The organism is Ancylomarina salipaludis (assembly GCF_004122035.1).
Classification (GTDB): domain Bacteria; phylum Bacteroidota; class Bacteroidia; order Bacteroidales; family Marinifilaceae; genus Ancylomarina; species Ancylomarina salipaludis.
Genome location: NZ_SAXA01000006.1, coordinates 173,015 through 230,685 on the forward strand (window position 1 = coordinate 173,015; position 57,671 = coordinate 230,685).

Sequence of the window (57,671 nt, forward strand, 5' to 3'; positions counted from 1 at the left end):
CGATAAGTATCTTTACCATATCCAGATAAAACATGACGCCTAAAAAGATCAACAAACCAAAAATCACAAAATATTTCAAAATATCGGCATAAAGTTGCTTACTACTCTCATCTTTGCTTTGCGAAAAGAAGAACGGTTCAAAAGCAAAGCGAAAAGCTTGAATAAAAAGCGTCATGATGACAGCCAACTTAAAATTTGCGCCATATATTCCTGTCTGTGCCAAAGCCTCACTAGCGTCAGAAATTAATTTTGGCATCAGCATTTTATCCACATTCAAATTGATTTGTGCTGCAATACTAACAACCAAAATAGGAGAAGCATATTTAAGAACTTTACGAAGCAAAGTCATATCAAACTGCCATTTCACCTTAACCAAATCCGGTAGTAGCAAAATCAAATTAAAAAGACTTGCAGCGAACATCGCGATAAAAATATAGCCAATTCCAATCTCCGGATTCCAAATACGGGTCACACCCCATTCGGGAAACCAACTATTTAGTTTAGGGCAAAGCACCAGAAAGAACAAATTCAAGCCTAAATTAATCCCAATATTACTCAGTTTTATGAATGCATAGCGCAAAGGTCTGTTCTCTTGACGAAGCTTAGCAAAAGGTAATGACGTGATGGCATCAAAAGCTAATGTGAGCGACAACAAAATGATATAAATTGAATGATCGCCTACATTCAAAAACGAAGAAATGGGATCGAGAAATAAGAATATCCCTAACAAAAACAAAAGACTTGTTGAAGTTACGGACAAGAATGTCGTAGAAAAAACGGTTGACTTGCAATCGCCATCATTGGCATAACGAAAAAAACCGGTCTCTAATCCGTAGGTCAAAATAACCAAAGCCATAGCAACATAAGCCATCAGATTGGTGACAATTCCATATTCCGATTCAACAAATATATTGGTATAAAGTGGCACTAAAAGCCAATTTAGCAATCGGCCAAGAATAGAGCTCACACCATAAATGGCTGTTTCACCAGCAAGTTTTTTTAATGGATTCAAAATTTCGTTTATTGGAGTTAAAATCTTCTTTTAGGCTAAGCGTAAATCGTCATTCTATTTAAAACAAAATACTGTAACAGATTGAGTTTATATGCACACCGATAAGAAGACAAATATAACGAAATTTAGGTTTTAAGCCCTCGGATTTTCTGATTTGGATAAATGAAAGTCTACAGCACTGTTCATGCAGAATGTCTAAACATATTTTCTGAAGTGCTACATCAAAAAACTTGAATTTTGTTTGCAGGAGCAATCAAAATATAAATGAAACAATTGCTCCACGTGGAGCAATTCACAAAAAATAACAGATAAGAAGCTCTTTATTTAAACTGAATATAAATAGAGTCACAACAAACGTTTCCGAGAACATTCTAAAACGTTTGCACTCATATCTGCCTGAAAATCACTTTCAAAAACCATTTTTAATGCTCACCTTTGTGGCGTACGCGTTTAAGGAACGTTTATGTTAGTGTTTGTTGTTTAAGTATTTTGTGAGCATCCCGATTGGCATTTCCAGTCGGGATGTTTCATTTTAAAACAGTACGATAAAAACAAAATTTGCCTGAATTTAAAGTACAAGAATCTTTAATTCCTATACGTAAACCTATAAGCCCAATGGGTAAAATCGATTCCCCGAAGGTAAAATAGACATATTTGAGGGGAGAATTCTCAGAATAGATCGTAAAATTGATTCCCTAGAGATAAAATCGATCTATTCGTTCGGAAAAATGATAAAACCAACCGTTGAATCAATTAATTGATGGGTAGATTCACCTCCTACTCCTCAGGATGGTTAAATTCTCTGGTTTATCGTCCACCTTATTACTCGAAATCATTCATACCTCAAGCTTTCCACCGGATTCCGTGTTGCCGCTCGCCACGACTGAAACGAGACAGTTAGCAATGCTATTCCCATTGCGATGAGTCCGGATAAGACAAAGATCCACCATGAAAGTTCTGTTTTATAAGCAAAGTTTTCGAGCCATTTGTCCATAGCGTACCAAGCTAATGGACAAGAGATTATAAAGGCAATAAATACCCACCATCCAAAATCTCTGTTCAGCATTGTTATAATCTCGTGCGTTTGGGCTCCATTTACCTTTCTGATGCCTATTTCTTTGGTTCTTTGTTCGGAGATAAAATAAGAAAGTGCGCTAATCCCGATGATTCCGATAAGAATTCCAAGAATTGAAAAACTCATCAATATCTTTCTCAAAATATTCTCTGATTGATATTGTTGTGCAATTTTGTCATCCATAAAGAAATATTCCAGTTTCTCTTTTGGATAGTGTTTACTCCACTCATCCTGTATGCACTTCATTCCTGTTTTGATATTTTGGGGAGAGATCCGGACATGAATAAAACGGGCATTATATCTTGATTCTCCTAATAAAAAGATATAGTCACCTATTGGATTATGTGCCGAACTGTAATTAAAATCATCTACTACGCCTATAATATCAACACGACGCTGATCTGCTTCCAATGGTATATCTGATCTGTATGAATTCAGGTTCTCAAGAGTTTTATGTTTATCTATTAACCTCTTGTACAAATGATTGTTGATAACCATCCCTTCAATTGTGTCCCTTGATGGATTAACAAAATTATGAACAAAATGAATGCCCATGGTTTTAAAAAAATCATAATCAGCAAATGACATTTCGGCATTGCCTTCAATTCCAAATCCATCCAAAGAAAAAGTTTGAGTTGGATATCCAAAATATTGTCTGGTGAAACCAATCGATTCAATCTGCGATTTCTTTCTTAACTCGTTGGCAAATATATTAGGATCCTTTGAGAAATCTTTTAATCGTAAAACAACAATATTGTGGGTATTAAATCCAAGAGGCTTATCCAATAAATAATCTATTTGTTTATTGACCAGCAGTGTGGCCGAAATAAGAACAATAACGATCGTTATCTGAAAAATCATTAATGGCTGTAAAAGACGCTTCCCTGTTAGTGACCTTAAACCTTTTATTGTTTCACTGGTCGAATTGTTTTTTAAGATGAAAAAACGTACAAATAAAACAGAGATTAAACCGCTAAATAAAAGGATAATCAAAATGGACCAATAAATTATTGATTCGTCATAGAAAATATCAAACTGAATTTCGTAAAACTGATTGATGAAGGGTTTTATCAATTCAATTCCCAACAAAGAAATAACAATGGAAACAGAACAAAGAAGCAATACTTCAAGAAATACCTGATATAATAAGTGTTTTTTATGAGCACCAATGGAGGATTTTAACCCAAATTCTTTTGACCTTTTAAACAGGTTTACTGTAATTAAGCTGACAAAATTAATCAGGGAAACCAGTAAAATAACAAAGGCGATAATCGTGAATAAATTGATGTTTATTTTAGTACGACTCTCTTTTAATTCAAACCTACAGTCCGATTTTAAATGAATATCGGAGAGACTTAAAAGATTGAATTTATAGTCCTTAGGCCCTCGTGTTTGTCTAAGACTCGAATTATTAAAATGTGTAAGAATCTTATCAGTAATAATGGTGGGAGAAACACCCTGTTTCAATTTGAGATAGTTGTAAACCCACTGAATTTTTCTAGTTCCCAAAGAAGCATATCGTTCGCCAAGAGATCCTTTTTGAGAAAGAAGAATCTCATAATTTATGTGCGTCTTTAGAGGTGTATTTCTAATGATTCCGACAATCTCATATCGTCCAGCCCCTTTTTCTAATTGTAAGCTTTCAATTTCAAGATATTGACCAATTGGGTTTTCACTTTTAAAGTATTTTTTTGCAAATCTTTCAGAAATAAAAGCCACATTGGGTTTTACAATTTCAGATAAGTCCCCAAGCAGACTTTCAACACAAAAAATGCTCATGAAATTTGTATCAACAGATAAAACATCATTTTGAGATACCGATTGGTCATGTATTTTAATTGTTTCAAGCTTTGAATGCGAAAACTGTGTTGCATTCTCAACTTCAGGAAATTGCATTGCAGCTTCTTTAATAAAACCTAAACTCCTTGCCCACGCATCATCAATGTGTGATGGTGATGAAATAACCCTGTAGATCTGTTCATAGTCTTTGATATCCCTATCATAGCTTCGTTCATTTTGAACATGAATAAACAAGACAAAAAAGGATGCTATACCAAAGCTAAGCCCCAAAATATTCGTCACAGAAAAGACGCGATTCTTAATCAGACGTAGAACGGATAATTTTAGATGATACCAAAGCATAATGCAGGTTTTAGAATTATTCATACCGCAAACTCTCCACAGGATTCCTTGTAGCCGCTCGCCACGACTGAAACGAGACCGTTAGCAATGCTATTCCCATTGCGATGAGTCCGGATAAGACAAAGATCCACCAGCTGAGTTCTGTTTTATAGGCAAAGTTTTCGAGCCATTTGTGCATGGCATACCAAGCTATAGGGCAAGCAAAAACAAAGGAGAAAATAACCCATTTCGCGAAATCGCAATTAAGCATTCTAAGGATCTCAATAGTTTTCGCACCATTTACTTTTCGGATACCAATTTCTTTCCTTTTTAAAAATATGGCATTTAACACCATCCCCAATAACCCCATAACTGACAATATTATAGCAAAAAATGAAAATGCAGTAAGCAATTTAACTTGCTGCTGTTCCTTTTTATAGAATTCACTAATTTGTTCTTTTAGAGTATAAATATTGACAATGACATCGGGTGATAGCTTGCTGAAAAATTCACCTGCTTTTTTTCGTATTTCATCATTGTTAAGTCCAGAAGTTTTAATGGCAAACAAGTTCATCTTTTGAGGATCTTGCTGAAGGATGACCATAGGCTGAATCTGAGAATGAAAAGAATGACCACTGAAATCCTTGACAATCCCACGCACATTAAACCCATTAAATAATTCGCCTACTTTAAGCTTGTATTTCTTTGCTGCAGACTCATTAAATATTACCTCATTCTCATCATTTTGATCCGGGTGAAAATCTCCAAAATCAAATCCATCAAGAAATTGAACTCCAAGAAGCCCTAGCATTCCTTTTCCCATAAACAAGCCATCAAATCGAACCTTATGATTTTCATACATCAAGGTAACTGGCATATTTAGATTTACCGGAGGAATCAAAGATGAGCCTGCTGTACATATAACACCTGGTATTTTTTCCACTTCGTTGGTGATTAACTGATATTGCTTGCTTAATTCAAGAGAGTTGAATTCACAAATAATAACATTTTCGGTTTCAATGTTCTTGGAACTTGTTTGAGCATAATGCAATTGTTTCTTTATTATTAAAACACCGGTAACAAGAATAATAAAAATGGCAAAATGTATACTTAAGACGGAATTAGTCCAACCTTTACCTTTCAGCGATTTCAATTTGATACCCTTAATCAGATCCACTGAAGATCGGCTAGTAATAGTCAAGCCGATTACAATACCGGAAATTGACCCTGTTACAATCACAACCAAAAATAACACCACCCATGATTGCCATATCATAAAAACCTCAATCCCTAATGTGCGTTCAAGCGTATTATTTATAAAAGGAAATCCCCAGAGAACGACCAATGAAGCTGGAAATAAACTAAGAAATGAAAGCATATTTGATTCCAGCAAAACTTGTTTAAGAATGGATTTAGTTGAAGCCCCCATAGCTTTCTGAACCCCAAAATCTTTCAGGCGGTTTTCCATTTTTGCTTTTGTCAGAAACACGTAATTCACAACCGCAATCAGAAGAATAAATAAGGAAATCACAAGTAGATATTTTAATTGTGTAGCATTCCCTGTTCGACTTTCAGTTATTTCATATAATGCTGATGAATGAAGATAGATATCAGTAACAATTTGCAAATCATAATCCTGATCCCTTCGCTTTTCATCGACAGTTTTGTTTTTATATGCTTGCATATGTCGCAAGACATTTTGAGGATCTGCATTTTTATTCAAAAGAAGATAAGTCTCAAATAAAAAATGGTCCCAATCTTTAAAGACCTCTGAGGCTTTTCCGAAATGTCCCAGATACCTTTGGTGACGGCCGAGAGACTCTCTTATCAAATCAAGATTACAAATGAAATTAGGATATAATCGGGAATTTTGAGGGAAGTCTTCATACACACCGCAAACCCTTAGGGATAAAAATCGATTGTTGATCTTCACCTGGAGTATCTGATTAATGGGATTTTCCTTATTAAAATATCTGTTTGCTGTTGAAGCAGAAATACATATTTCTCTTTCGGATCGTGACGAGTTTCCTTGAAGTATCTTGATACCTAAACAAGTAAAGAGAGACGTGTCAGCGTAAGCGAATCGTTTATCTCTCACTAAATCGTGATGGGAATTTTTTAATTCCACATCCGAATCTTGATAATACCTGAAATAATTATCGACAAGTGGTATTTCCTCTTTAATTGTACTACCTAATGGATAAGAGGTTAGATATACTGGTCCACGTAAAACTCGATACAAATTCTCTTTTTGGGGAATAAAACTATCAAAGGAGTTTTCATGAATATAAAGTAAACTCAATAGAAAAACGCAACCCAAACCAATACCCAATCCAAGTATACTAATTAACGATTGGGTTTTATTTTTTAGAATGCTTCTAAAAGAAATTTTTACACTATGCGGAATTTTCATCTATATAATATTTGTTAATCGTTAACAATCTTCAAAATTCTCACTTACTCATACCTTAAACTCTCTACTGGATTCCTTGTTGCCGCCCGCCACGATTGAAACGAGACCGTTAGCATTGCAATTCCCATAGCAATAAGTCCCGCTAAGGCGAATATCCACCAGCTGAGTTCTGTTTTATAAGCGAAATTTTGCAACCATTTATTCATAGCATACCATGCAATTGGGCAGGCAAGTACGAAAGCAATAATAACCCATAAAGAGAAATCTCGATTTAACAATTTTAGTATCTCTGAAGTTTTTGCACCATTTACCTTACGAATACCAATTTCTTTTTGTTTTTGCTGCACATAATACAATGACATTGCAAATAGCCCCATCACAGAAATAATTACGGTAAGCATCGCAAAATACTTTACAATTTTTCCTGTTTTTTCTTCTTTCGCATACCAATCTCGAACCACCTCATCAAAGAAATCGATTCTTAAAGGTATGCCATTAGTAAAATCACTGTGTGCCTTTTTTATTTTTTGAATCGTTTCGTAGTTATTCCCAGATTTCAATTTAACCACAAAAGTCCAGGCATCACGATTCGGGTTAAGAATATGAAAATAGGCTGGTCCTAACTGACTTTTTAAATTTCTGAAATGAAAATCCTTTACGATACCATAAACAGGATATTCCTTATTATAAAGCTTAAAAGTTGTTGGGTTTTCAGGAAGTTCCAATGCTTTAACGGCAGCCTCATTTAACCAACACATATTTTGAGAGAAGGCTACCCCTGTTTTTTTTACAGGTATATTCAATAATTTAAAGAAGTTCGTATCAACAACGAAATGTTGAAAGCTCAACTCTTTATCTTTATATGTAAAGCAATTATTGTTTCCACCATCAAGGGGAGTTCCACAACTTAAACTAACATCTTCTACGCCTGGTATCTTTTCAAGAATTTCTTCAAGTACCCGCTGTTTTTTATTGGAAACCTCATATTCAAAACAAAGCATATTTTCCTGCTCAAAACCAAGTTTATAATTCCGAAGGAAATTAGTCTGCTTACTGATAAAAAAAGCACTTGTAATCAAAACTATAATAATCAGATACTGAAAACATATCATGATTTTAGAATAGATATTTTTTTCCTTCATCTTAGATTCACCTTTTACAACCTCAATGGGATTGAATTTGGTGATTTTAAGCGCAGGAATAATTCCAGAAATGATACCAATCAACAACATGAAAACAATGGCAAAAAACAGGTTACTCATTGTAAATTCATCAAGTAAATCTATTCTAGTATCCAACAGATAATTAAAAACTGGTACCATCTGAAAACTTAAAACCAGAGCAATGATAAGTGAGATGAAACTTAAAAGTATTGACTCAGATAAACTTTGTAATAACAAACCTGCTTTTTTAGCACCTATCAATTTCTTGATTGCTATTTCTTTATTTCGAAACGAGGATTGTGCTACCGTTAGATTCACATAATTAATAATAGAAAGCACTAAGATCAAGAATACAATACCTGACAAAATTAGAACAAAACGCTTGCTCTTATTCTTTGAGTTACTGGAATAGGAAGTACTAAAATACGAATCAACAATAGGTTCTAGTTCAACAGACTTTGCATATTCTTTCTTAAACATCCAATTAACCTCTTTAAATAGTTTTAATATCTCAGGAGTTTTCGATTGAAAATTGGTATTGCCTTTAGTTAACACATACAAACCATATGAATTACTATTATACGAGTCCAAAAAATCGCTCATCCCAAAGACTTTACCCAGGCTTGGAAAATTAGCCAGCAAATCAAATTTATTAAAATGAGAATTATCAGGCACATCTTCCATGATACCCGTAATTTCAAAATTAATGTTATCATTAATTGTGAGGGTAAGTCCTAATTCCGGAAGTTTTCCGAACAGTTTGTAAGCAAATGATTTCGTTATAACAACAGTATTTTCTCTAGTCAAAGCCGTTTTCTTGTCTCCTTCAAGCATCTTGTACGTGAAAATGTTGAGAAAGGATGAATCAGCAAACAATATTTGCGACTTCAACTTCTGAGTTTCAGGTGCACTGGCATACATTTCCAAATAACGGGTTCGGGTAAAATTTTCCACCTCTGGAAATTTTTGCATCAGCAAAGGACCCGATGGTGGTGCAAAATCAGATTCATCTCCATGTGTCAAACGAAAAATTCTTTCCTTATTAACATGAAATTGATCAGCTGAATATTCATTTTTGATGTAAATACTCAACAAAAGAATAAACATTAAGGAAATGGAGAAACCAAAAATAGTAATGCTGCTATAAAGTTTGTTTCTCAAAAGATGTTGAACAAAAGTCTTCAGGTTTTTATATATCATGATTTAAACTCTTAGTAAATGGCTTTTAAAATTCATATTCTATTGATAATATGAGCTATTCATATCTCAAACTCTCCACAGGGTTCCTCGTTACTACTCAATAGAACTAAGAAAATTGATATAAACGCACTTATAATTGAGAATATTCCTCAACCAAAACCTCCTCTGTAACAACTTTCCCATCAAACAGATTGATGATTCTATGAGCATATCCCGCATCTTTTAAAGAGTGAGTTACCATGATAATGGTTGTACCTTCGCGATTCAATTCGGTTAATAATTCCATAACTTCCTGACCATTTTTAGAATCCAAATTACCAGTTGGCTCATCGGCTAGAATTAAACCTGGGTTGGATACTAAAGCACGGGCAATCGCTACACGCTGTTGCTGTCCACCGGAAAGCTGTTGAGGGTAATGTTGCGATCGATGGCTCATATTCATCCGATCAAGCACCTTGCTTACCATCTCTTTGCGCTTCTTGCTACTAAATCCCTGATAAACCAAAGGCATTTCAACATTTTCAAAAACATTCAGTTCGTCAATTAAGTTGAAACTCTGAAACACAAAACCAATATTACCTTTACGCAAATCGGTGCGCTGGCCTTCCTTTAGTCCGGCAACCGGCTTATCACCAAAGGTATATTGCCCTTCAGAAGGATTATCCAATAAACCTAAGATGTTTAATAAGGTTGACTTGCCACAACCTGAAGGTCCCATAATGGCTACAAATTCGCCGCTCTTTATTTTCAAGTTGATATCATTCAGAGCTAAAGTCTCTATTTCACTTGTTCGAAATACCTTCGATAAATTTTTAATTGTTATCATATCTTTCGTTTTTATTTGTTTATCTAATTCTATTTGAATTCGATTCGATCGTTATCCCCAAAATTATCATAATTATTTGTAATCACTTTCTCACCAGCATCAAGTCCTTCTAAAACTTCAAAATATTGCGAATTTTGTCTGCCAATTTTAATATTTCGCTTTGTGGCGAAATCGCCCGATTCATCCAGAACGAATACCCATTGGCCTCCGGTACTCTGAAAAAATCCACCACGGGGTAACAAAAGTGCATCAACAGGTTGTCCCAATTCAAGTTTGATGTGATAAGTCTGACCTGTTCGAAGCTTTTCAGGCGATTCTCCATCAAAAATAAGATCAACCTTAAATCGTCCGTCCCTAACCTCAGGGTAAACTTTTTTAGTCACCTGATGATACGATTTATCATTACGCGTAAAGGATCCGGAAAGACCTCTTCGAACTCGATCGATATAATGTTCATCGACTTCAGCTACGATCTTAAAATCGTTTAAAATATGCAGTTGACCTATGCGCTGACCCCGGTTGATTGATTGACCAATTTCAACTTCCAGACTACCCAATTGACCATCAGCAGGGGCTTTTATATTGAGATTTTCCAATCGTTGACGAACCATTTCCAGATTCTGTTGCATATTCTTTAAACTACTGTTCATTTGTAATTTCTGATTTTCACGAAAAATAGAATCCTGAACCATACGCTGATATCTCAAGTCCCTGTCACGACGTGAGAACTCATAATTTTCCTTCGAAATCAAATAATCTTCTTTCGATATAAATCCCTTTTCATACAGCTTTAAATTCTGTTCGTAACGACGCTTTAACCTGATAATATCGGTATCAATACTTAGCAGCTGTTGCAGGTTATTAATCTTCTGTTGCTCCATACTGATCAAGGTATTTCGCAACTCGTTCGATTGGTATGCTAATGAAGATTCAGTATTCAGAATTTGTAATTTTAAATCATTATTAACCAACTTGACAATCACATCTCCCTTTTTCACAGTCTCACCCTCATCTATCAATTTCTCAACAACCTTACCCCCTTCTTCCAAATCAAGATAAATAGTTGTCTTAGGCTCAACCATACCAATTATCGAAATATAATCTTTAAAACTACCTGAGGTAACTTCAGCAATATTGAGTTTATCTTCGTCAGCTCGGAAAGTAGAAGACTGAGCTCCAAAGATCATCTTCATAGACAGTCCAAAAACTAAAATAATAGCAATAACGATATAAATATGTTTGGCTTTTAAGCCTTTCTTTTTTTCAATTTTTCTATCCATCGACATACAAAATCCTTTTTTTAATTAATCAATTTTAAAATATTATTGATTTACAAATTCAGACTCGTTTATTACTAAACCTATGCCATGTTTTATAAACAGCATATAACTAGCATTTTATGAATTACAGTTCAATATCTTGTGTCAAAATATTAGACAAGGGGTGTCTAATTGTTTGAAAAGCTTTCTACTTTAGATAAAAATTTGCCCAATGTTCCCATTGACCAATTCAAATTTTATAGCAGTATCCAAATGAAAGAAGCCAAAATTTTAATCGTGGATGACAATAAAAGCATCCTTTCAGCCCTAGAATTGTTATTAAGCAATAACTGCAAAAAGGTGAAATGTATATCCAACCCCAATGCGTTACTATCTGATTTGAAAATGGACAACTACGACGTTGTACTTTTGGATATGAATTTTAAAGCCGGAATCAATACGGGGAATGAGGGCATCTATTGGTTGAATCAGATCATGGAATACAATTCAGGCATCAGTGTGGTGATGATTACCGCATATGGCGATGTGGAATTGGCTGTAAAAGCTGTTCGGTCAGGTGCAGTCGATTTTGTTTTAAAACCATGGGAGAATGAAAAAATGTTAGCCACTATTGAAATGGCTTGGAAATTAAGCCACTCAAGAAAAGAGGTCAAAAAACTCAGGTTAAAAGAACACGAACTGATTGCTGAAATCAACCGTAAAAAGAATCATCTAATCGGCTCATCTACGCAGTGGAAGAAAGTGATGGATTTAGTACGAAAAGTTGCTGTTACTCATGCTAATATCCTTATCACAGGAGAAAATGGAACAGGGAAAGAACTGATTGCCAGAGAAATTCATCGCCTGTCGAATCGATGTCAAAATGTAATGGTAACCGTAGATATGGGTTCCATTGCTGAATCGCTTTTCGAAAGTGAACTGTTTGGGCATAAAAAAGGGGCCTTTACCGATGCCCATGATGATAGAATGGGCAAAATTGAAACGGCAAATAAGGGAACTCTTTTTCTCGACGAGATCGGAAATTTATCTCTGCCTATGCAAGCCAAATTATTATCGGTACTGCAAAACAGATCCCTAACCCGACTTGGAGAGAACACGCCCATCGATATTAATTTGCGTTTGGTTTGTGCAACCAATTGCAAGTTGCAACAAATGGTGAGCCAAGGTACATTTCGCGAAGATTTACTTTATCGAATGAATACCATCCAAATTGAATTACCTCCTCTTCGCGATCGCAAATCGGACATTCCTGAATTGGTTGATTTTTTTATCAAACTGTATAGCGAAAAATATAACAAGAAAGGCCTAAAAGTTTCGGGTACTGCAATTGAAAAACTACAAAACTATACCTGGCCTGGTAATGTTAGAGAATTGCAGCATGCTATAGAAAAAGCAGTTATTCTCAGCAACAACTATAAAATAGGAGCAGAAGATTTCTCCTTTAAAGCTGATGAATTTTCAAAAGCTGAAGCCTTTGGAGGAACGCTTGAAGACATGGAAAAACAATTGATTGAGTCAGCAATAGAAAAACAGATGGGTAATCTTAGTGCCGTTTCGACACAATTGGGAATATCGCGTCAAACCTTATACAACAAAATCAAACGATATGGCCTATAGACACTACAATACAGCTTTAATTTTAAGGTTGATTAGTTTAATTGTAATTGCCATATTGATGGGTTATACATTTTCGAAACAAAGCTATTTCAGTTTTGGAATATGCTCAATTTTACAGGTTTTTCAAACTTGGGAATTTGTTCGATTTTTGAATAAAACCCACAAACAAATGGACTACTTTATTCAGTCCATTAAAAATAAGGATACCACTTTGCACTTCCCAAAAAAATCAGGCAATGGCATCATTGATGAATTAAATCAGAGTTTAAATGAACTCAATCGTATTATTCAAGAAGTTCAAATGCAAAGTAAAATTAAAGAAACTTACTTTGCTGAGATTCTTCAAAATATTGCCACAGGTGTTGTCGTCATCAGAGAAGATGGTTTTGTTACCGATGTCAATTCTTCAGCATTGGATTTAATCGGTTTAGAAACGTTCACTCATATCAAACAACTGAATCGCATCGATTCAAAATTCGCTATTGATCTGTCGAACCTTAAAAACAGACAACGAAAAGTTCTGAATTTGGTTTCGAATAAAGAACGTATTCAGGTGATGAGCAGATGCTCACTTATACGACTCGAAAATGAAAATGTGAAACTGATAACCCTTCAAGATATTCGAGGCGAACTTGAACGTAAAGAAATTGATGCCTGGGTTAAACTCATTCGGGTTTTAAGTCACGAAATTATGAACTCTCTCGCACCTATTACTTCAATTTCACAATCCTTAATGAGGCTCTGGAAAGAAAAACTGGAATTAAAACCCATAGATCAGCAGGATATTGATGTAAGCAAAACCCTTGACGGATTATCTGTAATTACCCAAACAAATGAAGCCTTAATTCGTTTTGTTCAGTCCTACCGGATTTTATCAAAGGCTCCCGTTCCCCAACTCAGAAGCATTAAAACGCAAAGTTTCTTTGACCGTTTGAACATTCTATTATCCCCTATAAAAGAAAGTTTCAGGGGGCAGCTAAAACTTCAATCCCCAAACCAAAACTTTAGCTTCACCGCTGATGAACAAATGATGGTTCAGGTGATTATCAATCTGGTTAAAAATGCCTCAGAAGCCTTTAACGGCCAAACCAATGAGCACGACTGCAAGCCGGAAATTAGTGTGAGTGCCGGTAAAAAAGGAACAATTACAGAAATAAAAGTTGCAGACAATGGTCCGGGTATTCCCGATGAAATCCAGGATGAAATCTTCATCCCCTTTTTTACAACCAAAGAAAGTGGTTCCGGCATCGGCTTAAGCTATTCTCGACAAATAATCCGGGCACATGGTGGCAGTCTCCTTTGTCAATCAAAGGCAGGGGAAACAGTCTTTACAGTAAGATGGTAATGTCTATTTGAAATACAAACCAATCTACTCGTAAGATTTAACTTATTTCAAAGATTTTCCAAAAGGGGTAAGAGCAAAGCCTGCAAGTTTGATATGCTGAGCAGCAAATGGAATTCCAATAATAGTTATCGCAAACAAAACTGCAAACAAAAGATGGGTTATAGCAATCCAAAAACCTCCGAAAATCAACCAAAAGATATTTAAGAAGATACTTAAACACCCCCCTGAGCTCTCGTTAGGGACAACCTTTTGTCCAAAAGGAGCCAAACCTAGCACCGATAGTTGAATCGCTTTTAAACCGAAAGGAATGCCCACAATGGTGCAGCACAACAAAACACCTGCAATAATATATTCAAGAAAGATAAAAATACCTCCAAATACAATCCATATAATATTTCCAATAATACTCATATGCTTTAGCTTAAAAGTTGTTTATTAAAATGTGAAATTCATCCCCATGTGAAATACAAAATCAGGTGAATTATTGATTTTTACATCCTCAGAAAAACCAGCTGTTAAGATAAGCTTTTTGCTCAAAATAAAATCAGATCCCAAAACAAATTGTAAACCATAACCACTCAACTCCTGAGTCGTAGAATTCTTGTAAATTCGAGAGTGATAATCAAATTGCATCTTGGGTGCAAACCATTTATTAGCACGTACAGCCAAACCCAATGAACCAAACACAACATTATGAGTTTGGATGTCTTCAAGTAAGGACCCATTACCAATATTAAGATAACCTAAAGAATAGAAAAAATAAGCTGGTCGTTCACCTATTCCTTTGGTTTGTCCTGAAAGTTGAAACGAGAAGTCAAAGGTTCCACTACCAATCAAATTTTCCTTTTTGCCCGTGTTAAACTTTAAGTTGGTTCTAAAAGCCAAACTATGTCGCTTCCCTTTAACAAGTTGATAAGCCAAACGTAAACTCACATCACCAACACCAAAACTATCTTCGTATATATTAAAATAGGAATTATCATCCTGAATATACGCATACCAAATTTCATCTTGAGGCACGCCAGCTCTTGCCCCACCGGATAGTCCTAAAAAACGGTGAAACCCATCAATACTCGAATCCATAAATCCGCAAGAATGCTTAACAACCGGAATATTCAGTCCAATCTCAATATTTTCAGAAAGGCCATATCGTAAATCGAAATCCAAACGAAACATTTCTCCATCAAAATAGACTATTTCATTAGGGGTTTGTGCATTAGTACTGTTGCTTGCCAGGTTAACTGTAGAAATTAATTGAAATTTATTTTTAGCAGTTACCAAACCACTTTCAGCATGAGGTAAACCAAAAGAATGAATGAGTGGACTTTGATTGTGAGATACAAAGGGGCGTACATCACTTTGAGCTAGTACAAAAAGACTATTTAAGCAAAAAAACAGAAGGCAAAACCATCGAGCCATAAGTCATTTCAATTTTTTTAATGAATCGGCCGACAAGATATGATATTATGCTGTAAACAGATAATAATCAGAGTTAAAAAGCCATTTATACATTTAAATATCCTATTGGATGGGAAAATTATGCAACCATAATGAATCGTTAAATAAAAAAACATGTAAGCTTTTAGGGAAACTTATTTTGATCATAAGCAAAATCAATATAATATATTTTTCTAAGCTCACCCTTTCAGAAAACTGTGAAAAAAATACCCTTTAAAAACTTCCTTAAAAGGAAGCTACTTTCCAAAGTCAAATCCAATATTATATCCAAAATCAAACGTTTAGATTTAAATTTCAGTAAAAATGCTTATTAAAATTTAATCATAAAATCAATGAAAAAATAAATAATAAAGCATACATAAAAACAGGATGAGTACATATTTTTCATCCATAAAAGATTGATTCGTATTGATTAATGAAAAATGGAAGTAATTTTTTTATATATTTAGACTTAGAAAAATAATGTTATACAATATAAAATGAATAAAATTACCTTAATCAATATCGAGTTTTTACGTCCCAAACGCTGTGTTGAAACCTATGAGTTATCAATAATGGATGAAAAAGAAATTTGTTACATCTACAATTACGAAGATAAATTCTATCGCTATTTCAGGACACTTCGTTCACTAATGAACTATCTAAAAGATAGAATCGAGCCTAAAATAAAATTTAAGGAGAAAAATGAAATGATGGAATTTCTACGTTATAAAAATATTATAACAATCAATCAAACAGAAGATGGTTTGGTTGAAGTAGAAGTGTAAGATTCGTCTAAATGAGAGAAAATCAATGCCGCAGCACCCATAACTCCTGCATTATCTTCAAGAGATGAAATCTCAAGTTTTATTTTCCCTCGAAGTACCGAGAGTAAATTCTCTTCCATATGATAGAAAGTCGGTTTTAAGATTAAATCACCAGCCTTAGCTAATCCTCCTGATAAAAAGATCGCTTCGGGGTTATTTATTGCAGCAACATTTGCCAGAGCCTTGCCGAGTAACTTTCCTGTATATTCAAATGATTCTATAGCAACTTTATCGCCTCCATAAGCCGCAATTGCAAGTTTCTTTGCTGAAATTTTATTGAAAGGAATATCACGCAGAACCGATTTATCGTCATATTTAGCCAGAAATTTACTTACAGTACGTTTTATACCTGAAGCCGAAACATAGGTCTCAAGACAACCTTTGCGTCCACAGGAACAACTGCGTCCCTGATCGCGAATTATGACATGCCCCACTTCACCGGCATGCCCATGATGACCGTTGTAAACCTTACCATCCATAACGAGTCCGCAACCTAAACCCGTGCCGAGAGTAATCACCATAAAATTCTGCATCTGAGTCGCACCTCCATAGTACATCTCTCCCAATGCCGCTGCATTGGCATCATTGGTTAAAATAACAGGTAATTTGAAGTATTCTTTCAGTAGTTTAGATAAAGGCAATTGCTTATCCCAAGCTAAATTAACGGCATGCTCAATACAGCCGGTTTTAAAATTAGCATTGGGAGCACCTACTCCAATCCCAATCAACTTATAATGAGATGAAAAAGATATAAAATTGAATTGAATATGATGGGATAATTCGCGAACAAAATTCTCAAAAACAGGATAATTGGGTGTATAAAACGAAGCATGAAAAATACAAACACCCGCTTCAGTAACGAAACCATAAACGGTATTTGTACCTCCTATATCGATGCCCACCACGAGATTTTGCATGATTTTATTCTTATGTTCCAATCTAATTTAGAATAAAAGCATGAAACGAACAAAGAATCATATTAATAATGAGTAATTAGCAATCATTAATTGTTAATCGATAATTACTTCACAACATGTTCTTTTAATAAAGCTTTCAATGGGTTAAAGACGCGTTGAAACAAGCGCTGATCTTCAGTAATAATTTCTGCAACACCTTCAATTTTTTGGGCAAATTTGAGTTCAATCCCGTAATTGGTCACAAGCCCGTTAGACAATTCGACATCCAGACTATAATTATCTCCATCAGGAACCTCAGATATAGAACGTATGATTCCCTGAAGCATTCCATATTCCGTAAATGGGTAATTGTTGAGCTTAATATTCACACGCTGGCCTAATTTTACCTTTCCGGAACGATTCATTCCTAAATCAACACGTACAACAATACGAGTTGAATCGGATGGCAAAACGGTAAAGACCTTTTCACCCTGCTTCACATTTTGATTGGCAGACCAAAAACGATTAAAACTAACCGATCCTTCTATTGGCGATTTAATCAAATAATTTTGTTCCCAGATATCAATCTGGGCAGTCAGATTATCGTAAGTATGCAGAATCTGATCCAGCAATTCTTTTCTCTTATTCTCTTGATCAAGATCCAAATCGATAATCGCCTGATCAACTTCATTTATTTGAATTTGAGTCGCTGACAGAGTCGAACGTGAGCCATGAAAGGCATAGCTTTGTTGTAAATAATTCTTTTCAGCTTTTTGATATTCCGACTTTGAAATAACCCCACGGGTATAAAGCAATGAGTCCCGATTAAATTCCTTCGAAACAATTGCGAGTTCCTGCTCCAAAATTGTACGTTGCTTATATTGTCGATTGTAATACATCCGATAGTTGCTCCTTTTCTGAAGCAATGAAGCTTTCTTCTTCTCGTGATATTTCAAATCGACAAAACGCTTATAATCAGAACAGGTTTTTAAATAAGCATTAAATGAGGCTTGCACTTCCCCCAACCGATAATTCTGATTAATATCAGTACTTATCTGCTCTCTCCCATCTAACTGCGGAATATCATGATGAAGTTGTTTGCGCAGCGCAAAAATATCCTCAAAATTAGCCGGATTTTCAATCACTGCTAACAAATCACCGGAGTGAACTGGCTGGTTATCGCTCACTCTTAAGTCGACGATCTTACCATTCACACGAGAAATCAATTCTGCCGGAGGATTCTCTGTGGTTAAAACCAATTTAGCAGCTATAATCTCGGGATAAGAGAAAAACCAGGAGCCAATCACCAAAATCAACACCACCAGAAACACCAAACCGGACCCCACCCTCACAATCCACGATGGCATTTTACCTAATATCTCTTGAACCGACTCTGATCTTAATTCTATATTATCGCTCATATCTATTATATTGCCACATGGCTAAATGGTTAAAATTGAAACTTTTTATATGGTCAAACTGCTATATTGTAAGTTTTTCATTCGTAAACTTTATTAGATAATTAATCTCTTGGGGTAACTCACGCAATTCATTATTTATATGAAAATATTGCTCTTCATTTATCAACTTTCTAATTCTTGATTTTTCATTCCAATCAATCGATTCCCTTAAGGATCCCATAGCATAACGATAAAACTTTATTTTATCTTTTTTATGATAACGTCCATAACCTTCAGCTAAATTAGCAGAAATTGAATCTATAGATCGTGTGAATTGCTTACCAACAGTATCCTTTGAAAAAAAGTCCCAAGAAATAATAATATTCCATATGTAGTTTGATAATGTAAAAGCACGCTTGTAAGCGTAAATTTTATCCAATTCTAGAAATTTATTTTCCATCATCAATTGTTTTAACAATTAAGCCATTCAACAATTATAACCATTTAGCAATTTAATTGCCAAGTTCCAGCTGATTCTTAACCAATTCATAATATCTTCCCTTCAATTTAGTTAAGTCATTATGGCTACCATGTTCCACAATTTGACCTTTATCCAGAACAATAATTTTATCAGCATTACGAACCGTGCTTAATCGATGAGCAACAACCACAACCGTACGTCCTTGGTTGAACTCATCCAAATTCTCCATAATGGCTCTCTCATTATTAGCATCAAGAGCATTAGTCGCTTCATCAAAGAATAAGAATTCCGGATTTTTATACACCGCGCGGGCAATTAAAATTCGTTGCTTTTGTCCCTGACTCAAACCATGCCCATTGGCACCAATCTTGGTATTATATCGCAAAGGTAAACTGTCGATAAAATCATGTATACAGGCAACTTGCACTGCGTAAAGCAATCTTTTTTTATCAATAACCTCATCGCCAACTGCAATATTTTTAGCAATAGTATCCGAAAAAATAAAACCATCCTGCATTACAACGCCGCAGTTCTGACGCCACATAGCCGAGCTGTAATTTTGAATGGAAACACCGCCCAGATTGATCTTCCCCTTTGTAGCCGGATAAAAGCCCAACATGAGCTTTATCAATGTGGTCTTTCCACTACCCGACGCACCTACAATAGCTGTGGTTTTTCCTTTAGCCACATGCAGATCGACATCATTTAACACCATTTCGGAGTGAGGCCCTTCGTACTGAAAACAAACTTTATCGATATGTATGGATTTGTCTTCAGGCAATTCAATCAGCTTTTCATCTTTATCAACTTCCTCATCCTCCATTTCATGAATTTCGCCCAATCGTTCAAGCGAAATCTTGGCATCTTGCCAGGAATGAATAAACTGAACCAAATTATCAATAGGCGAATTCAACTGACCAAGAATGTACTGAACAGCCAGCATCATACCCAAGGTCATACTCCCATTTACAACGGCTTGCGCAGCTAAAAAGGTGATAACAATATTTTTGGTTTCATTAAAAAACACCGAACCCGACACCTGATATTGATTCAAGGCCAAGCCTTTGGTACGCACCTGAAAAAGCTCTGCTTGAATTTGTTCCCACTCCCAGCGCTTTTGTTTTTCACAGTTATTCAATTTGATTTCCTGCATACCTGTAATCAGCTGGACAAGCGAATTCTGATTGCTCGATAGTTGGGCAAAACGCTTGCCATCCAACTCACGGCGTTTCTTTAGGAAAAGGTTAATCCAAATGATGTAAAGACTCGATCCCAAAAGGAAAACAAGGAATATGGTTGTGTTGTAAATGGCCAAAACCACACCGAAAATCAAAAGATTCACCATAGAGAACAGAATGTTCAGTGTTGATGATGTCAGGAAATTTTCAATACGGGTATGATCCTGTATACGCTGTAAGAGATCACCGATCATTTTGATATCGAAGAAACCAATAGGCAACTTCATCAACTTAATCAGGAAATCCGAAATCAGGGAAATATTGATGCGGGTTGAAATGTGCAAAAGTATCCAGGAACGAATAAACTCTACCGATATGCGAGAAATAAAGAGCACCAACTGGGCAACTAAAACCAAAGTAATAAAACTCAGGTTTTGTGTATTGATACCAATATCGACAACCGATTGAGTTAAAAATGGGAAAATAAGCTGCAACATACTCCCGAAAAGCATGCCCAAAAACAACTGAAACAAAAACTTTTTATAGGGCTTAAGGTAACGCAAAAGGAAACCTATGCTCTTTTTCTTGCTCCCACTCTCATCCTTAGCCTTATAAAAATCAGGAGTAGGTTCCAATAGTAAACACAAACCTTTCAAATCACCATCCACCTTAGTCGATGCCCAAGCTTTTATAAATTCTTCTTTAGTGAATTTAAGCATTCCTGATGCTGGGTCAGCCACATGCACTATGGTTTTATTCTTCTTTTTCTCAATTTTGTGCACCACCACAAAATGCGCTTGATTCCAATGGCAAATAGCTGGCAAAGTAGCTTGTTCAGCTAACTGATCGAAAGTGATTCGTACCCCCATGCTACGAAAACCAATACTCTCAGCCGCATCCGCAATACCCATCATCGACACACCTTCACGAGTAATGTATGATTTGTCGCGCAGCGACTGCAAACTATAGGTTTTACCGTAAAACTTCGATATCATGCGCAGGCACGTAGGCCCGCAATCCATAGCATCGAGTTGTCGAAAATGGGGGAACTTTTTTTTCATAGATTAGGATCAGTCATTTATAAACGAATCTGTTGTTTATAAAAACATGTATTTATTAAAGCTTAAAAATAAAGCTGATAATTGAATTATCAGCTATAATTTGTAAAGAATTTATGGTCAAGATTAATTTATATAGATAAACAACGCTATACGTATTTATAAAATAAAAATAGGCATCCATTGATTCTAATAGTTCTCTTCTCTTTATACTACAAACAATCTATGTTATGAAATCATATTATTGCTCCATAAAGAGATCTTCCTTTAGTTTTTCAATTCTTGCTTGAGAAAAGTCGCGAACAGAAGCTGTTAATAAATCAAGCCCCTTTTTCTCATCAATACCATCAAACACTTGCTGGTAATATTCCAGAGCTTCTTTCTTTTTGTTTAGAGCATCGTATTGTTCTGCTATTAGGTAGAGGTAAAATTTCTTCTTAGGGTTAAATTTATGAGCAATGAGATAATTGTCAAGAGCTTGCTGATGCTTACCCTTCTCATTAAAAATAACGGCTTTTTCCTTATGAATAATTGAGAGAATTGACGAGTCTGGTTTTAGTAAATTTAAGGATTCATCAAACAAGTCCAGGCCTTTATCAGGATTCAGAAGCTGAGTCTCGGCCATCGCCAAATAAAAAACCACTTTCACATCAGTGCTATCAACCTGATACGAGCGGTTTAGTAGTTTTAAAGCCAAATCGTTTTTTTGAAATTTTTGGAATAATATACCCGCATTGCGCATGGTATTAAGCGTTGAATCTCCCAAACTTAATGCTGTGCTGTATTGTTTAAGTGCTTCCGTCTCTTTATCGAGCTTAATATATGCCGATGCGGCAATTTGTATAAAACGAATATTGGTTGAATCTTTTTCTAAAACGCCATTGCAAATATCAAGAGCTGAATTTGGATTAACATCTAAATAAACACGCGCAAGTTTACTACTGGTTTGATAATCGAGTGGGTTGATTGCTAAAGCCGATTCATAATATTTGGTGGCATCATCAAACTCGCCAAGCTGATTGTAATTATCCCCCAGATGAATCCAATAAAAAGCGTGTGACGTGTCATGGTTTTTCGCACGATGAAGCAAATTAATAGCAGCGATACGCTCCTTTGAAAACTCATGAATCTGAACCCTTTGCTCGAAGGTTCTGAAATCAGGATTTGCTTCTTTAAGCAAGATATCCAACTCGGTTTTTGCTTGCAAATACATGCCTTGCAGAAAATAAAGATTCGCCAATTCGGATCGGATTTCAAGCTTGTTTTCACAACAATCAAAAGCTGTTTTCAAAACTTCAAGGGCCTCTGTATGCTTTCCTTGCTCAAGCAATGCATATTGTTTCCAATAATAGGCTTGATAATTACTTTCATTGGCTTTTATCAACTGATTCGATGTCGCAATTAAGCTGTTCCAATCTTTCTTTTGCCAAAGCTCAAGTAGTTCAATATTCTGAGCAAAACTTGTAACTTGAAACAAGCTTAGAAAGATGATTAAGTTTAGGATCTTCTTCATGATAATTAATTGGGTAATGAAAAATGGGTTAACAAAATCAAATCTACTATTTTTGTAGTAGAATCGGAATATCGATAACATTTTTTAACATAGTGTAGCCTAATAGAACCTGACCGATTTATCAGCGAGATGTAAATAAAACTGGAACACTGGTAAAAGTTGGGGCTTTCTAATCCCAAGTATTAATTTTGGAAGGCATAAACAGGAAAAATCTTAGATCCGTGATACGAACCATTTTTTCTCTTTTATTTACTTTTCCTTGATGAAAAGTAACAAAAATCAATGGCTCCGGCACTCAGTGACCCATCACGGTTCAAAGGCTAAACAGACTGAACTCGTTCGTACCTCACTCAAACAGCATTCTGTTTTTAACGCCTTTTTCACCTATGGGTCCCCACTTGCGTTGCCAAGGCCAGAAACAAAAAAACGTCTCACAATTTCAATCATTTTTTATAAAAATGTTTTGGGCGTGTCTTGTCAGCCTGCCGTGAAGCGTGCTAACTTTCTTTCCACTTAGAGAAAACAAGGATCAGGCTGACTTGATTCTTTTGTCTACTTTTCTCATCTAAGGAGAAAAGTAGAAGCCTAGCGGCTTGAGCGAAAAATTTAAAAGATAATCCTAAAATATATTTAATCACTTTGACCCAACTTTTATAACTGATCCATAAAACTGTTGGTTTAAAAAAAAGCACCATCCGAATAAACGAACAGTGCTTTGTATATTTTAAGCTTATGTATATCTGTGAACTAAAAATTTACTCTTTAATTGTAAATCGATAATCCTTAATCACTAATTAGTATACGCCTCCAACTCTTTTGAGTGAACGAACATCAACAATCTTAATTTTTCGTCCCTGAATTTCGATCAATCGGTCGTTTTTAAACTCTGATAGTAATCGGATAACCGATTCGGTTGCGGTACCAACCATATTGGCAAGTTCTTCGCGAGTTAAGGAAATCTGCAGACTATTGTCCTGAGCCAGACCAAAGGTTTCCATCAGTTGAATTAAGACCTCTGCCAAACGCTCTCTAACCGATTTCTGAGCAATGTCAGTGATATAACTATTGGCCTCTCCAAGCTCCTTACAAGTCATCTTAATCAACTCCAGTGAGAACTCAGGATTTTGCTGAATCAATTTGGTTAAAGTATCGCTAGGAATAAAACACACAATCGCATCTTCAATCACTTTTGATGACGTGCAGGCAGGCTCTTGACTAAGGGCAGATCGGAAACCAATAATATCACCGGATTTTGCAAATCGAATGATCTGTTCCTTCCCCTCAAGACCCGTTTTGAAAACTTTTAAAACCCCTGAATAAACAAAATAACATCCACGTGCGGAATCGCCTTCTGCATATATGACCTTTCCCCTTTTTAACAATTCACATTCCTCTTCCCAAAAAAGAAGGTTCATCTGATCGCTATTTAAATGTTTAAACCTTTTAGCAAAACATTCGGCTAACTGATCACAATTTGGAAAGGTTTGATTCTGGTTCATTTTCAAAGCTATTAAAATCTAAAATCCTAAATTTTCAACACACTCAAAAAAGCCCATTATATATACAAGTTTCGAATGTGAATAATTATTTTAGAATATAAGTTCACCTCCTAAATGGGCAGATAAATATAACAATTATAGTTTGAGAAACACAAGATCAAAAACTTTACTTATAAAAAAATCCCGAAAGCATGAAAAGCTCTCGGGATCTATATTTTATGAAGATTCTAAACTAAAATCCAGCAGCAGAAAATTGCTCAAGAAAACGGATATCGTTTTCAAAAAACAAACGAAGATCCTTAATACCATATTTCAACATGGTAATTCGTTCGATTCCCATACCCAATGCGAAACCCGTATATTTCTTGCTATCGATATTGTTTAAATCCAAAACATTTGGATCCACCATACCACAACCTAAAATCTCAAGCCATCCGGTACCTTTACACACGTTACAACCATCTCCTCCACAAAGTGAACAGGTTACATCAACCTCAGCCGATGGCTCTGTAAACGGGAAATATGATGGACGTAAACGAATCTCTGTTTTCTCACCAAAGAATTCTTTAGCAAAATAACTAAGTGTTTGTTTCAAATCGGCAAAAGAAACATTTTCATCGATGTATAAACACTCAATTTGATGGAAAATACAATGCGCTCTGGCCGAAATAGCCTCGTTACGGAAAACACGTCCCGGAGTTAAACAACGAATTGGTAACTCCATTTCTGACATATCATGAGCCTGAACCGATGATGTATGCGTGCGCAATAAAATATCAGGGTTTTTCTCAATAAAGAATGTGTCCTGCATATCGCGTGCCGGATGCTCTTCAGGGAAATTCAAAGCAGAGAAATTATGCCAATCATCCTCAATTTCAGGACCTTCAGAAATTGTGAAACCTAAACGCGCAAAAATCTCAATAATTTCATTTTTTACCAATGACAATGGATGACGAGATCCCAGTTTAACTGAATCAGCAGGAAGACTTAAATCAAGACCTGATTTATCAAAATCGGAATTGGTAAAACTATCTTTTAATTCGTTTACCTTATTAAGTGCAGTTGTTTTCAACTCGTTTAAAAGTTGTCCAACAGCTTTTTTCTCTTCATTAGGCACATTCTTAAAATCACCAAAAAGAGCTGCAATTGTTCCTTTTTTACTCAGATGCTTAATTCTGAATTGCTCTACTTCGTCGAGATTAGTCGCTGTAAAAGCTCTTAATTCCTCTAATAATTCATTTATCTTACCTACCATCATTGTATTGTTTAGTCAACTAAATAGGGCGGCGAAGTTACAAAAGATTGTTGAATATTAATACAGTGCACAAACAAGTCTTAGGACAGATATTTATGTACTTGGAGTTTACCTAACTGCAAAAATAAAATATGCATTAGTATTTTAAAATCCGAACTTTCATTTTCACATCCTGATAAGGCCTGTCATATTTATCCGTTTTAAGATTGGCAATCTTATCAATAACATCAAAGCCCGAAATCACTTCACCAAAAACGGTGTAATTCTTATCCAGATGCGGAACACCACCTACCGTTGTGTATGCCTTTTTCTGAGCCTCAGTAAAAATCAATTTATCGGGCGAACTTGCAAAATCGAAACTAATGTTAGACTTAATCTTATCTGCAATCTCTCTAAACTCTTCAACCTTTTTGTTTTTTTTCAACGAATCGAGTATCGCTCGCTTTTGAGGTGTCAGGTAGCGTTTTACAATTTGATTTCTCAATGGTTTATTCACGGCATTCTCCATAGCGGTTAATTCTTCCATCGTATAAACTTTCCCTTGAGTAATATAGAATTGTGACACGTCGGATTCCTTAAAAACATTAACCTTATCGGGCTGACGAGCTGCAGCCAATGCCCCTTTTTTATGGAAATATTGAGATCGAAATTCAGATTCAATCGTTCTGTTCGAACTACCGTAGCCAATTTGTCGTCCTGGAGCAGCCCCTCTTGAATCCTGAGAGCCCCCCTGCAAAACAAAACCTTTAATAACCCGATAAAATAGAGTCCCGTCGAAATGTTTATTTTCGATCAGTTGCAAAAAATTCTTACGGTGTTTTGGCGTTTCCTTATAAAGCATCAATTTGATATCCCCTAAATTGGTTTCAATCAATATTATTGAGCTTGAACTCTCGTCCTGAGCCAATAGTTTGCCTGATGAAAAAAATAACATCAACACAAGTGTAATAAATAAAAATCTCTTAGTCTGAATCATGTCGAAAATTAGCTTTGTCAATTCAAAAAAACAAAAAAGCTTCGATGATTCGAAGCTTTTAAGAATTATAAATTAAATCTAATTATTGAATAATCGTAATTTTCATCTTAATATCCTTGAGAGGACGATCATTTTGATCCGTTTCTTCTGCTGCAATCTTATCGATAATATCAAGTCCTTCAATTACCTCACCAAAAACGGTATAAGCCTGATCCAAATGAGGAATTCCGCCGAGTGTTGTATAGGCCTCTCTCATTGCATCCGTTAATACCAAAGTCTGAGTTTTTGAAATCGAATCAATTTTTTGTTTCATCTCCTCCATTTTTACATTGAACAAATCAAACTCACCATTTGTTTGAAGTTTAGTTAGTTCATCCTTATAGAGCGCTCTTTGATTCTCAAAAATTGCATTCGCACGTTTCTTGTTGATATTGACTACAAGAGCCTCCAATGCTTCAGGTTCATAAACTTTCCCCTGAGCAATATAAAATTGAGAACCAGAAGATTGCATTTCAGGATTAACACGATCGCCTTCACGAGCCGCAGCAATTACCCCTTTCTTATGAAACAGCTTCGGATTAAATTCTGCAGGTATATCGTATCCTGGACCACCTTCACCTAGCATGGCACCTGATTTTGCCCCTTTAGAATCAGGATCTCCCCCTTGGATCATAAAACCATTAATCACTCTATGGAAAAGTGTTCCATCAAAAAAACCTTTATCAGCCAGCTTAATAAAATTGTCCCGATGCAAAGGTGTTTCATCGTATAACTTGATTTTAACTGCGCCATATTCCGTATCAATCTGAACGATACGATTTTTTTTGCCAAGTTTAACAGCCGTCTTACAAGAATAAGCCCCGGCGAAAAGAATAATTAAACTAAGAGTGATGAGTTTGTTCATAGCTTTATATTTCGTGTTTATTTAAGTTAGAATTCAAAATTAATCCTCAAGATAATTGCTCTCTTTAAAATATTCCACAATTGAGGATTTCAAAAGTAATTCTTCTTTTTCCTTAGAAAAAGGGGGTATCATTTTATTTTTTTTGAAAATTGGCCACTTATTTTCATCATATCCCTCAATCGAATAATAGTTCCATTTCATCAACAAACGGCATGTCGCTAAATTAATATGTGCCATTTTATCATCTTTTGAATAAAATTCTTTGAAGCCTTCCTCGCGCTCTTGTATACCAATTAGCAACAAAGTGCCATTTAAATCAGCATTCACATTAAAATCTTCAGAAATTTTATATAAAAGTTTATTCCAGTCGCTTTCTAAATTATTGTCCATATAATCAATTTTTTATGAGTCCTAAAAGTAGAGATTTTCAGCAAAAACAAAGGGCTGCAAAGATCTTTTTTTATTTTTTTTTCAATTAAGGCTTGCGTATAAAATATTTCCCACCTATATTTGCATCGCAATTAAGGGAAAGGGCGATTAGCTCAGTTGGTTCAGAGCACTTGGTTTACACCCAAGGGGTCATAGGTTCGAATCCTATATCGCCCACAATTGTTATAACATACACACGAATTCTCGGGCGATTAGCTCAGTTGGTTCAGAGCACTTGGTTTACACCCAAGGGGTCATAGGTTCGAATCCTATATCGCCCACACCGAGAAAAAAGAAGGAAATTTTCATATGAAAATTTCCTTTTTTTATTTACATATTCAATATAGTATGATGTGAAAATATGAGTCTTTAAGACTATTTCCCTCCTATCTTAAAAAAAAGAACTCAAACTCAAAAAAATAATTTTATAAGCAAAAACATTACCAACACCATAATACAATGGTAAATATTTATGCAAAATACAAAAAGCTAATATTCATTTATCAAAAGCTGTCCTTTTTTTGTATATATTTACATTCACGCAAATAAAACAAGAATTCATCATTATTTTAAACAACTTCGTCACATATTTATTGTCCTTAATATAAGTTAATGTTTTAATTAAATTATGTACAGATTAATGAAAAAACAAACCTTTTTATTAATTTGCAATTAGCTAGTAATAAATACGATACAGGAGTTTATTAATTAATTATTATTTTTTTCCATTTCATTGGGTTACTTTTTGCAAAAAAAGGGAATAAAGGGGTAGATAACATGGATTACACAACAGAAGCAATTCTGGAAGGAATTGGAATGAGCAATAATGATGTATTGAATTACATCTATCGCAAGTTCTTTCCTGATACATGCAGATTCGTTGAAAATAATAGTGGAACCAGTGAGGACGCGCGCGATCTTTTTCAGGAGGCTATTATTGTAATCTATCGGAAGATGAAAAAGTCACCCATTGTGTTGACTTGTAATTTTCGAACGTATATCTACTCTGTATGCCGACTATTGTGGTTAAAAAAACTTGAGAACAGAGATGATAATCTTGACATTATCAAATCAGACGTGGTACTTGATCAACAGGTTGATGATGTAAGTAAATCTTACGAACAAACTGAAAGGTATCGCCTGTATCAGAAGCATTTTAAACTCTTGCCTCCTGATTGCCAAGAAATCATGAAACTATATCTCGAGAAAGTTTCTGCAAAAGAAATTGCAAAAAAATTAGGTTTTGCCGGAGAAGATTACGTCAAATCAAGGAAGTATAAGTGCAAGCAAACACTTATAACGAATATTAAGAACGATAATCAATTTACCGAAGTATGATGAACGAAAAAGATTTTGATCGTATAGAGAATTTCCTAGACGGTCAGCTAAGCGAAAAAGAAATCCTAGATTTTGAAAAAGATTTAATGGATGATCTTGACTTGGAGATGGAATTAAATCTTCACAGTGAGATAAACGAAGCTATCATGGAAGATGATGTCATGGAGTTAAGAAGTAAACTCGAAGCCATTGATATTCCTACTACTCCTGAAGAAAAACGAAAAGCTAAATTTCATGGGAAATGGAGAATAGCTGCTGCCTCTATGATCCTTTTTATTGGAATGGCGAGTGTTTATTACATGCTTGGTAATAAGACTTACTCCAATGAAGAAATTTTCATGAACTACTACAAGCCATACGGTATTGTCATCAATACACGTTCCGGAACGGATACGAATGAAGCTGATCGGATACTCGATCAAGCGCTTAAATCATACGAGGCTAAGAATTACCGTACTGCCTTATCTTTGTTTCAAACAATTCTTGAAAAAGACAGTACAAACTTAACGAGCAACTTCTATTCAGGTATTTCTAATATTCAAGTACAAGAATACCTGAAAGCCAATAAGAATTTTCTTCGTGTATTAAATCACAAAAACAACCTCTTTATTGAGCAATCTGAGTGGTATTTAGGAATTTGCTACCTAATGACTAACGAAAGAGAAAAGGCAAAAGAGACCTATAGAGCTATTGCCGAAGGAAATAGTTTCTACAGAACCAAAGCAAAAGAAATTCTTAATAAACTAGAATAAATCGATTCATCATACTATCGTTACTATAAAAGGATTGTTCCAAAAGAACAATCCTTTCTTTATGATATAAATTTAAAAGACTTATTTAATCAAGTAAAGCTCTTTACTTCCACCACTTTTAAACAGAAGATTGAATTATGAGTCAATAGTATTTAGTTTAATGTTTCTTTTTTAATCTTTCTGGATACTGCCCCCTGCCAAATAAAATACAAGGCTCCAAACAGAAGTACACCTCCCAAAAACATCAAAATCTTATGAATCATACTAAATCTGAACAAGGTCTGAGTCTCACCAATAGCAACATAGCCTGACCAAAAATAGGGGTGTGATTTCAAGGCATCTGCAGATTCCAGGTAATCTAATTTAGCCTGTTGCAAAGCAACGTCTTTAGGAAAACTTTGGGATAGATACTTATAAAATGAAGACATTAATTTAGATCCGGATAAATCTTCCACAGTCCACAGAGTCATAATCAAACTTGGACAACCAGAATAAAAGAAACCTCGTGCTAAACTCATAACTCCCTCACCTTTCAAGAATTTTCCGTCTCCTGAATTACAAGCACTCAATACAACCATTCTGGCTTTAAGATTCATATTATAAATTTCATATGTATTCAATAAGCCATCATTCAAGCTGTCTCCCATTTGACTGAAAACCAATTTTGAATACATGGGGTTTTCATCGTCTAAGATGGTATGCATGGCCAAATGCAATATATCGAAGCCTTCAGCTCTTTCTTTAAATTTCGTTTCAGAAGCAAATTCATCCAGATAGGTCTCGCCTTTGAATATTTTGGAAATATTTTCAACTTCTATCTTCGCACCAGGCAGAGGATAAAGTTTTTTATTTTGAACTTGTCTGGTTACCAAAATTGTATCACTGACATTGTCATACGAAGGTGCAAATGCCAACAGCTTTTTAGAAGAAGACGTTGAAAATCCCTTTTCAGGATGCTTGTAAGCAATCGTAGCCGAATTTTGATAACTAATAGGATTGTGCCGTATTAAATAATCCAAATTACGATAGCTCATGGTCTCAGGGTTGCCTTTTTCCTTCAGCAAAACACCAAAAGGCACGTATGCCAATTTACCTTCAGGAATGATAATTAAATGCTTATTCTCAATCACCTCTTCATAGGGCTCTATCATTAATTGATAAAGCCTGTGAGCCGCAGATATATAATCCAGATAATATTTCATACTATTATCAGAAAAATCATTGGTTTTTAAACTGGTCCGAATATTAGTAATACTACTCTCCAATTCACCTTTCCTTAATTTCATTTTCTTCATTTCAAAAAGCCCATTTCCTAAGGCAAATGAATATAAAGTTGAATCAGACAAGGCATATTCAATCAACACCTCGTCTTCTTTAAGCTCTTTTTGAAGTTCTTCAATTGAAATACTCGAATTATCATATTTCAATGCGTAGTAATCAGGATGTTCAGTCTCGAAACGCTTAACCATCTGATCATATTCACCATTTAAATCAAAGAGTGTATGACGCCAATTTGAAATAGAATCTTGTTGGGGTTGAAGTTCTTTTCTTTCCTGATAGATCTTTTCTCGATAATCAGCGATATCCTGTTTCAATTGACGTTCCAAATTCTGTAAGTCAAGAGGAATACCACCAAAGGTTTTCGCATCTACATCATTTAAATAATTACGTAAACTAGCAGCTTTAACACGTTCCGAATATTTAAATGCGATCTCCTTATAAATTGGGTTACCGGTCAGATCAAATAAAGTTGCCGCAACTTCAATTGCCAAAGAGAAGGTTTCATTTTCATTAGCACTAAGCGTCAATTTTGATTCCTCATCCTGATAAGCAATACGAATCTGATCAATAACATTAACACATAAGTCGTAGGTTTTCAGAGATGATTTTAAATATTTTATTTGATTGGTAGTTTTATGAAGTTTAAATAAAGTTGAAGCTTTATCTGATAAAATCTCAAGAGTTGTCAACTGGCCATCAACTTGCTCAATATTGGGATTTTCATCAAAACCACCCCCATGAAAATCATAAGTACTCGATACTAAAGCTTTCTGATAAAATTCCAAGGCCTTTTGATAATTCTCCTCCTTGAAATAAACTGTGCCTAGGTTTTTCAAGCAATGTGCTGTATCCGGATGCTTCAGGCCAAATTTTGCCAAATAGATATCGTACGATTTATTTAAATATGCCTTAGACAAAACATTATTCCCTCTAGAAGAATGAAAAACAGCATAATTCAAATAAAAACTAGCAAGGTCAGAATTACCTTCCCCATTAAACTTAATTGATTCATCAATACTCAATTTGAAGTAACGATCCGCTTCTTTATCATAACCTAGTTTGTCATAACAATTACCAATATTGCATAGATTTAAAGAAAGATCTTTAACATTTCTTTCTTTCTTAATCTTATGCCCTTCCAATAAATATTTAAGCGCATTAGTGTAATCCCTATTATTCTTTGAAACTAAGCCTAGGTTATTAATAATACGATCCCTCCACCGAGAGGCTGAAGAATTATTTTCAATAATAAAGAGTGCTGCCTCATAAAATTTCTGTGCCTTTAAATTATCTTTAGTATAAAGGTAAATGTTTCCCATATTTAAATACACAGGGGCTAATTTACCTGTTGATTCTCCAAAATGCTTTTTACAAATAGCTTCAGCAGAATTAAAATAAAACAAAGCATCTTTAAACTTCCCTAATCTGATTAAAGTAGCCCCATAATTGACCTTAAATCGGTATAAAAGCTCAAAATCACTCAATTCGGACTCATTAATACTACGTTCGGCTTCTTTAAAATAACCTTCCGCCCCCTTATTATTACGAGATCGCAATTCATTTACGGCCTTATTAAAAAGAATAAGTAAGGAAGAATCGGCAGAAGTGCTAATTTCTGACTGATAAACTTGAGACGGATTTGAAGCTTCTGTATAATAATTTGACCCACAAAGAATCAAAAAAAATAAAGTAATCAGAAGAAATCGAAATATTTCTTGTTTTTTTTTCACAGTAGAAAATAGATTTTAATAGGCTGAATATATGAATCATACACCCGATAAAATTATTCAAAACATATAGAATTCATATACTTTTGAAAAAAAACTTTCACTTTCCGGGTTACTTTTTACCAAAAAAGGGAATAAAGGGGTGTAAAACGATTCCAATATTCACTTTATAATTTAAATAACCATGAAAAATTTTGAAATTCTTAACTCAGCACAATTATCAGAAGTAAAAGGTGGTGCAAATGAACTAACTCAAAGAGATATGGCTGAAGAGGCTATTGTTTAAATATTTTATTAATTTTCGAAAACTTACAGCTATGAAAAATTTTGAAATTCTTAACTCGACACAATTATCGGAAGTAAAAGGTGGTGCAAACGAACTAACTCAAAGAGATATGGCTGAAGAGGCTATTGTATAGTTCTATAATCTTACCTTAAATTTGATATGGTTAGAGTAATCTAACGCAAGTCTCTCATATTTATATAACATTAGAAAAGATTCCTGCATGGAGAAACGTCCGACTTACTGCGAGCTAGAAGAACAGTTAGCAGTGGCATTACGAAGAGCAGAAGGAGCAGAAGATTTAAAAAATGCTTTCCTAGCGAATATTTCACACGAAATACGCACGCCCATGAATGCCATCATTGGAGCATCGGACATCCTGCGCGACGAATCATTAACTAATGAAGAAAGAAATGAATTTGCTTCTATTTTAAATGTTAGCAGCCGTTCACTTCTCGATTTACTAAATCGAATCATCGATTTATCCCAATTAGATTCCGGAATCATGCAACTGCACGAATCTGAAATCGATCTGGAAGCTGTCATCATCAGATTATTTACAATCTATGAAGACAAAATTAAAACACTGGATAAAGACATTGCAATTGATTGCCAAATCGATTGCCCCAATCCCAACATTGTAATTGATGGTGAAAAGCTTGAAAAATCAATCAGCTACCTTTTGGATAATGCCATTAATTTTACTCAATCCGGAGAAATTCACATTTCTTGTACCTTACATGATGATCAGAAGATCAAAATCTTTGTGAAGGACACAGGAGTAGGTATCAGTCAGGAACATCAAGAATCCATATTCAAGAGATTCAATCAAGTTGATAATTCATATACTAGAAAACAATCTGGTGCCGGTATAGGCTTAAGTTTGTGCACAAGATATATGAAACTAATGAACGGCTCCTTAAAACTAGAGTCTGAATTAGGAAAAGGCTCAACCTTTTACCTATGCGTACCAACCCAATACAAGTCAGACGAACTTGAGGAAATGGAAACCAATTCCGGTATTCAAAACAGAAATAGTTTTGTAGGATAATCCACAAAATTCTTACATTCTCATTCAGTTCATTTTAGAACTGCAGACTCCTAATACCCTAATTTTTATAATCTGATTTTCTTACCTTTAATTTTAAAACGAAATTAAACAGAGAGAACATGCCTATAAAAAAACGAATTGTTGTACTTACAGGTGCAGGAATTAGCGCCGAAAGTGGCTTAAGAACCTTCCGCGAGATGGGAGGTTTATGGGAAGAATATGATGTGATGGAAGTCGCAAGTCCGCAAGCTTGGGAAAGAAATCCTGAATTAGTCACAAGGTTCTATAACGAAAGACGCAAACAACTTCTCTATTGCCACCCCAATGAAGGGCATCTTATATTACATGAATTAGAAAAATATTTTGATGTTGAAATCATTACGCAAAATGTAGATGATTTACATGAGAGAGCTGGTAGTTCAAAAATACTGCATCTTCATGGGGAGTTAAAAAAGGCAAGAAGTACAGCTGATTCAAGTTTAGTTTATAAACTCGATCATTGGGAACTCACAGCAGAAAGCAAATGTGAAAAGGGATCTCGCCTACGCCCTCATATCGTCTGGTTTGGTGAAGAAGTGCCAGCCATTTCTAAGGCTGCAGAGATAGTCTCTAAAGCTGATATACTCATCATTGTAGGAACATCAATGAATGTGTACCCTGCAGCCGGTTTAATCGATTACACCCCCTCAAATTGCCCCATCTATATCATCGATCCCAATGAAGTCAATATGTCTTCGTATGGTAATCGTACATTCATAAAAGAAAAAGCGAGCATCGGGATGAAAAAACTCTTTAAACTATTAGTCCCTGAACATTAATATGTAAAAAAAGAAGCTGCTCATGAATATGAACAGCTTCCAATCTATAATATATTTAAACTCTTACCCGATCTTAATCAAGATCATCATCTTCTTTTGACGTCGTAAAATCACGAGCCGCTTTCAGAAGATTTCCTGCGTAAAGGATCAAATTTTTAGTTTCATTCAAAACACCAAGGAATAAAACAGAATTACGTGTTCCAACTTTTTCTGCTTTGATTCTCTTTATTTGCTCTTTTCTGAACTTCTTTATTGATTTTAAAAGAACTTCTTTTTCTTCGAGAACTGAATCAATATTTTCCGACAAGTAATTCCTATCGTTAATTATCGTGTTGATATGAGTAAAGAACTCAGATAATTTTGCTTGAATAATATTTAATTCTTCAATTTGTTCAGATTCCAGAGCTTTGTGATTATTATCGATATACTCATAAACTGGTTCAACAATAAAACTGGTTGCATGAGCCATTTCACGAAGATAATCGATCAATTGGACATAGAAAGGTCCTGAATAAACACTGTCTTCACGAAGAATCTTAACCATATCAGGAACCTGGTTTTTGATTTTCTTAACTTCAGCGTTCAACTTATTCACTTTCTTAGAACACTCCTTAAGCTTAGCTCTGTCCTCATAAGCTAAACCAGTAATCATCTTTCCAAAGATACCAGGGATCTTAGCTGTCAAAGTAGAAACGGCATGTGTGCATTGTTCAGCAGCGTCACCTTTAATAATTAAAGAGTCATTATCCTCACTAACAAAAGCATCGTTTTTACGCTTGTGAATTCTATGTGAACGCACTACAAAAAATAAAGCTAGACCAAGCAAAAACACAATGGCATAGCCACCAAACCAATTAATTAAATTAGCAAATATAAATGCTGCCGAGAAAGCACAAAATGCGGTAAAAAACCAACCTCCAATAACCGTAATTACACCCGTTATTCTATAAACAGCAGAATCACGCCCCCAGGCTCTATCAGCCAATGATGTACCCATGGCTACCATAAAAGTCACATAGGTTGTTGACAAAGGTAATTTTAGAGATGTACCAAGTGCAATAAGAATACTCGCAACAGTAAGGTTAACCGAAGCACGAATCATATCAAATGCAGGAATATCCTTCTTTTCAATACCAGCTAAAGATACAGATGGTTGAAAGCTTTTATTAATACTTTTTTGAATTCTTTCCGGTAAAACACTTTTCAAACGGTTGTTAGCAGATAAAGATCGACGAACAATAATTCGACCAAAATAAGAAGAACCGAATCTTTCATCTCCTTCATTCTGATTACTTAAACTTAACTCTGTTTCAGTAACCGTACGAGCTTTCTTCGAAAACCAAAGTGTAAGTGTCATCACAATACCAGCAATCAATAGCAAGTAGGTTTCTGTTTGTACTTTACCAGACAAAACTTCCATAGTTAAACCATATGGATCATTAACACCACTCGCAATATAGGCTTGGAAGGATTTAAAACCTGCTAAAGGCACACCTATGAAGTTAACCAGGTCGTTACCAGCAAAAGCCATAGCCAATGCAAATGTTCCAACCAAAACAATAACCTTAAGAATATTCAAACGAATAAACCAAACCAATAGCTGCAAGATAACTGTCCAACCAACAAAACAAGACGCAATAATTGTAAACGTATTTGACTTTATCCAAACAAGAGCTTCTTTTGATATAAATGAAGATCCCTTAGCCCCTTTGATTAAGATAAAATAAGTAATCGCTGTAATGGCAAAACCACCAAAAATAGCTCCGAAATATTTAAAACGCTTGTCGTATTTATATGTGAAAATAATTCGTGTAATGTATTGCACCAAAGCTCCCGCAGAGAAAGCAACGACGACACTCAGGAGGATACCTGTTATGATGGCGAGTGCTTTTGCCGAATTAATATAATTCCCCAAATCCAGAAGGGTTTGGTCTGAATTCATGATTTTTACCAAAGCAACAGCCACCGCAGCCCCAAGCAATTCAAATACAATAGAAACCGTTGTAGAAGTTGGCAGGCCTACCGTATTATAGAAATCAAGCAGAATGATATCTGTTAACATGACGGCCACAAAAATGATCATGATTTCAGCAAAGTAAAACTGATCAGGGTGAAAGATCCCTTTACGTGCCACCTCCATCATTCCACTGGAAAAGGTTGCACCAACAAGAATACCTAAACTGGCAATTATAAGAATTGCCCAACGTGGGGCAGCTTTAGATCCAAATGCTGAATTTAAAAAATTTACAGCATCGTTACTCACCCCAACAATAAGGTCGGAAATTGCAAGTGCAAAAAGCACAACAACAATAATCAAATAAAAATTATCCATGTTTTTCGTTTGTAAGTTCAGGACAAAACTACAAACGGACTAGAAAGCAAGTGTTTCCTCAAGTTTACCTTTGTGTTAACTTAAAGTTAACACGATAATAATCCACTCACCTACAATTAATTGTGAGCTGTTATTGACTTAAACTTATAACAAGAAAAAAAAATTCTAATCGGCAAACTTTTAAGACAAAACCCATTCTTTAGCGGCTTCCGTAGTACTAAATGGTCTTGATTCATAGCCTTCCTGCTTTGCTTTAAATAAAACAGGAATAACCAGGTCTTTAGGATCAATCGTTATAAGGGCAATTTTTAAGCCACCAAAAACATGAATGTATTTTCTATAAAAGTTTGAAATTTCAATGTATCTGCCTACTTCAAAATCAAAACCAGACTTTCTGAAATCCAATATAAAACCTTTTACGTTATGGGGAATTAGTTTATTATTGATTGCCTGTTCCCATGAAGATGTAATATCCTCTACTGAGATTAAACCATAGTAATGCTTATAAAGAATTGACGTTTCTGTATCAAATTCAAATTTGAAATTCTCACTCATAATATAGGTAGGGTTAGTTGTAGATTGTAAAAATCACTCCCAATTAACAAAAAAAAACTCACATTCCTACCAAGAAATGTGAGCCTGTAAAATTAGTTCAATCAAACTATTCTTTATTCCTGTCTATTTCTGATTTATTGAGTTTTACCAGGAAATCAGCAGTAGCCAAATTCAAAGCAATGGGTACATTATTTAATACGGCAGTTCGAATTAAAGTTTGAATATCGTGCTCATGTCCATGTGGTGTTTCAGCATCGATCAGGAAAATAACTTCATCAACTTTTCCTTCAAGAATCTGTGCTGCAAGCAAAATATCACCACCGTTTGGACCATGACCAAACCCCTCAACTTCAAGATCCAAAACCGAATTTAATAATTTAGAGGTATTAGATGTACCTATTAATTTATGTTTTTTTAATTCATCAAGATGGCGCTTTACCCAAGCCAACATTTCACTTTTCTTCTGATTATGTGCGACTAATGCAATTCTTTTCATTCGTATACTATTAATTTTTTAAAATCGATTCTATATAAACATTCAACTAATGCATAAAAATGACATAAATTGAAGATCTCCAAATTAAGAAACTGTTTCCAACAATCGGTATTCAAAAATAATCAGAATCTGTATAAAAACACTTATACTCGTGTTAAATAAAGATTATTAAAGGTTTGAGATTTATCTAAATCTGTTATATTTGTTAGTAATTTGATTTGCATTATATTAAATTTGCATCCATATGAAAACAAGATTTAAGATACTATTTATTGCATTCCTTAGTTTGGCTATAGGAATGAGTGCCTGCAAGGACGAAAAGAAACCCCTGAAGAATCCCAAGGCGAATAAAAAAATCGTAAAAACAAAAACAGTTGAAAAGGAAGCTGTCAAAAAAGTCGTTCCCAAAGAAGTTGTTAAAAAAGCGATTAATAAGTATTTTTTAATCTCAGCTAGTTTTAAAAATAAGGCCAATGCCGAAAGGTTGCAAGCAAAATTTCAAAAAGAAGGTTATGATTCACAAATAATCCTTTCAGAAAATCATTTTTATCGTGTTTCCTACAAAGGATTTTCCGATCGTTCACAGGCCTTTAAAGAATTAAAAATTGCCCGATCAACCAAAGCTCAGGAAAACGTTTGGTTGCATATAAAGCATTAACTATATTTGGATCTATGAAGTCGTTTAAATACAGCTTAATATTTCTTGTATTAATCTTATCAGCTTGTGGTGAAAAAAAACTGACCAAGCTAGATAAGACAAATACGATTGAGCTTACGGCTAATAGAGAAATTCCCCAAGCTCCATCGGCTGAAAGTCAGCAATTATCAAGCAGTTATACGCTCTCCAATATACTGGAAAACAGAGCTCTATTTAATTATCATATTGTAGGGGGAAGTAGTAAGAAAAAAAATACTGCTTTAAGCTTAAGTCAGCAACTCTATAAAAAAGGGTATCCCTGTAGAGTCATTGAAACAAATGGACGTTATCGAGTTATCATACAATCTTTCGCAGATAAAAAAATAGCTGTGAAGGAATTGAAAAGATTAAAAAAATTGAATCATAAGCCCGATTTATGGATTCTTAAAAATTAAAAAAGAGCTCGATTGAGCTCTTTTTTTGTCTTTAAAATATCTTCGAAAACTTAAGTTTTATTTATAAATGAATGTCAGAAATACGACGATAAACCCAAACATAAATCCCACATAAATTTGCGCAGAAGTGTGTCTATTCAATTTCAAACGAGAATAAGCCAAAAATCCTGCTGCCAAAAGACTCATCATAAACATTGTTCTCAGTGAAGTTGAAAATCGAACAGAGAACGTAAATATTAATGCACACAGACCACCAATTCCGGCCATATGTAAGCTGATCTTCCACCAGTATGAAGTTATCAACAGAAGCAGTAAACTAAAGATTCCTGCAAGCTGTAGGCGTGCGAAAATATTACTGCCAGGTAATTTTGATAATAAATAGAATCCTAAAGAATAAGATAAAACGGCCAGAGCCAAAGGAATCATTCGATCTCTTCGTTCACTTAAATCAAAGCTACTAATCAAAGAATAAGATTTAAGCAAAGGCAAACAACTTATGGGCAAAAGTACGGTTGTAATAAACACAATCAGGTAAATCGCCTTTACCAATGTAAAAGGAGTAAAGTCGAGAAACGTGTCTGAATGAAAAATTAAATATAGAGCATACAAAGGCATAAGCATAGGATGGGCTAAGCCTGATATAATTCTGGATAAATTCATGTTTGTAGAGTGAGTTTAGAGTTCTTTTCTTAATCGAGCCACTGGGATATTGAGTTGTTCGCGATATTTAGCCACTGTTCGACGCGCAATCATGTATGATTTTTCTTTCAATATGGCCGCTAACTTATCATCCGTTAGTGGTTTTTTCTTGTCTTCATTATCAACACACTCCTGAAGGATATTCTTAATTTCACGTGTTGAAACTTCTTCACCGGTATCGGTCTGGAGGCCTTCAGAAAAGAAATATTTTAAGGGAAAAATACCAAAATGAGTTTGAATATATTTGGAATTTGAAACACGCGAAATCGTTGAAATATCCAAAGATGTTAGTTCCGATATATCCTTTAAGATCATCGGTTTCAACATTTTTTCGTCGCCCTCAATAAAATAATCTCTTTGATAATCAATAATCGCCTTCATAGTCAGCATCAGAGTATTTTGACGCTGGCGAATAGCATCAATAAACCATTTGGCCGAATCAAGCTTTTGTTTAACAAACATCACAGCATCCTTTTGATCCTGAGATTGATTGTCCTTATTCCTGGAATAATCCTCAATCATATCCACATAAGACCGACTAATATGCAAATCAGGAACATTACGAGAATTTAGACTTAGATTCAATTCGCCATCCTCTTCTTCAAGAATAAAATCAGGGATAATAGTCGGAGACGGTTTTGACATTGGGTTCACAAAAGCACCACCAGGCTTTGGATTGAGTTTGAGTATTTCATCCACAGCACACTTAAAATCTTCATCACTCAAATTTAAACGTTTCTGTATTTTATCGTAATGCTTACGCGTAAACTCATCAAAATATTTCTTCAAAATCTGATGAGCCAGCTTGACATCAGGATTGTGCGAGCCTTTACGCTTAATTTGCAGAATGAGACATTCCTGAAGATCACGAGCTCCAATACCGGCAGGATCAAAATCCTGAATGATATGTAAAAGCTCAACCAATTCTTCAAAAGTCGTATTGATACCTGTCGCAAATGCTAAATCGTCAACAATGCTATCAATATCGCGGCGCAAATAGCCATCTTCATCGATATTACCAATCAGGTATTCGGCCAAAGCCGCTTTTTCAGGAGTTAAGATCCGTAAGCCCAATTGTGAAATTAACTGCTCATGAAAAGTTGTCCCTCCCGAAAAAGGAATATCCTCATGCTTATCATCCTTGGAGTAATTTTGAGCAGCTAATTTATATGAAGGGGTGTCATCGTCTTCGATATAATCTTCCAACGAGAATTCTTCCTGATCTTTATCTTTTATATCATTTTCTTCTTCCTGATAATCTTCCTGAATATTTTCTTCACTACCGCCTTCATCCAAAACCGGATTCTCTTCCAATTCTTTCTTTATCCGTTCCTCAAGCTGCAAAGTTGGCAGTTCGAGAAGTTTAATCACCTGTATTTGCTGAGGTGATAATTTTTGTAATAATTTTTGTTGTAGGCTCTGCTTAAGCATATATGTATTTAACTATTAGTCAGATTATAGAATACTTTTATTTAGGATTTAACAATACAAATATCAAACCACAATAGGTAAAAGAATAAAATAAAGGTAAATATACATGCAGAATGACTGAATAAAAAGTCTTTTAACAGAAAATTTCTAACACAAAAAAAGTCGATTCAAAAATGAATCGACTTTCAATATTATAAATCTTGAATATTAAAATTCAGCATTTTTAGGTGTACGTGGAAAAGGAATCACGTCACGGATATTACCCATACCTGTAACAAACAACATCATACGTTCAAATCCTAAACCAAAACCCGAATGCGTTGCAGAACCAAAACGTCGTGTATCCAAATACCAGTCCATATCTTCAGCCGGAATATTCATTTCAGCCATACGAGCCAATAATTTCTCCAGACTTTCTTCTCGCTGAGAGCCACCCACAATTTCACCAATACCCGGGAATAAAATATCCATAGCAGCTACAGTTTTACCATCATCATTCTGTTTCATATAGAATGCTTTGATATCTTTAGGGTAATCAGTTAAAATAACCGGCTTTTGGAATTTCTTCTCCACCAGGTAACGCTCGTGCTCTGACTGTAAATCTGCTCCCCAATCTTCAATTAGATATTGGAATTTCTTTTTCTTGTTTGGCTTCGAGTTACGTAGAATATCAATTGCTTCGGTGTAGGTTAAACGAACAAAATCATTCTCCAATACAAAACGAAGCTTCTCAATTAATTCCATCGATTGCTCATCAGCTTTTTTACCCTTCTCTTCTTCTTGTAAGCGCTTGCTCAAGAATTCAAGATCACTCATACAGTTATCCAAAGCATACTTGATCATATACTTCAGAAACTCCTCAGCCAAATCCATATTATCTACAATATCGTAGAAAGCCATTTCTGGCTCAATCATCCAAAACTCAGCAAGGTGACGCGTGGTGTTTGAATTCTCAGCACGGAAAGTTGGTCCGAAAGTGTAAATCTCACCAAGAGCCATAGCTCCTAGCTCACCTTCTAATTGACCTGAAACTGTAAGATTAGTCTCTTTTCCAAAGAAATCTTCTTTATAGTTAATTGTTCCATCCTCGTTTAAAGGTGGATTTTTAGGATCAAGTGTTGATACTCTAAACATTTCGCCAGCACCCTCGGCATCAGAACCGGTAATAAGTGGGGTGTGCATGTAATAAAAACCTTTCATATTGAAAAACTCATGCACAGCAAAAGCCATTGCATGACGAATACGAAAGACTGCAGAAAACGTATTGGTACGGAAACGCAAGTGAGCCTTCTCTCTTAAAAATTCCAGAGAGTGTTTTTTAGGCTGTAATGGATATTTCTCAGGATCAGCAACACCTAAAACTTGAATTTCAGTTGCTTCAAGTTCAACATTTTGTCCGCTTCCGGTTGATTCAATCAGCTTACCATTGACAGAAATAGCTGCTCCTGTTGTGATTTTCTTCAATAAATCCTCATTAAAATTAGGAACATCAACAACGATCTGAAGATTATTAATAGTAGAACCATCATTTAAAGCAACAAAATTGATTTGCTTATTACCACGTTTGGTTCTGACCCATCCTTTCACATTTACTTCACTTCCAAAATCTTTTGAAAGCAATAGCTCTTTAATCTTGATTCTTTTTAGTTCCATTTTATTATGACTTAATGAGATTAATTAATCGGTTTTTCAATAAAAACCGATTATAAGGCTACAAAAATATAAAAATGCATTCAATTAAGCTTAGCTACACGGAATTAAATAAGAAAAAGCTTTGAATAAATTGGATCTGCAACTGAAATTGAAATCGCAAATTAGAGATAAATATCACTAAAAAAAGGACTGGACTAAGTAGCTGATTTAATGCTATTAAGTTCACACATCACAAATTTGAATAAAGTTGATTTACGATTTTTTATTCAGAATAGTATCTTTAGAGGTTTACATCAATATGACAATTTCTATGATTCAAAATAAATTAATTCATTCGATACAAAAAAGTCTTCAAAATAACTGGGAATTTCCAGCCTTTACCAATTACCAAAAAGATAGCATAAGTTTTAAAGAAGTTGCAGAAAAAATACAGTGGCTGCATATTCTATATAAAGAATTAGGTATTAAAAAAGGAGACAAAATTGCGCTTATTGGTCGCAATTTAAATAATTGGGCGGTGACCTATTTGGCAACGATTACTTATGGTGCAACCATTGTTCCTATCCTTCCCGATTTCAATTCAAGCGACATACATCATATCATCAATCATTCGGAGGCTTCACTCCTTTTTACCACTGAAAATATTTTCAATAAGATAGACGATTCTAAAATCAAGAAAATAAAAGGAATTCTTTCCCTCAACGATTTCAGTTTACTTTGTACATCATGCGATAGATTAAAAGAAACCCTTGGTGTTGTCAATGAAAAATCGGAAAAAACACCTCTCAATAAATCGGAATTAAACTATGCCAATCCTAAGGAAGATGATATTGCTGTTTTATCGTATACATCCGGAACTTCAGGATTTTCTAAAGGGGTTATGCTAAGCTATAGAAGTCTGCATTCAAATGTGAAAATAGGTTTCGATCATATCGATTTAAGACCCCAGGATAAGGTTGTATCCTTCTTGCCTCTGGCTCATGTTTTTGGTTGCATGTTCGAATTTCTGACCGAATTTTGTTGTGGTTGCCATGTGATTTTTCTCTCACGTGTTCCAACTCCTCAACTCATCACAAAAGCTTTTCAGGACGTCAAACCCCGACTGATTTGTTTGGTCCCTCTTATTATGGAGAAAATCTATAAAAAACGCATCCTACCAGCATTGGAAAGTCGTCGTGTGAAGCTTATGCTGAAGGTTCCTCTTTTAGAAAAGAAAGTCTATAAAAAGATTAGAAATTCTTTAATAGAAACATTCGGAGGTGAATTTATTGAGGTTATTATTGGTGGTGCTGCTTTAGGAAAAGAGGTTGAAGATTTTCTTAAAAAAATTGACTTTCCATTTACAGTTGGTTATGGCATGACCGAGTGTGGTCCACTAATAAGTTATAGCCCCAGTGCACAATTTCAAGCGCACTCCTGTGGTCATGTGGTAGATAGAATGCAAGTTCGAATTGATTCAACGGATCCTTATAATATCGTTGGTGAAATTCAGGTTAAAGGCGATAATGTGATGACCGGCTATTATAAAAACAAGGAGGCAACATCAGAAGCTTTTACTAAAGATGGCTGGTTAAAAACTGGTGATTTAGGTGTTATTGATGAGAATAATATCATCTATATCAAAGGTCGGTCTAAGAATATGATTTTGGGTCCATCCGGCCAAAACATCTATCCTGAAGAAATAGAATCCCGTCTAAACAATTTACCCTTTATTCAAGAATCAATTGTTACCGATGATAAGGATCATAAACTGATTGCTTTGGTTTATCCTGATTATGAAGTTTGCGATGCAGAAGGTTTAACCAGGGAAGAAATAGAACAAGCTTTTGAAAGTGATCGGAAAATTCTCAATAAAGATCTACCCGCTTTTATGAATGTTTCCCGTATTATTTTATTTCCTCAGGAGTTTGAAAAAACACCCAAACGAAATATCAAACGCTTCCTTTATACCGAAATGTATCATTAGAATTTCATTAAAAAAAGACAAAAAGCAGCTACAAAAGTAGTTGCTTTTTTTATGCCAATCAGACTCAATTATCCCTTGATACTTCAAATATAATTACAAAAAAAAGAGCTGAAAATGCAACCTTTTTATTTAAAACAAGTATAAGTACGCATCAACCTTATTAGAATTATACCCCAATATATGGTTAGTATTAAAGTTTATAGAGAACACTAAGTACAGTTTTTATTTTTCATGCAATAGATTACATATAATTCTAATAAGCAGATATTTACAACAGTTTTAAAAGAAATCAACAGTTTTGTTCACATACCGTTAACAGACTGTTGATTTTTTCTTATTAAATATTCGAAATAAATCTTTGGATATATAATATGAGCTTTTGTATGAGAAAAATTTCCCTCCCAAACAATTTTACTTATAAGTACTGAAAACGTAACTTCCAACAGCTTATCAACAATCTGTTAATAGCAAAAACGCAGTTTGTTTTCAAAAATTCAGTTTATTAACAGATTGTTAATATCACCTATAAAACACTCTAATACAAAAGCTCTAAATTAACAACCTATGTTAATAGCCTGTTATTAGAGTTTAAAAGCTTAAAAATCCTATCAAATCAGTTTTCAATTACCAACATTATTAACAGGACATTATAATCATCATATTTTTTAGAAAAATTAAAAAAAAGATAATAATATAATAAGTGTTGATAAGAGGAGTTAATTGGTGGATAAATGGAAAATTACTAAAACCCAATCAAAGGCAGTTTTTAAAGATATTAGATCTAAAAAGTCATATTGAAAAATCAAGTATATTTGCCCTGAAACTAAATTCACAAATTGAAAGTTTAAAAGAAGAATTTATATTGATGAATTTATTATCTTGCATAAATCTATTCTAAACTGAACAAAAGAATGAGCTGGGAAAATAGAAACTTTAAATTGCTATTGGTTGAAGACAACAAATTGAATCAAATTGTTGTGAAGTTTAGTTTAAAACGATTTGGATACGATATAGTAACAGCCAATAATGGAATTGAAGCCATCGAAGAATTCAAAAAAAACGAATTTGATTTTATTTTGATGGATGTCATGATGCCGGAGATGGATGGTTTAGAAGCAACAAAACAAATTCGTCAATTGGAAAATGGGCATGAAATTCCAATTATTGCTCTCACAGCTGACGTGATTACTGCAACTGCTAATAAATGCCGCGATAGTGGTATGACAGCTCACATGTCAAAGCCTTTTGAAGTAGAGAAACTTTTTGAGATTCTGGAAAGTTTAAATCTTTGAAAAATATACTTGATTGGTATTTTTTATCTCATTTGTCATTTTTATTAGACGAATGAGACTATTTTTGTGCTTTACAATGAAGATATTGTGAAACCAGAAAACAGTTTTAAGACAGCAAAAATGGATAATGACTACGATTTAAGAAATCAGGAGGTAAGGGACAAAGAGGTTGATATCGATCAAAAGTTAAGACCTTTACGTTTTGAAGATTTTAGTGGGCAGAAAAAGATTGTTGAAAATCTTGACATTTTTGTGAAAGCTGCCAAGATGCGTGAAGAAGCCCTGGATCATGTTTTGCTTCATGGACCTCCAGGTCTTGGTAAAACAACTTTATCCAATATACTTGCCAACGAATTGGGAGTGGGCATCAAGATTACTTCAGGTCCTGTTTTGGATAAACCAGGTGATCTTGCCGGACTTTTAACCAATCTTGATGAGAACGATGTTCTATTCATCGACGAGATACACCGTTTAAGCCCCATAGTCGAAGAATATTTGTATTCTGCCATGGAAGACTTCAGAATAGATATTGTGATCGATAAAGGGCCTGCAGCGCGTTCAATTCAATTGGAGTTAAATCCGTTTACTCTAATTGGTGCGACCACGCGTTCTGGTTTGTTAACTTCACCTCTTCGTGCTCGTTTTGGAATTAATTCTCATCTGGAATATTACGACTTACCTATCTTAACTCAAATTGTTAAAAGATCGGCTAAAATACTTGATGTTGAAATTTCACACGAAGCAGCTGGCGAAATTGCTTCCCGCTCACGAGGAACACCTCGAATTGTGAATGCACTTCTTCGTCGGGTAAGAGATTTTGCTCAGGTAAAAGGCAATGGATCTATTGATTTAGAGATTACAAAATATTCGCTTGAAGCCTTAAATATCGATAAACATGGCTTGGATGAAATGGATAATCGAATCCTGACAACCATTATTGATAAATTTAAAGGAGGCCCGGTAGGGATTTCGACGATTGCCACTGCAGTGAGCGAAGACAGTGGAACCATAGAAGAAGTTTACGAACCTTTTTTAATTAAAGAGGGCTTTATAAAACGGACACCACGAGGACGAGAGGTAACAGCTTTGGCTTATTCACATTTGGGAAAAAGTCGTTTTGATGATTCGAATACACTTTTCTAAAAAGTATAAATAATATAATACATAATTATAAAATTTTAGATGTCTAAGATACGATCAATACTCTATACTTTATCAACTATTTCAATAATTGTTGGTGCTCTTTTTATTCTTCAAGATAATGTTTATGGCCTACTTATTTTAGGATTAGGTTTAGTCTTAAATATTGTATACAGGACTTTAAATTTAGATAGCAATAAACTACGTTCATTTCAATTTTCAGAACTATTAAAGTTTGGAAGTGTTTTGTTTATGCTAATTGCTTGTTTAAGTTTTGTATTGGAACTGGAACAAAAATTTAATCTTCTGATTGTATCTATTCTGATAGATTTATTAGTCAACATGAAAGAGATTTCGTTTAAAAAACAAACTAAATAGTTCGGGTATTTTATTCTTTTTTCGAACGAAAAATTGAAAATATTTAAATGGGAGTGAAATCAGTAAAACTGATTATTACTTCCATTTTTTTTAATCCTCTATTGAGATCTGTAATTGCAAAAATATTGACTCATTATTTTAATAAATAAGTCTTAACTTAGGTTGTGTTTTTTAATATTCGGGTTATGGTATTTGGAACCGATAAATCTTAACTATTAATTAATATTACAAATAGACTTGCTCACTTATTAATTTGAATATTTGTATAAGAAATAATTCTTAACATTATCTTTATTTTATATTGATATAAAACCGAAGTAAAACTTATTTATGCAAATTATATCTTCAAAAAAAGTTAATTTATTAATCACCCTTTCCAGTGCGATTATCATTCTGATTGAATTTTTACTTTATACCTATATTGAGGATAAAGCTTTGGTTTTATTCATGAGCATGATTTTATTATGCAGTTTCATGTTTGTGATGTCGCGTTATCTGATTCGTCGTTTTTTATATTCTAAAATTAGGATGCTTTATAAAACGATTCATGATACTCAGTTTATCGATAGAGAATTTGTTGACAAGGTAAAAACCATTGACATTTTAGACGAAGCGGAAAAAGAAGTTAGAGAATGGAGTGAGGGCAGAGGGTCGCTTTTGATGCAAATGAAGCGTCAGGAGGAGTATCGAAAAGAATTTATCGGGAATGTGTCTCATGAATTAAAAACACCAATTTTTAATATTCAGGGTTATATTTTAACCTTGCTTGATGGTGGTTTGGAAGATGAAAATATCAATCGGTCCTATCTTGAACGAACCGAGAAAAGTATCAATAGAATGATTGGTATCGTTAAGGATTTGGAATCGATATCGAAGCTTGAATATGGCGAATTGAAACTTTTACCGGAACGATTTAATATTATTGAAACCATAAATGAGGTTGTCGAAATGCAGGAGATGCGAGCACAAAAGCATAATATAAAAATCATATTTCCTCAATCGCATTCAATGCCAAAATATGTTGAAGCTGATAAAAAAGAAATTTTTCAGGCTCTGGTTAATCTTGTTGTTAATTCCATAAAATACGGAAAACAAGGTGGCAAAACTCATATCGAAGTAATGGATATGGACAACAAATTATTAATTGAAGTACGAGATAATGGTATCGGGATAGAGAAAGACAATCTTCCCCGAATATTTGAACGTTTTTATCGGGTTGATAAAAGCAGATCGAGAAATATGGGTGGATCGGGCCTGGGCTTGGCTATCGTCAAACATATTATCGATGCACATGAGCAAAGTATAAATGTGAGTAGTACTTATGGTGAAGGAACCAGTTTCACTTTTACACTTAATAAGGCAATTAATACTAAAGCTTAGAAAATTATTGATATGGAAAATAGCGAATATAAAATTTTATTGGTCGATGACGAATCTGACATTTTAGAATTCTTAAGTTATAATTTAAAAAAGGAAAATTTTCAGGTCGAAACGGCTAATAACGGGATTGAAGGAATTGAAGTGGCTAAAAAATTTCAACCTCACCTGATTATTTTAGATGTGATGATGCCTGAAATGGATGGTATTGAAACTTGTGATAAGTTGAGAGAAATGCCGGAATTTTCAGATGTTCTCATTACGTTTTTGACAGCAAGAAGTGAAGATTATTCTCAAATTGCAGGTTTTGATGCCGGAGCTGATGACTATATTAGTAAACCAATAAAACCGAAAGTTTTAATCTCTCGTGTTAAGGCAATGTTGAAACGCGTCAACCGATCAACCGATAAGGATGAAAGTAGTGAAAACACTTTGATTCAAATTGGACCGATTGCTATTGATAGGGAACGTTATTTGGTGATTAAGGATGAAGAGGAATTGTCTTTACCACGTAAAGAATTTGAACTCTTATTATTGTTATCCTCTCGTCCGCAAAGAGTTTTTACTCGTGATGAAATTTATAATGGCGTGTGGGGTGAAAATATTATTGTTGGAGACCGAACCATTGATGTTCATATTAGAAAACTACGGGAAAAATTAGGTGATAATCTGATTAAGACGGTAAAAGGTGTGGGGTATAAATTTATCGATTAGGTTTAGAATATTTGTTCTATATCCCCAATCAATATTAAGCTTGAGCCAAACAGGCAATGCTAACTTTAATGCCATCAATTTCCAATAATTTTTGAGCACAAGACTCAAGAGTAGCGCCTGTGGTTACCACATCGTCTACCAATAAAATGTGTTTATTATTCAAAACATCTTTTGTTTTGATGGCAAATACATTTTTTACATTGAGCCAACGTTCTATTTTATTTTTTTTTGTTTGGGATTCCGAATGCACATTTCGTATTAAGACATCAACAACTAAGTCCGAATTCATAGCTTCTGCAATACCTTTTGCAATCATTTCAGACTGGTTATAAGTTCTCATTTTTTTCTTTTTGGGATGAAGTGGAACAGGAATAATGGTATCAATATCTCTATATTCTTGAGAATTCATTAGAGTATTACCAAAATGCCTTCCTAATTCAATGCCGATTTCAGCTTGTCGGTTGTATTTAAGTTTGTGTATGAGCTTTTGATATCGACTTCCTTTATTAAAAGTAAAATAGGCGGTTGCGTTTTCTATTTTAACTCGTCCTATAAAAATATCAGAAATGGGATTGTCTTTTTGAAAGTGAAAATTGGTTTTGGGTAATTGAAAAAGACATGAGGTACAAATAACCTTTTCGTTTTTGAATAAATAATTGCCACAAGCTGCACAGGTCAATGGGAAAAATAAATTGAGAAAATCCCACCAAAGACTTCTTAAAAAGAAGCTGAACGAGTTCCAGTTTTTATAACGTGTTTTAGGAGGCATGTGAAATAAGTTGCTTATAAAAAATATTTAAAAGACTTATAATCAGTTACAATTTAATGATAACTGATTAAAGAAAAAAAAATATTTTTTATGCATCAGACTGATATTTATCATTTTGAACCAATAATAGTTATCATATAAATCTGTTGTTTTTTTAGAAAAATGCATAAATATCATTTTTGTCAAAATTGCCTATTCCAACTAATCTTGATAGCTTTGTTTGGTTTAAAATCTTAATCAGAATAGAATTTGTGAGTCAGACAAAAGAAAATAAGGACGTTGAATACAGAATGCATATGAGTGCTTGGGAAGAATTGAAGGACTATTTAAATCGCAACAGGTTTGGTTTAATGGGAACTTTGGCTTTTCATATGGTACTCCTTATTCTTTTATTGTTGCTTAAACTCAATTCACCTTTACATTTTGTGGAAACAGAAATTTTATTGGCTATTCCCGATGATATTATTGAACAAATAGACGAGGAAAATAAACGGGAAGAGGAAGAATTGGTCGAGAAACAAAAAGAAAAAATTTCGAGTAGTGTTGATGAGCTATTAAAATCTATTGCGGTTAATCAGGATTTAAAAACGGAAAACCAAAAAGCACCAACTGCCACCGATCTTGATAAAATGATTGATGATATCAAACATGAATTAGACGCTTACGAATCCAATGATTATGGTGCTGGAAAAAAAGAGTTGGAGACGTTCAAACGTGATAGTGTAGATTTGGCAAATGAGCGAAAAAAGCAGTTACAAGCTGATTCAATTAAAAATATGGAATACTCAGGGCCAAGTAGTGTTTTTTACAGTTTGAAAGGGCGACATAAATTAATACTACCGATACCTGTTTATAAATGCGAAGAATCAGGTCGTGTTCGGGTTGAAATTACGGTGAATCGTCAAGGCAAGGTGATTAAAGCTAAGGTACTTGAAAATGAATCGGACACCAGAGATGAAAATTTGTATGAGGCTGCCTTAAATGCGTCCTATCGATCACGTTTTAATCCGGATAATAATAGTCCAATTAAGCAAGTGGGAAGCATAACCTTTAACTTTGTTCGTCAATAATTTTTTTATTTCACATCCATTTTCAGTATTAAAAATTTCTTGATTTTAACTGATTATCTGCACTTAAGATGAGCTGTTAAATTGTGTTTTATTAAGAAGGTTTTTATTCGTCAAAATAAACTCCCAGCTATTAAAGGTAGATTTTATTAGAAATGATTAAATTCGAGGCTCTAATTTAATATCAAATACCTAAAAAAATGGCTTTATTCCTTGCATCAAAACTTCGAAAAGCGGCAAATACTTCATTACTTGAAGAGAAAAAAAATAAGCTTTTGAATGATCACCAAGAATTTATTGCTTTTGAACAATCAGAGGATTTACAGAATTTTATAGAACTCGAAAAGGTGGTTAATTCTGAAGACTTTAAGCAAAACAGAAAGCAAATCGAAGCAAAAACCTACAAGGGAAGCGAGCTTGAAAGGAAAGAGAAAAAGCTGCAGAAAATTCTAAATTCAAAACCTTATAAGGTCTACTTGTCTGTTGCTGAAGGATCGGAAATTTCGAAGTTTGAAAAAATGAAAGAATCTGATGAACTTGTGAAGTATATGGAATTGCAAGCAGATGTTAATTCCGGAAAACTGACTAAAAAGGGGGATCATGAAAATTGGCTTCTTTATAAAAAGTTGAAAGATTCATCAGAAATGCGTGCATTTTTTAAATTCAAGCATTCTAAAAAACACAAAATTTACCTGGAGGTTTCCGAGTCGAATTTACTTCAAGAGATTGAAGCGTTAAAAACAGAATTGGCTTCGGAGGAATTTATTTCAGAAAAGAATTATTTATTGGATAAAAAGCGATTTGAAAAATCTGAAGCTTTTAACCGATTGATCACTTATAAAGAATTGAGCGAGGCTGAATCGTTCAAGAAATATTTCAAATTAAAGAAGAAAAACGATTTTGATCAGATTAAGGAATGGAAGTTAACTTTCTCGGAAGATTTTGAGGGGACTGAGTTAGATAAAGAAAAATGGATAACGCGTTATTATTGGGGTGATGTTTTAATGAATGATGCTTATGCTTTACCTCATGAAGGTCATATTTATACTGAAAAGAATATTACAATAGCTAATTCTATTGCCCGACTTGAAACCCGCAAAGAGAAAGCACAAGGTAAGGTTTGGGATGCAAAATTTGGTTTTATTCCGACTGAATTTGATTACACATCAGCTTTAATAAGCACAGGGAAATCTTTTAGACAAAAGTATGGATTGTTTGAAGCTAAGATAAAAGTGAGTGATATTAAAAATGTGATGCACGCGTTTTGGATGCTTTCAGATAGAAATCTACCACATATTGATATTGCGAGAACGAGTAGTTGTGGTAAATTAATTCCAGCTCATATAAATGGGAGTGAGGAAAAGCCTTTTGTAAGTCAGTCAAAGGTGAATGGATTGGATTGGACGAATGATTTTTTCATTTACTCTTTGGAGTGGACACCCAACAAGTTGGTTTGGAAAATTAATGATGTGGTTGTAAAAACAGAAACAGAAAATATTCCGCAGGAACCCATGTATCTTATTTTAAGTTCAGGCGTTTCAAATTTAAATTCCAATGTGAATGCTGTTATGGAAATTGATTGGGTTAAGTGTTACGAAAAAGCTTAGGCTAGTCGATAATAGAAATATTAAAAATGCCCCTGATTCAATTGAATCAGGGGCATTTTGTATACTAATAAATAGGTTTTTATTTTTTCTTCTTTTCTGCAAATCGATAAAGCCTATGTTCAACCTGAGTTGAAATTCTAAACATGACCGGTGCAATAACCAATGTTAAGAAAGTGGCAACAGTTAAACCGAAAATGACAGTCCACGACATAGGTCCCCAGAATGCTGTACTATCGCTACCAAAGGACAATTGTGGGTCAAATTTGCTGAACAGAGTTATGAAATTGAAGTTCATTCCAATTGCAAGAGGTAATAAACCCAGTACGGTTGTAATAGCTGTTAGCAATACCGGACGTAAACGTGTTTTTCCTGCCTGAGCAATACAATCAATTTCTTGTTGTGGGCTTAGATATTTTTTACCTTTTAAATCGGTATTTGCTTTCTTCTCTTTTCTAAGTAAATCGATATAATCGACCAGAACAATACCATTATTAACGACAATACCAGCTAGTGATATAATACCGATTCCGGTCATTAAAATGACGAATGGCATATGGAAAGTGCCTAATCCAAGGAAAACACCAATGGTACTGAATAATACTGTAATCATGATGATTAACGGCTTAATAGCTGAATTAAATTGAGTCACCAAAATTAAAGTAATTAAAGCTAAGGCAATCAAAAGTGCTTCGGCTAAGAAAGCTGATGTTTCATCTTGTTCTTCTTGCTCGCCCGTTAATTTAAAGTTGTAGGATTTAGGCATGTTATAATCTACCATTAATTCTCTGATACGAGTATTAATAACATTGGCATTAAACCCTTCAACTACATTTGAATAAATAGTAACGACACGTTTGTTATCAATTCGGTTGATTCGTTCGTATGTTGATCCATATGTATATGATGCAACAGATGAAATAGGAATTTGGATAAATTGATTGTTCACAGGGCTCATGATAGAAATTTTTTGATTCATCAGAGACGGAACATCATTGCGATATTTATCACTTAAACGCAGCATGATATCAAATTCATCTTCTCCATCTTTGAATTTTGAAACTTCCAGACCATAAAGTGAGTTACGAAGGGCACTCGCAACCTGGCTGGTTGATAAACCAAATCGACGAACTTTGTCTCTATCGATATTGATCAACATTTCAGGTTTTCCCTGATCCAAATCTAATTTTAATTCTTCAACACCCGGAATTTTATCAGCATCGAGCATTTCTTTAATGTCGTTTGAAATAGTCAACAACTTTTCAAAATTATCACCAGAAATCTCTAAATTAATAGGATGACCAACCGGAGGTCCGCTTTCATCTTTTTCAACAAAAATCTTAGCACCTATAAATCCTTTCAGATTTTTAGATATCAGTTTCATAATTTCAGAAGTACTTTGTCCTTTTCTATCTTTATATTCGACAAAAGAAATTGTTGTTAAAGATTTGTTCGCTGCACGCGAAGATTCAAACATGCCTCCTTTACCTGAGCCAACATTAGTCGCTATAGAACGGATGATGCCCTGATAAGGTTCCAATGTTTTATTTATAATTTTTTCTACTCTCTCAGAAACTTCGTCAGTTTTATGAATGTCAGTTCCCAAAGGTAGTTCCATAGTGACATATACAGATTTAGGATCATTATCAGGGAAGAAAACAACAGTTGGATTGCTTCCAAAATAGAAAGATATTGCACCCACCATCAGCATAAATGTTGCAAAGAAGAAAAGAAGTGGACGATAGCCTTTTAAGGCAAAACGTAAGGTATTCTCATACACGTTTTCAAGTGTCACCAACATTTTTAATTGAAACCATCTTGCAAATGGTCTTAATGCAAATAAGTTGATGAGCATGATTAAAGCGATGCAGGCTAAAATATTAGCCATGAAATAGCTTGATGCAATATAAAAGGGAATTGAAATTGCGATAATTATAGATGCAATTGTTATCACTCTTTTATACTTTAATTTAGATTTGATATCATCAATTTTGACAAAAGTAGCTGTAAAAACAGGATTAAGAATTAAGGCAACGAATAGTGAAGATGTCAAAACAATAATCAGTGTAATGGGGAGATATTTCATAAATTCACCCATAATACCTCCCCACATAAGCAATGGGAAAAAGGCAGCTACCGTAGTTGCGGTTGATGAAATAATTGGTCCGGCAATTTCACTTACCCCTTTTTTTGTTGCTTCAAGAGGGGAGAGGCCTTCTTCGTGGAGTCGATAAACATTTTCGACGACCACAATGGCATTATCCACCAACATCCCCAGGGCTAAAATCAGTGAAAATAGAATCATCTGATTAATGGTGTAACCCATTTGACTTAGAATGATGAATGAAATAAACATAGACATCGGAATGGCCAATCCGGAGAATAAAGCATTCCGTAATCCCATAAATAAATAGAGAATAAGAACAACTAGTATCATCCCCATAATTATGGAATTCTCAAGGTCGCTGATCATACCCCTAACATCTTCTGAAGTATCGTTTGTAACTGTAACTTTTAATCCTTCCGGCAAAAAGCCGCTTTCTTTAAGTTCATTGATAATTTTATAAATCTGATCGGTAGCAGCTAAAAGGTTTTCACCAGTTTTCTTACTTAACGATAGCGAAACGACAGGGTTATTTTCTAAACGGGATATTGAGGAAAGTTCTTCATAACCATCCACAACTTCAGCTACATCTTTCAAATAAACAACTTTGCTGTTTGTTACCTTAATAATGGTATTTTCAATCTGCTCCATGGATGTGTAGTCAGCAGATGTGCGGATACTTCGTCGGGTCTTGTCTGTAATTAGAGTACCGGCACTCATAGTGATATTTTCGTCACCAATAGCGGTTTCGATATCTTTAAATGAAATCCCATTGGCTTCCATCTTGTGAAGATCAGCATTGATTTTAATCTCACGCTCATCAATCCCTTTGATATCTGCTTCTGATACTTCAGGTAAAGACTCAAATTTATCCTGAAGTTCCTCTGCAAAATGTTTTAAGTCATCTAATCCGTAATCGCCGGATAAGTTAACGTTTAGAATTGGAAAATCGGCCATATCAATATCCTCTACAACAGGATCGTTTGGCAAATCATCCGGCAGCTCACTTAGTGCTTTGTCAACTTTATCTTTGGTATCTTGAAGCGCTTGTTTAACTTCGATATCTGTGTTAAACTCTACCACAATTAAACTCATGTCTTCGAAAGAGGCAGAGGATAATTTTTTTACATTTTTCAGAGATTTGAGCTCTTTTTCTATTGGCCTGGTCACCAGGTTCTCCATATCTACGGGGGAGTTTCCCGGGTAGATGGTTGAAATGGAAATATTTGGAATAACCACCTCAGGGAACAATTCCCTTGGCATGCTAACGTATGAAAACAAACCATACAAACTTAACAGAACAGTCAGAATAAAAATAGAATTCTTATTCTTTAAGGCTGAGAAGGTCGGTTTAAACTGCCTTTGCTTATTTTCGGCAGCTGTGTTTTTAGTATTATCGTTCATCTTTATATAATTAAGATCTGATAGAATCGGGATAAAGTTCTATGGTATTGAAATACATTGATTATTTAATGTTGATAATCGTACCGTTAACAACTTGTGAGAAACCTTCAGTAATAATTAAATCACCTAATTTAAGTCCTGATTCAATCATAGAAAGGTTGTTGTAAGTCATAGAAACACTGACATATACTTTTTTCGCAATCATTTTTTTATCTTGTTTTTCTGCGATGTATATATAGTTTCCTTCAAAATCTTTTTTAATGATAATTGAGGGTACCACTAAGGCTTCATTCTGAACAAAATCGCGAATTTTAATAATTGAAATCAAATTTGGTTTGATTATTTGACCAGGATTTTTCAGATTGACACGAACTTTAAAACTTCTGTTGGCCGGATCGATAACATTTGATGTTCGGTAAATTGGTGCTGTTGTTTTATAATTG

At 34.6% G+C, this 57,671-nt stretch carries 45 protein-coding genes and 2 tRNA genes (2 of these 47 running past the window's edge); 19 read left to right on the forward strand and 28 right to left on the reverse strand.

Annotated features, from left to right (window positions below; genetic code table 11):
• The 6 genes from EO244_RS08450 to EO244_RS08475 all read right to left on the reverse strand — a co-directional run.
• A protein-coding gene (locus EO244_RS08450) for a lipopolysaccharide biosynthesis protein (protein WP_129254231.1) crosses the window boundary here: on the reverse strand, positions 1 to 1,012 show its 5' portion. Its footprint begins 467 nt before the window's first position; 1,012 of the gene's 1,479 nt are visible here — the first part of the coding sequence; its start codon is at positions 1,010 to 1,012; its stop codon lies beyond the left edge, outside the window.
• 832 nt (positions 1,013 to 1,844) lie between these two features.
• Entirely contained in the window at positions 1,845 to 4,229 is a 2,385-nt protein-coding gene (locus EO244_RS08455) for an ABC transporter permease (RefSeq protein ID WP_164977447.1), read from the reverse strand.
• 16 nt (positions 4,230 to 4,245) lie between these two features.
• A complete protein-coding gene (locus EO244_RS08460; RefSeq protein ID WP_129254233.1) occupies positions 4,246 to 6,621 on the reverse strand; it encodes an ABC transporter permease in 2,376 nt (791 codons plus the stop codon).
• 44 nt (positions 6,622 to 6,665) lie between these two features.
• Positions 6,666 to 8,984, reverse strand: coding sequence for an ABC transporter permease (locus EO244_RS08465; RefSeq protein ID WP_129254234.1), 2,319 nt, complete (start codon positions 8,982 to 8,984; stop codon positions 6,666 to 6,668).
• 130 nt (positions 8,985 to 9,114) lie between these two features.
• Positions 9,115 to 9,810, reverse strand: coding sequence for an ABC transporter ATP-binding protein (locus tag EO244_RS08470; RefSeq protein WP_129254235.1), 696 nt, complete (start codon positions 9,808 to 9,810; stop codon positions 9,115 to 9,117).
• A gap of 29 nt (positions 9,811 to 9,839) precedes the next feature.
• Positions 9,840 to 11,096 (reverse strand): efflux RND transporter periplasmic adaptor subunit, encoded by a 1,257-nt coding sequence (locus EO244_RS08475; RefSeq protein WP_241687962.1) that lies wholly within the window; start codon positions 11,094 to 11,096, stop codon positions 9,840 to 9,842.
• A 246-nt stretch (positions 11,097 to 11,342) separates the two neighbouring features.
• On the opposite strand from EO244_RS08475, the gene EO244_RS08480 reads away from it, so the two are divergent.
• Positions 11,343 to 12,707: a sigma-54-dependent transcriptional regulator gene (locus EO244_RS08480; protein ID WP_129254236.1), complete on the forward strand. Its 1,365-nt coding sequence runs from the start codon at positions 11,343 to 11,345 to the stop codon at positions 12,705 to 12,707.
• The gene (locus tag EO244_RS08485) at positions 12,697 to 14,052 is read left to right on the forward strand and encodes a sensor histidine kinase (RefSeq protein WP_129254237.1); all 1,356 of its coding nucleotides are present in this window, start codon (positions 12,697 to 12,699) and stop codon (positions 14,050 to 14,052) included. The genes EO244_RS08480 and EO244_RS08485 overlap by 11 nt, the downstream gene beginning before the upstream one ends.
• A 42-nt stretch (positions 14,053 to 14,094) precedes the next feature.
• Here EO244_RS08485 and EO244_RS08490 read toward each other — a convergent pair whose 3' ends face one another.
• Together EO244_RS08490 and EO244_RS08495 are read right to left on the reverse strand one after the other, a co-directional pair.
• Positions 14,095 to 14,463: a YccF domain-containing protein gene (locus EO244_RS08490; RefSeq protein ID WP_129254238.1), complete on the reverse strand. Its 369-nt coding sequence runs from the start codon at positions 14,461 to 14,463 to the stop codon at positions 14,095 to 14,097.
• 24 nt (positions 14,464 to 14,487) lie between these two features.
• Positions 14,488 to 15,471 (reverse strand): DUF3187 family protein, encoded by a 984-nt coding sequence (locus EO244_RS08495; RefSeq protein ID WP_129254239.1) that lies wholly within the window; start codon positions 15,469 to 15,471, stop codon positions 14,488 to 14,490.
• A gap of 518 nt (positions 15,472 to 15,989) precedes the next feature.
• On the opposite strand from EO244_RS08495, the gene EO244_RS08500 reads away from it, so the two are divergent.
• Positions 15,990 to 16,277 (forward strand): hypothetical protein, encoded by a 288-nt coding sequence (locus EO244_RS08500; RefSeq protein WP_129254240.1) that lies wholly within the window; start codon positions 15,990 to 15,992, stop codon positions 16,275 to 16,277.
• Here the strand turns inward: EO244_RS08500 and EO244_RS08505 are convergent.
• The 10 genes from EO244_RS08505 to EO244_RS08550 form a co-directional block, all read right to left on the reverse strand.
• The gene (locus tag EO244_RS08505) at positions 16,241 to 17,233 is read right to left on the reverse strand and encodes an ROK family protein (protein WP_129254241.1); all 993 of its coding nucleotides are present in this window, start codon (positions 17,231 to 17,233) and stop codon (positions 16,241 to 16,243) included. The genes EO244_RS08500 and EO244_RS08505 overlap by 37 nt on opposite strands.
• 104 nt (positions 17,234 to 17,337) lie before the next feature.
• Positions 17,338 to 18,633, reverse strand: coding sequence for an HlyD family secretion protein (locus EO244_RS08510; RefSeq protein WP_129254242.1), 1,296 nt, complete (start codon positions 18,631 to 18,633; stop codon positions 17,338 to 17,340).
• Positions 18,634 to 18,694: 61 nt separating this feature from the next.
• Positions 18,695 to 19,072: a four helix bundle protein gene (locus EO244_RS08515; protein WP_129254243.1), complete on the reverse strand. Its 378-nt coding sequence runs from the start codon at positions 19,070 to 19,072 to the stop codon at positions 18,695 to 18,697.
• Positions 19,073 to 19,124: 52 nt separating this feature from the next.
• Positions 19,125 to 21,332: a peptidase domain-containing ABC transporter gene (locus EO244_RS08520; RefSeq protein ID WP_129254244.1), complete on the reverse strand. Its 2,208-nt coding sequence runs from the start codon at positions 21,330 to 21,332 to the stop codon at positions 19,125 to 19,127.
• 238 nt (positions 21,333 to 21,570) lie between these two features.
• Positions 21,571 to 22,842, reverse strand: a complete 1,272-nt coding sequence (locus tag EO244_RS08525) for a tetratricopeptide repeat protein (RefSeq protein ID WP_164977448.1) — start codon at positions 22,840 to 22,842, stop codon at positions 21,571 to 21,573.
• Between the two features lie 794 nt (positions 22,843 to 23,636).
• The gene (locus tag EO244_RS08530; protein WP_129254246.1) at positions 23,637 to 24,341 is read right to left on the reverse strand and encodes a Crp/Fnr family transcriptional regulator; all 705 of its coding nucleotides are present in this window, start codon (positions 24,339 to 24,341) and stop codon (positions 23,637 to 23,639) included.
• A 232-nt stretch (positions 24,342 to 24,573) separates the two neighbouring features.
• On the reverse strand, positions 24,574 to 25,596 hold the full coding sequence (gene pheS / locus EO244_RS08535) for a phenylalanine--tRNA ligase subunit alpha (protein WP_129254247.1): 1,023 nt from the start codon (positions 25,594 to 25,596) through the stop codon (positions 24,574 to 24,576).
• Between the two features lie 136 nt (positions 25,597 to 25,732).
• Complete coding sequence (locus tag EO244_RS08540; protein WP_164977449.1) at positions 25,733 to 26,572, reverse strand: peptidylprolyl isomerase; 840 nt, start codon at positions 26,570 to 26,572, stop codon at positions 25,733 to 25,735.
• A gap of 82 nt (positions 26,573 to 26,654) precedes the next feature.
• Positions 26,655 to 27,476 (reverse strand): peptidylprolyl isomerase, encoded by an 822-nt coding sequence (locus tag EO244_RS08545; protein ID WP_129254249.1) that lies wholly within the window; start codon positions 27,474 to 27,476, stop codon positions 26,655 to 26,657.
• A gap of 39 nt (positions 27,477 to 27,515) precedes the next feature.
• Positions 27,516 to 27,866: a hypothetical protein gene (locus EO244_RS08550; RefSeq protein ID WP_129254250.1), complete on the reverse strand. Its 351-nt coding sequence runs from the start codon at positions 27,864 to 27,866 to the stop codon at positions 27,516 to 27,518.
• A 141-nt stretch (positions 27,867 to 28,007) separates the two neighbouring features.
• Between EO244_RS08550 and EO244_RS08555 the strand changes: the two genes are divergently transcribed.
• From EO244_RS08555 to EO244_RS08570, 4 genes are all read left to right on the forward strand, one after another.
• Positions 28,008 to 28,082: transfer RNA gene (locus tag EO244_RS08555), tRNA-Val, on the forward strand.
• A 29-nt stretch (positions 28,083 to 28,111) separates the two neighbouring features.
• Positions 28,112 to 28,186, forward strand: a tRNA-Val gene (locus EO244_RS08560).
• 496 nt (positions 28,187 to 28,682) lie between these two features.
• Positions 28,683 to 29,243: an RNA polymerase sigma factor gene (locus EO244_RS08565; RefSeq protein WP_129254251.1), complete on the forward strand. Its 561-nt coding sequence runs from the start codon at positions 28,683 to 28,685 to the stop codon at positions 29,241 to 29,243.
• Positions 29,240 to 29,995 (forward strand): tetratricopeptide repeat protein, encoded by a 756-nt coding sequence (locus tag EO244_RS08570; protein ID WP_129254252.1) that lies wholly within the window; start codon positions 29,240 to 29,242, stop codon positions 29,993 to 29,995. Before EO244_RS08565 ends, EO244_RS08570 begins: the two co-directional genes overlap by 4 nt.
• Before the next feature lie 152 nt (positions 29,996 to 30,147).
• Here EO244_RS08570 and EO244_RS08575 read toward each other — a convergent pair whose 3' ends face one another.
• Complete coding sequence (locus EO244_RS08575; RefSeq protein WP_129254253.1) at positions 30,148 to 33,006, reverse strand: CHAT domain-containing protein; 2,859 nt, start codon at positions 33,004 to 33,006, stop codon at positions 30,148 to 30,150.
• A gap of 503 nt (positions 33,007 to 33,509) precedes the next feature.
• Between EO244_RS08575 and EO244_RS08580 the strand changes: the two genes are divergently transcribed.
• Positions 33,510 to 34,337: a sensor histidine kinase gene (locus EO244_RS08580; RefSeq protein ID WP_129254254.1), complete on the forward strand. Its 828-nt coding sequence runs from the start codon at positions 33,510 to 33,512 to the stop codon at positions 34,335 to 34,337.
• Positions 34,338 to 34,456: 119 nt separating this feature from the next.
• Positions 34,457 to 35,155 (forward strand): SIR2 family NAD-dependent protein deacylase, encoded by a 699-nt coding sequence (locus EO244_RS08585; protein WP_129254255.1) that lies wholly within the window; start codon positions 34,457 to 34,459, stop codon positions 35,153 to 35,155.
• A 73-nt stretch (positions 35,156 to 35,228) separates the two neighbouring features.
• On the opposite strand, the gene EO244_RS08590 is transcribed toward EO244_RS08585, so the two are convergent.
• The 3 genes from EO244_RS08590 to EO244_RS08600 all read right to left on the reverse strand — a co-directional run bounded on the left by EO244_RS08590 (position 35,229) and on the right by EO244_RS08600 (position 38,538).
• On the reverse strand, positions 35,229 to 37,487 hold the full coding sequence (locus EO244_RS08590) for an inorganic phosphate transporter (RefSeq protein ID WP_129254256.1): 2,259 nt from the start codon (positions 37,485 to 37,487) through the stop codon (positions 35,229 to 35,231).
• A 180-nt stretch (positions 37,488 to 37,667) separates the two neighbouring features.
• Positions 37,668 to 38,042, reverse strand: coding sequence for a hypothetical protein (locus tag EO244_RS08595; protein WP_129254257.1), 375 nt, complete (start codon positions 38,040 to 38,042; stop codon positions 37,668 to 37,670).
• Between the two features lie 106 nt (positions 38,043 to 38,148).
• A complete protein-coding gene (locus EO244_RS08600) occupies positions 38,149 to 38,538 on the reverse strand; it encodes a methylglyoxal synthase (protein WP_129254258.1) in 390 nt (129 codons plus the stop codon).
• A gap of 244 nt (positions 38,539 to 38,782) precedes the next feature.
• Between EO244_RS08600 and EO244_RS08605 the strand changes: the two genes are divergently transcribed.
• Both EO244_RS08605 and EO244_RS08610 read left to right on the forward strand, forming a co-directional pair.
• On the forward strand, positions 38,783 to 39,196 hold the full coding sequence (locus tag EO244_RS08605; RefSeq protein WP_129254259.1) for an SPOR domain-containing protein: 414 nt from the start codon (positions 38,783 to 38,785) through the stop codon (positions 39,194 to 39,196).
• A gap of 14 nt (positions 39,197 to 39,210) precedes the next feature.
• Positions 39,211 to 39,630, forward strand: coding sequence for an SPOR domain-containing protein (locus EO244_RS08610; RefSeq protein WP_129254260.1), 420 nt, complete (start codon positions 39,211 to 39,213; stop codon positions 39,628 to 39,630).
• A 57-nt stretch (positions 39,631 to 39,687) separates the two neighbouring features.
• Here the strand turns inward: EO244_RS08610 and EO244_RS08615 are convergent, their stop codons facing one another.
• The 3 genes from EO244_RS08615 to asnS form a co-directional block, all read right to left on the reverse strand.
• Positions 39,688 to 40,290, reverse strand: coding sequence for a PAP2 family protein (locus EO244_RS08615; protein WP_129254261.1), 603 nt, complete (start codon positions 40,288 to 40,290; stop codon positions 39,688 to 39,690).
• 15 nt (positions 40,291 to 40,305) lie between these two features.
• Positions 40,306 to 41,760: an RNA polymerase factor sigma-54 gene (gene rpoN / locus EO244_RS08620; RefSeq protein ID WP_129254262.1), complete on the reverse strand. Its 1,455-nt coding sequence runs from the start codon at positions 41,758 to 41,760 to the stop codon at positions 40,306 to 40,308.
• A 207-nt stretch (positions 41,761 to 41,967) separates the two neighbouring features.
• Positions 41,968 to 43,413, reverse strand: coding sequence for an asparagine--tRNA ligase (asnS, locus tag EO244_RS08625; RefSeq protein WP_129254263.1), 1,446 nt, complete (start codon positions 43,411 to 43,413; stop codon positions 41,968 to 41,970).
• 310 nt (positions 43,414 to 43,723) lie between these two features.
• Here asnS and EO244_RS08630 point away from each other — a divergent pair, with 310 nt between their 5' ends.
• From EO244_RS08630 to EO244_RS08655, 6 genes are all read left to right on the forward strand, one after another.
• Positions 43,724 to 45,379, forward strand: coding sequence for an AMP-binding protein (locus EO244_RS08630; RefSeq protein ID WP_129254264.1), 1,656 nt, complete (start codon positions 43,724 to 43,726; stop codon positions 45,377 to 45,379).
• A 911-nt stretch (positions 45,380 to 46,290) separates the two neighbouring features.
• Entirely contained in the window at positions 46,291 to 46,671 is a 381-nt protein-coding gene (locus EO244_RS08635) for a response regulator (protein ID WP_129254265.1), read from the forward strand.
• Positions 46,672 to 46,758: 87 nt separating this feature from the next.
• Positions 46,759 to 47,814 (forward strand): Holliday junction branch migration DNA helicase RuvB, encoded by a 1,056-nt coding sequence (gene ruvB / locus EO244_RS08640; protein ID WP_262707917.1) that lies wholly within the window; start codon positions 46,759 to 46,761, stop codon positions 47,812 to 47,814.
• A gap of 39 nt (positions 47,815 to 47,853) precedes the next feature.
• A complete protein-coding gene (locus tag EO244_RS08645; protein WP_129254266.1) occupies positions 47,854 to 48,189 on the forward strand; it encodes a hypothetical protein in 336 nt (111 codons plus the stop codon).
• A 330-nt stretch (positions 48,190 to 48,519) separates the two neighbouring features.
• The gene (locus EO244_RS08650) at positions 48,520 to 49,569 is read left to right on the forward strand and encodes a sensor histidine kinase (RefSeq protein WP_129254267.1); all 1,050 of its coding nucleotides are present in this window, start codon (positions 48,520 to 48,522) and stop codon (positions 49,567 to 49,569) included.
• A 12-nt stretch (positions 49,570 to 49,581) separates the two neighbouring features.
• Entirely contained in the window at positions 49,582 to 50,280 is a 699-nt protein-coding gene (locus EO244_RS08655; RefSeq protein ID WP_129254268.1) for a response regulator transcription factor, read from the forward strand.
• A gap of 34 nt (positions 50,281 to 50,314) precedes the next feature.
• Here the strand turns inward: EO244_RS08655 and EO244_RS08660 are convergent, their stop codons facing one another.
• Positions 50,315 to 51,049 carry a ComF family protein gene (locus EO244_RS08660; RefSeq protein WP_129254269.1) on the reverse strand — a complete coding sequence of 245 codons (735 nt, stop codon included), beginning with the start codon at positions 51,047 to 51,049 and terminating at the stop codon, positions 50,315 to 50,317.
• A gap of 251 nt (positions 51,050 to 51,300) precedes the next feature.
• Here EO244_RS08660 and EO244_RS08665 point away from each other — a divergent pair, with 251 nt between their 5' ends.
• Complete coding sequence (locus EO244_RS08665) at positions 51,301 to 52,119, forward strand: TonB family protein (protein ID WP_129254270.1); 819 nt, start codon at positions 51,301 to 51,303, stop codon at positions 52,117 to 52,119.
• A 197-nt stretch (positions 52,120 to 52,316) separates the two neighbouring features.
• Complete coding sequence (locus tag EO244_RS08670; protein WP_129254271.1) at positions 52,317 to 53,723, forward strand: glycoside hydrolase family 16 protein; 1,407 nt, start codon at positions 52,317 to 52,319, stop codon at positions 53,721 to 53,723.
• 79 nt (positions 53,724 to 53,802) lie between these two features.
• On the opposite strand, the gene EO244_RS08675 is transcribed toward EO244_RS08670, so the two are convergent.
• The gene (locus tag EO244_RS08675) at positions 53,803 to 57,228 is read right to left on the reverse strand and encodes an efflux RND transporter permease subunit (protein WP_129254272.1); all 3,426 of its coding nucleotides are present in this window, start codon (positions 57,226 to 57,228) and stop codon (positions 53,803 to 53,805) included.
• Positions 57,229 to 57,289: 61 nt separating this feature from the next.
• Positions 57,290 to 57,671, reverse strand: the end of a protein-coding gene (locus tag EO244_RS08680) for an efflux RND transporter periplasmic adaptor subunit (RefSeq protein WP_129254273.1). Its footprint extends 740 nt past the window's final position; 382 of the gene's 1,122 nt are visible here — the last part of the coding sequence; its start codon lies off the right edge, out of view — the gene reads right to left on this strand; it ends in the stop codon at positions 57,290 to 57,292.

Bases quoted from the DNA above. Each gene is read 5' to 3' on its own strand.
- EO244_RS08500 (WP_129254240.1), top strand. From the start codon at position 15,990: ATGAATAAAATTACCTTAATCAATATCGAGTTTTTACGTCCCAAACGC.
- EO244_RS08485 (WP_129254237.1), top strand. From the start codon at position 12,697: ATGGCCTATAGACACTACAATACAGCTTTAATTTTAAGGTTGATTAGT.
- EO244_RS08525 (WP_164977448.1), bottom strand. From the start codon at position 22,842: ATGAAGAAGATCCTAAACTTAATCATCTTTCTAAGCTTGTTTCAAGTT.
- EO244_RS08495 (WP_129254239.1), bottom strand. From the start codon at position 15,471: ATGGCTCGATGGTTTTGCCTTCTGTTTTTTTGCTTAAATAGTCTTTTT.
- EO244_RS08610 (WP_129254260.1), top strand. From the start codon at position 39,211: ATGAAGTCGTTTAAATACAGCTTAATATTTCTTGTATTAATCTTATCA.
- EO244_RS08655 (WP_129254268.1), top strand. From the start codon at position 49,582: ATGGAAAATAGCGAATATAAAATTTTATTGGTCGATGACGAATCTGAC.
- EO244_RS08570 (WP_129254252.1), top strand. From the start codon at position 29,240: ATGATGAACGAAAAAGATTTTGATCGTATAGAGAATTTCCTAGACGGT.
- EO244_RS08645 (WP_129254266.1), top strand. From the start codon at position 47,854: ATGTCTAAGATACGATCAATACTCTATACTTTATCAACTATTTCAATA.
- EO244_RS08675 (WP_129254272.1), bottom strand. From the start codon at position 57,228: ATGAACGATAATACTAAAAACACAGCTGCCGAAAATAAGCAAAGGCAG.
- EO244_RS08530 (WP_129254246.1), bottom strand. From the start codon at position 24,341: ATGAACCAGAATCAAACCTTTCCAAATTGTGATCAGTTAGCCGAATGT.
- EO244_RS08515 (WP_129254243.1), bottom strand. From the start codon at position 19,072: ATGGAAAATAAATTTCTAGAATTGGATAAAATTTACGCTTACAAGCGT.
- EO244_RS08630 (WP_129254264.1), top strand. From the start codon at position 43,724: ATGATTCAAAATAAATTAATTCATTCGATACAAAAAAGTCTTCAAAAT.
- pheS (WP_129254247.1), bottom strand. From the start codon at position 25,596: ATGGTAGGTAAGATAAATGAATTATTAGAGGAATTAAGAGCTTTTACA.
- EO244_RS08540 (WP_164977449.1), bottom strand. From the start codon at position 26,572: ATGATTCAGACTAAGAGATTTTTATTTATTACACTTGTGTTGATGTTA.
- EO244_RS08600 (WP_129254258.1), bottom strand. From the start codon at position 38,538: ATGAAAAGAATTGCATTAGTCGCACATAATCAGAAGAAAAGTGAAATG.
- EO244_RS08520 (WP_129254244.1), bottom strand. From the start codon at position 21,332: ATGAAAAAAAAGTTCCCCCATTTTCGACAACTCGATGCTATGGATTGC.
- EO244_RS08475 (WP_241687962.1), bottom strand. From the start codon at position 11,096: ATGTCGATGGATAGAAAAATTGAAAAAAAGAAAGGCTTAAAAGCCAAA.
- EO244_RS08455 (WP_164977447.1), bottom strand. From the start codon at position 4,229: ATGCTTTGGTATCATCTAAAATTATCCGTTCTACGTCTGATTAAGAAT.
- EO244_RS08510 (WP_129254242.1), bottom strand. From the start codon at position 18,633: ATGAGCGATAATATAGAATTAAGATCAGAGTCGGTTCAAGAGATATTA.
- rpoN (WP_129254262.1), bottom strand. From the start codon at position 41,760: ATGCTTAAGCAGAGCCTACAACAAAAATTATTACAAAAATTATCACCT.
- EO244_RS08580 (WP_129254254.1), top strand. From the start codon at position 33,510: ATGGAGAAACGTCCGACTTACTGCGAGCTAGAAGAACAGTTAGCAGTG.
- EO244_RS08615 (WP_129254261.1), bottom strand. From the start codon at position 40,290: ATGAATTTATCCAGAATTATATCAGGCTTAGCCCATCCTATGCTTATG.
- EO244_RS08460 (WP_129254233.1), bottom strand. From the start codon at position 6,621: ATGAAAATTCCGCATAGTGTAAAAATTTCTTTTAGAAGCATTCTAAAA.
- EO244_RS08470 (WP_129254235.1), bottom strand. From the start codon at position 9,810: ATGATAACAATTAAAAATTTATCGAAGGTATTTCGAACAAGTGAAATA.
- EO244_RS08585 (WP_129254255.1), top strand. From the start codon at position 34,457: ATGCCTATAAAAAAACGAATTGTTGTACTTACAGGTGCAGGAATTAGC.
- EO244_RS08590 (WP_129254256.1), bottom strand. From the start codon at position 37,487: ATGGATAATTTTTATTTGATTATTGTTGTTGTGCTTTTTGCACTTGCA.
- EO244_RS08465 (WP_129254234.1), bottom strand. From the start codon at position 8,984: ATGATATATAAAAACCTGAAGACTTTTGTTCAACATCTTTTGAGAAAC.
- asnS (WP_129254263.1), bottom strand. From the start codon at position 43,413: ATGGAACTAAAAAGAATCAAGATTAAAGAGCTATTGCTTTCAAAAGAT.
- EO244_RS08490 (WP_129254238.1), bottom strand. From the start codon at position 14,463: ATGAGTATTATTGGAAATATTATATGGATTGTATTTGGAGGTATTTTT.
- EO244_RS08650 (WP_129254267.1), top strand. From the start codon at position 48,520: ATGCAAATTATATCTTCAAAAAAAGTTAATTTATTAATCACCCTTTCC.
- EO244_RS08670 (WP_129254271.1), top strand. From the start codon at position 52,317: ATGGCTTTATTCCTTGCATCAAAACTTCGAAAAGCGGCAAATACTTCA.
- EO244_RS08660 (WP_129254269.1), bottom strand. From the start codon at position 51,049: ATGCCTCCTAAAACACGTTATAAAAACTGGAACTCGTTCAGCTTCTTT.
- EO244_RS08595 (WP_129254257.1), bottom strand. From the start codon at position 38,042: ATGAGTGAGAATTTCAAATTTGAATTTGATACAGAAACGTCAATTCTT.
- EO244_RS08635 (WP_129254265.1), top strand. From the start codon at position 46,291: ATGAGCTGGGAAAATAGAAACTTTAAATTGCTATTGGTTGAAGACAAC.
- EO244_RS08505 (WP_129254241.1), bottom strand. From the start codon at position 17,233: ATGCAAAATCTCGTGGTGGGCATCGATATAGGAGGTACAAATACCGTT.
- EO244_RS08565 (WP_129254251.1), top strand. From the start codon at position 28,683: ATGGATTACACAACAGAAGCAATTCTGGAAGGAATTGGAATGAGCAAT.
- EO244_RS08480 (WP_129254236.1), top strand. From the start codon at position 11,343: ATGAAAGAAGCCAAAATTTTAATCGTGGATGACAATAAAAGCATCCTT.
- EO244_RS08550 (WP_129254250.1), bottom strand. From the start codon at position 27,866: ATGGACAATAATTTAGAAAGCGACTGGAATAAACTTTTATATAAAATT.
- EO244_RS08545 (WP_129254249.1), bottom strand. From the start codon at position 27,476: ATGAACAAACTCATCACTCTTAGTTTAATTATTCTTTTCGCCGGGGCT.
- EO244_RS08605 (WP_129254259.1), top strand. From the start codon at position 38,783: ATGAAAACAAGATTTAAGATACTATTTATTGCATTCCTTAGTTTGGCT.